Source organism: Erysipelothrix aquatica, assembly GCF_009828825.1.
GTDB lineage: Bacteria > Bacillota_I > Bacilli_A > Erysipelotrichales > Erysipelotrichaceae > Erysipelothrix > Erysipelothrix aquatica_A.
Genome location: NZ_WTTA01000002.1, coordinates 459,507 through 516,392, shown reverse-complemented (window position 1 = coordinate 516,392; position 56,886 = coordinate 459,507). Strand labels below are relative to the sequence as shown.

Sequence of the window (56,886 nt, the reverse complement as noted above, 5' to 3'; positions counted from 1 at the left end):
TTTGATTACTGCAGGAGGGACCTTCTTAATTGTGATTCTACTGTTCGTCTTGTTTAGAACATTTGGGCGTTATGATACACAAGTAAACGATGTGTTGGGAACCATGGAGCGAGTGCGTCGTGGTAATGTTTCGGATCGTATTGAAATTCAAAATAAAGAGGATGAGCTTCTTACTATTTCCCAGGCAATTAACGAGACCTTGGACAGTATGAATCGGTATGTTAAACAAATTTATCAGATGGAGATTCGCCAACAGGATATTAATATGCGTGCCTTACAATCACAAATCAATCCCCATTTCTTATACAATACATTAGAATTTATTCGAATGTATGCTGTCTCGGAAGGGGTTAATGAATTAGCGGATATCGTCTACACATTCTCTACATTACTTCGCAACAACATTTCGTTAGAGAAGACAACGACTCTAGCGAAAGAACTTGAATTTGTGGAAAAGTACGTTTATCTACATCAAATGCGATATCCTAATAAGATTGCCTATAAATTTGATGTTGCTGAGAACTTTGAAATGATTAGCATTCCCAAATTTACGTTGCAACCTTTGATTGAAAACTATTTTGTACACGGTGTTAACTATCGTCGTGTTGATAATGCCATTAAAGTTGCAGTCTATAAGGACAATAAACGAATTCATATTAAAGTTTCGGATAATGGACGAGGGGTCACGGATGAAGTCTTGTCTACAATTCGTCAACGCTTGCAAGAATCTGAATTTGATTTGGATAATGACAAGTCAGTAGGGCTTGTGAATGTTCATGAACGATTGAAAGTATTCTACAAAGACAATGACTATCGTATGGAAGTCGCTCATAGTGATAATGGAGGATTTGAGGTTTTAATTAGTTTTATAGAGGAGGAATCGGATGTATAAAGTAATCTTAATTGATGATGAGTATATGATTTTACAGGGGTTACAGAAGCTTATTCAATGGGACCAACTGGGTATTGAATTAGTAGGAACCTTTGATGATGGCATCGACGCTTTGGATTATGTTCGCGAAAATCCTGTAGATATTGTGATTACGGATGTGAGTATGCCCGTAATGACGGGTATTGAATTTGTTGCACAATCGCAAGAAGAAGACATCAACTTTAACTTTATTATTTTGTCAGGGTATCAAGAGTTTGAGTATGTCAAAGAGGGGATTCGTCTTGGTGCTGAAAATTTCATCCTGAAACCAATTGATACGGTTGAGTTGAATGGCTCGATTCGTAAAATAGTTCAAAAGCTTGATGAAGAAAAGTATCACGAGCAGGGAGATGAAATTCTCTTTCGGAATACAATTATTCGTTGGTTAACGGGGGAGATTGATTCAGTCGATTTACGTCGTATCTTAAAACAATTAGGGCATCGTCTTGAGTTAACCGATTTGTATTCGGTGATAGCAATTGGTGGCGTAACTGAAACACGTAAAACAGTCTGGAATCATTTCATGAAAGAGATGATGATTCCGTACTATGCTTATATGGGAGAAGAACTGTACATTGTCGTTGAGGGTTCAAATATTCGTTTCGATCAAGTCCGTAAGGGAATCATTCATCTCATTATTAAAGAAGATGAAAAGATTGCGATTGGCGATTTGTTTGTTAAGTTCGATCAAATTCATCGTAGTTATGACCATGCCTCGGCACTCTTGGAAATTGTTGAGTTTTATGACGATGATTCGTACTTGCGTGATCAAAGTATTAAAGATAGCACGAGCATCGAAATGAATGCCAAAATATCGTTTGAGAAATTCCATCAATCACTTGCATTAGGAGATGGTGCAGGAATTCGTGAAGAGATGAAAGGTCTTATTGATGAGGCGATTGTAACCAATCCACAACCAGAGTATATACGCTATATTGCGTTTATTGTTTTTTCAGACATTTACCGTCATTACAATCGTATGTCTTCCGAGCATTACTATTCAAATCTCAAATTGCTACATGGTGCAAACTCAATCGGCGAAATTTTAGATGTCCTTGAGTCATCGATTGAGGTTAATCATGCGCAAACTGATGTCAAGCAGTACAATGTGAACGTTCAAAAAGCACTGCAAATGATTCATCAAAATTATACCGATGACCTAACAATTGGAACGATTGCAGACGCATTACATTTAAACGCGATGTATCTCGGACAGATTTTTAAGAAAGAAACGGGACTTAGCTTCTCACAATATTTAAATCAACATCGCATTAAAAAAGCGCAGAATCTATTGATGCAATCAAGTCACAATGTGAATGAAATAGCGGAACTTGTTGGCTATACAAGCTCTGGATATTTCTACAAAAACTTTAAGAAGGAATGTGGAATCTCTCCTCGAGAGTTCCGTGAACGATGGCACAAAAACGGCGACGTCCTTCACTTAGACTAACAAAAAAGGAAGAACAATCTTTGTTCTTCCTTTTTTAGTTTATTTTGACATTGAGAATGGAAGTTCATCATCCGTATATTGACGTTGACGAGGAACGATTCCTAACTCGAAATCTAGTTGCGTACCTTGGATTAGGTCATTGTGTTTGAGATAGAGTGGTGTATACTCAACTCCATCCTTCATCATCTTGGAAACGAAATTGTGATGACGTGTGTTATTTTCGGTATTGATTTGTAGTATTTCACCGTTTGGTAGATTTACTGTAACAGTATCAAAGAATGGAATACCCACGACATATTCTTGTGTTCCGGGACTAACTGGATAGAATCCCATAGCATTGAAGACATACCATGCGGACATACTACCATTGTCTTCGTCGCCGGGGTAACCTGTGAATGTAGGTTTGAATGTTTCGCGCATGAGGCTTCGTAAAAGAACTTGTGTTGATGCCGGTTCGCCACCATACGTGAAGAGATATGGAATATGGAAACTGGGTTGGTTTGAGATTGCCATTTGGCCAAAATCAATCGCAGCGACTTCGCTCATTTCGTGAATTTCAAAGCCATAACTTCCTGATGTGAAGTACGGTTTTTGGTTCACGAGATGCGTAATTTTATCAAGATATGCTTGTTTTGAATCATATAACTTAATAAGACCTGCAAAATCGTGATACACAGCCCAAGAGTTTTGCCAAGAGGATCCTTCAGTATACGCATGTCCCCATTCGATATCACTAAATGAATCACTGAAGTTGCCGTCTGTATCTTTTGCACGCATCAATCCAGAGTTTGAATCAAAGAGTTGTGCATAATTCTTTGAACTGTCCATGAATGTTTGGTAATCATTGGTACGTCCAAGCATTTTTGCTACTTGTGCGATACAAAAATCGCTGTAACTGTTATCTAACGATTGGTTGACACTTTCGTGGTAGGTTGATGGAACGTAGCCATATTTCCAATAATCATTGACGGCGCGGCGGCCATACTGTGGGTTCTCCGACTCGATTGTTGCAGATTGTTTCATCGCCTCATACAACGACTCAATTTTATCGTGAGCGAGACCTTTTGTGAGCGCATCACTGATAACTGCATCGACAAGAGTGCCTGGCATGAGTCCGCGTTCATCGGGTGAAAGCCACTTTGGAAGGTATCCGGATTCATGGAAACTGTTGAGGAAACCTTCAAGCATCAGTTCATAGTGGTCGGGTTCAATAAGGGAAAAGAGTGGGAACAATGATTTATAAGTATCCCAGAATCCGTTATTGGTAAATAAGACCCCTGGCGCACTCGATTGCGTAATTGTATTGTAGTGGACAGGTTCGTTGTTGGCATCCAATTCATAGAATGTTTGAGGGAAAAGGAAACAACGATAGAGTGCAGCGTAAAACATTTTGACAGCTTCTTTGTCAGTATGGGTTACTTCAACTTTGGAAAGTTTTTGATTCCATGCATCTTTCGCATTTGCTAACATGCTTTCAAAGGTTGATGGTAAGCGTGATGCATTTAGTTTTGCTTGTTGCGAATTGATAAAAGATGTCGCAACGGTAATGGTTGGATGTGATGAAGTTGTACGAATAATGATAATGTCAGTGCCATCTTCAAAAGTACTTGCTTCAGCAGTGAATGGAACATCTAACGTCATATGTGCATACATTGTGAAGTTTGGATCTTCTGAGCCTGAAGCATTCACGACAGCATATGAAATGGTGTTTTCATCAATACGAACATCATGGATGCCTTTGATTGCTGATATCACAAAACCGACTGATTCAGAACGTAGACTTGTGTTCTTAAGCTTCATTCCGTAAGTTGATGCCGTTAGTTCTGACTCAAGGGCGTAGCGTTGGCTTGTAAGTTTGAGATATCCTGGATTGTATACAGCTTCTTCAATGCGGTAACTGCTTTGAAGGTGAAACACACTGCGTATAAGTGGATCGGTTGTAAAGGGAGTTATTAAAAAACTACTGAAGTCACCCATCCAAGGACTCGGTTGGTGTGTACAGCGAAAACCAGCAAATAATGGTTTGCTTGGATTAAACCACCATGACCCTTCATCATTTTGTGGTGCAAAGTAGTTCATACCAAAGGGAACTCCGGTGAAAGGGAGGGTGTTACCATTTGAATAACCGGGATAGTTTTGTGTCCCGACGCGTGTATCAATTGTATCGTGTGTCATAAAGTCTCCTAATTGTGCGTAGATTCGCGTTTGATGAGTGAAACATCAATAATCAGTCGTTCTTGTGGTGTATTTGGATTTTTGATAATTTTAAGTAAGTGTTGCATTGCACGCATCCCAATTTGCTTAAAGTTCTGCTCAAGGGTTGTAAGTGGCGGATTGACGAATTGTGACGCCTGGGTATTGTCGAAACCAACAATCTTGAAATCGTGTGGAATCGAATAATTCAGATGTGTTAAGGCATTCATAATAGAAATTGCGAGAATATCGTTTTCACACACAATACCATTGATCCCTGATGCAATCAGATCGTGGATCAAATCTTTAAAGTCATCTGCATTCTTCGTTAAGTTGCAATAGATCGGTTTAGCATTATGATTCAATCCAGAATCACTAAGAGCCTTGAGATATCCGAAATAGCGCTCACGAACTGATGAAACATCTTCTATGCGTGTGGTACTTATATAGGCAATATTTTTCAATTCTTGATCAATCAGGTGTTGTGTTGCAAGATATCCCCCTTGAAAGTTGTTGGAAATAATACTTGAAAAGGGAACACCGGATACTTCTTTATCTAAGATCACGGTTGGAACATTGAGCAAATAGAGAGGGTAAGCATATTCTAAAATATCGTTGTTATTGAATGGATAGAAGATAATCCCGGCATAATTTGTCGCAATATCTTGAAGTTGTTCTGCTGAAATTTTACTGTTTTGCTGTACTTGCAGACGATAAGGTGTATCTTGAAGTGCTTGAAGAATGCCTTGCGTGTAATTTCCAAAACTGTAAGTATCGGGAAAAGGCATAATAAATAGAATATCGGTTAAATCACGCGTAGACGTGATTTTTTCTATTGGACTTACAAAACTCCCAAGACCACGTTTGCGATAAATAAGGCCTTCTTGCTCAAGGTCGTTTAAAACACGTTTTGATGTAATACGACTGACATTGAATGTGGCAGCAATATCATTCTCACTTGGTAACTGGTCGTGAGCGTGGTATTTGCCATGGTAAATGTCGTTTCTAATGTGCTCTTTAATTGTTTGGTATAGAGGTTTGGTCATATTGCCTCCTGGTTGGTATATCATCTACATTTTACTTGTTATATCAAGAAAAATCAATCCAATAATTCGTACACAAAGACCTATAGTTTGTCCATTAAAAACCTATTGTATAAAGAATAAAATTGAAGTGTAACTGGTAAATATATCTTGGTATATCAACTTTAGGAGGAACTATGACAATCTATAAAGAAATGCCAAAATCCGTACGTGATTTTATGAATGAAATTGCTGAACTTTGTGGTGAAGAACACAAAGGGTGGTCAGAAATATTTGAAAACGTGTATTCAAACACACTGCTTACAACAATCAAACGTATCAGCGAAGACGATACATATGTACTGACAGGAGATATTCCAGCAATGTGGCTTCGTGATTCAACAGCCCAAGTACGTCCATATCTTCCCATTGCTGAACGTGATGCAGATATTCAAGCCATGATTCGTGGTGTAATTTCGCGGCAATTTGACATGATTCTTCATGATCCTTATGCCAATGCATTTAACGAAGATGCGAATGGCGCAGGCCATCAAACCGATGATACAACCATGACCCCTCTCATTTGGGAACGCAAATATGAAATCGATTCATTATGTTACCCAATCCAACTTTCTTATCTTTACTATCAACATACTCAAGATGCAACAATCTTCGACGATCGCTTCAAACAAGTAGCACAAACGGTAATTGACTTATGGGTAGTCGAGCAAGATCATACGCAATCCCCATACAACTTTGAACGTCCAACAGACCGAAAAGAAGATACATTAACCAATGGTGGTCGTGGTGGAGAAGTTGCTCGAACAGGTATGACTTGGTCAGGATTTAGACCAAGCGATGATGCGTGTGAATACAACTACCTAGTACCATCAAATATGTTTGCGGTTGTTGTTCTTGAATATATGGAAACAATCTTTACTACTGTAAATGTTGATGCAAACCTAGCAAATCAAGCACAACAACTCAAACTCGAAATTAAGAAAGGCATCGAAGACTTTGCAGTATTCTCAAACGGCGAAAAATATATCTATGCCTATGAAGTTGACGGCTTAGGCAATGCCCTATTAATTGATGATCCAAACGTCCCAAGCCTTCTTGCAGCTCCTTACTTGGGATTCTGTGATGTCGATGATGTTCTGTATCAAAATACGCGTAATCATATTTTGAGTCCTAAAAACAAATACTTCTATGAAGGACAATTTGCGCGTGGATGTGGAAGTTCACATACCCCAGAAGGCTACATTTGGCCAATCGCACTATCAATCGAAGGTTTAACAACCAATGATAAAGATGCAAAAGCAGCAATCCTAAATACATTGGTAGCCACTGATGGGGGAACAAAAATGATGCACGAAAGTTTCGATGTCAATAATCCAACAAACTTCACCCGTGAGTGGTTCTCGTGGGCAAACATGATGTTCTGTGAACTTGTCATGGATTTCTTCGATATAAAGGTTAAACGATAATATGAAAAAGACAGTACATATCATTTCACACAGCCACTGGGATCGTGAGTGGTACATGCCATATGAGCAACATCATATGCGCTTAATCGAACTCTTCGATGATTTATTTGAAGTTTTCGAAAATGATCCTGGGTATAAAAGCTATCACCTCGATGGTCAAACAATATCATTGGATGACTATCTTGAAGTGCGTCCAGAGAACCGTGAGAAACTGGAAAAACTAGTCCGTGACAAAAAACTCTTCATTGGACCTTTCTACATTCTACAAGATGATTTCTTGATTAGCGCTGAAGCAAACGCACGAAACATGCTTGTAGGACTCGATGAGAGCTACAAATGGGGCGAACCCGTAAAACTTGGTTATTTCCCAGATACATTTGGCAACATGGGACAAGCGCCACAAATGATGATACAAGGAAATATGGACGCAGTTGCATATGGTCGCGGGGTCAAAACGACAGGATTCAATAACGTCGTTGTTGATGAAGACTACACTTCAAAATACTCTGAAATTAACTGGGAAGGCGCTGATGGTACTGAAATTTTCAGTATCTTGTTTGCCAACTGGTATAGCAATGGTAATGAAATCCCAGCTGAACGCGAAGCAGCAATTTCGTTTTGGGATAAGAAACTTGCCGATGCAGAACGTTATGCATCAACGCCACACCTTCTCATGATGAATGGTGTTGACCATCAACCAATTCAAAAGGACGTGGCAAAAGCCATCGCTCTTGCCAATGAACTGTATCCAGACTACGAATTCATTCATAGTAACTTTCCGGATTATATAGAAGCTGTCAAAGCGACACTTCCAGAAGATATCGGGACCGTTAAAGGTGAACTAACAAGCCAAGAAACAGATGGTTGGTATACATTAGCGAATACATCATCATCACGAATTTACTTAAAACAAGAAAACGTTGCAGTACAAAATCTTCTAGAACGTATTACAGAACCTTTGGCTACAATTGCGACCGATGTAACGGGTCACTATCCACATGAAATGTTGCGATACGCTTGGAAGAAGCTAATGCAAAACCATCCTCATGATTCGATTTGTGGATGTGGTGTCGATAGTATTCACCGTGGCATGATGACTCGTTTTGAAGATGCAAAACAAGTTGGTAATTTTGTACGTGACGAAGCACTTCGCCATATTGAAACTGCATTAAATACAGACGTTTTCCCGAAAGCATCACGTCCATTTGTTGTTTTCAATACAGAAGGTCAAGAAAAGTCAGGTTTAGTCGAAGTTGAAGTAGAGTGGGAACGAATCCCATTTAACGATCGTAAACCGCAGGAAAACTACTACGAACTTGTTGAAAAAGGGACACCAGATGTCCTCGTAATCAATGAAAGTGGGAAATCGGTACCTTTTGAAATCGTAAGTTCAGATGTGAAGTACAACTATGATTTACCAAAGGACGCTTTCCGTAAACCTCATTTTGCACGCTACATCACCGTACGTTTAAATATGAAAATGATGCCGTCTTTCTCATGGGAGACATTTGCACTTGTTGAAGGAACATCCAAACCACTCGTATCATCATACAAAGGATTGGAAAACGCATCATTACGTGTATCCATCTCCAATACCGGACAAATAGATATTGAGGATAAAATACACGGTCATACTTATGAAGATGTTCTTTATTTTGATGATGCAGGTGATATCGGGAATGAGTATATCTTCAAGCAATCTCATGACGGAACATTCATCACTTCCAAAGGATTGGAAGCAACAGTAACGATGCTTGATGATACTGCTTTAGTAAAACGTGTGAAGATGACACAAACGATGATGATTCCTGAGGCGGCTGAGGATCTGCTCAAAATAGAGCAAGAATCAGTGACAGAAATGCGTGAGCGATTATCAAAACGCTCAACAAAACTTATCCCATTGACACTCGAAACGATTATGACGCTTGAGGCAGATAGCCCAATTCTAAAATTTGAAACACACTTTAATAATCAAGCGAAGGACCATCGTGTTCGTGCTATTTTCAACAGTTCAATGTCGGTACCAACACATGAATCTGAAAGTATTTATGAAGTTGTAACACGTCCAAATGCAGTCTCAAAATCATGGCAAAATCCAACAAACCCACAACACCAACAAGCGTTCTCTGCCATCACAACTGAGGAAAAAGGGATGATTGTAGGAAATACGGGATTGCATGAATATGAGGTATTGGATAATCAGTATCTTGCAGTCACAATTCATCGCGGTACTGGAGAAATGGGTGATTGGGGATATTTCCCAACACCAGAAGCACAAGTTCTTGGTGAAACAACAGTGTCCTATGCTGTAAGTTTCCATGGTCGTGATGACAAACATGATTACTACCGTGCGATGAAAGGAATCCAAGTTCCATTCATCACTACACAGGCTACTGTTCATGCAGGACCATTCCCAAGCAAACATCAATACCTTATTGTCGACGCACCAGATGCATATGTAACATCACTCAAACGTAAAGAACGCGAAACAGATATCATGGTTCGCATGTTCAACTTAAGTAATGACTATGCCACAACAATTCATGTCGATTTTGAAGGCACACAACTTTATGATTCCAGTCTCATTGAAATCGTCACGGATAAACCATACGATACAACGCTCAAAGCCGCTGAGATTCGTACAATTCGTATTCCAGATGTCAAATAAAATGAAATTTCCAAAAGACTTTCTGTGGGGTGCGGCGGCTTCTGCACCTCAAACTGAAGGATCTAACCTAAGTGGTGGGAAATCTTTAAATACATGGGATAAGTGGTTTGAATTGAGCCCTGAACGATTTGATCAAAACGTGGGACCGCAAACAACCTCAGATGTCTACAAACTTTACAAAGAGGATGTCCAGCGCATGCGCGATATGAATCTAAACTCGTATCGAACATCGATTTCATGGACCCGATTATTGCCAGACGGAAAAACACTGAATCAAGAAGCAGTCGCTTACTATCGTGATTACTTCCAAACAATGATCGATAATGGCATTCATCCAATTATTAATTTATTTCACTTCGATATGCCGTGGTGGATGATGGAAAAGGGTGGGTGGACCAATGCAGAAGTCACGGACCATTTTGCCTTCTATGCCCAAACATGTATCGAAGAATTTGGAGATTTAGTCAAAGACTGGACAACATTTAACGAACCCATTGTTCATGTTGAATGTAGCTATTTATATGAATTTCATTATCCGGCGATTATTGATTTCAAACTTGCTATTCTAGCTGGATACAACACGATTTTAGCCCATGCAAAAGCTATCAATGCAATGCGTAATGTTCGTTCAGACATTCGGATCGGAACCATTTTAAACTTAACCCCAGTTTATGGTCGCTCTGATTCGAAAGATGATGTTCAAGCAACACGGATTGCGAACGCTTTAAACATTACGAGCTTTATGGATGCCATGGTCAAAGGAACGTTTGATCCCTTCATGGTCAATCTTCTTAAAGAACACGGTCTTCTTCCCGAAACCGATGCAAAAGATTTAGAAATTATTCGAGAAAATACAGCTGAGTTCTTAGGTGTTAACTATTATCAACCACGCCGTGTTCAAGCCCCATCGAAGAAACTTGAGGGTCTTGCAACGATGCCTGAAGACTTCTACGAAGCCTATGCTTGGCCAGAACGTCGTATGAATCCATATCGTGGTTGGGAGATTTATCCTGAAGCGATTAAAGATATCGCTAACCTCATCACAACGCACTATGACAACATGCCGTGGTATGTATCGGAAAATGGCATGGGTGTCGCAGACGAAGTCCGCTTTAAGGATGAAGAAGGCATGATTCAAGATGCTTACCGCATTGAATTTGTCGAAGAACACCTACAGTACCTATCTGAAGCAATTGCTAATGGTGCAAACTGCTTTGGCTATCACATGTGGACATTTGTAGATTGCTGGTCATGGCTCAATGGCTACCGGAACCGTTACGGATTCTACAGTGTCGACCTTGAAACACAAAAACGAACACCTAAAGCAAGTAGCTTCTGGATGCGTGACTTTATTCAATCACAACAGGAAGGGGAATAGGAACATGGCAATACTAGCATTTGATATGGGAGGAAGTGCTGTCAAGTACGGTATCTGGAATAATGATACGCTTGAAATGACAGAACAATTCAAAACACCTGCAACATGGGACGAGATGAAAGATAGCCTCAATCAAACTTATCAAAATCTCAAGATTACTTATGACATTTCAGGTATCGCACTTTCAGCCCCTGGAAGTGTTGATGTTGCGAAAGGTGTTATCGGTGGTATTTCAGCAATCGAGTATATCCACCATTTCCCTATTGTGGAAGACCTTGAATCCGTTTTTGGTTTGCCGGTAAGCATCGATAACGATGCCAACTGTGCTGCACTTGCGGAAACATGGAAAGGCGTTGCACGTGGAGAATCAAACGTACTTTTTGTGGTTGTTGGAACAGGAATCGGAGGTGCAGTCATCGTCAATGGCGAAATCCAAAGAGGTCATAATCTCTTTGGTGGTGAATTTGGCTGCATGATTCTTGACGGAAAACAATCGTTTAGTATGCTTGGTACCGCTGTCCATATGGCTGAACGGTACGCCCGTCGACAAGGAATTCCGGAAGATAGCATAACGGGTGCAGAAGTATTTGACCGCGCAAAAGCAGGGGATGCACGTGCAATCGACGAGGTCAATAAGTTCTATGATTATCTCTCGTTAGGTCTATATAATTTACAATTTACGACAGATCCAAGCTCCATCATTATTGGTGGTGGTGTTAGCCAGAACCCTGATTTAATACCGGCAGTTACAACACGAATTCAAGATATGTTAAGCAATGCAGGTCTTGAAAGTGTCGACGTATCGGTTAAGGCGTGTCATTTCCTCAATGATGCCAATTTAGTCGGAGCAGTGGCTGCATTTCAAACACAGAAGGGAGCACAATAATCATGAAATATGCTGCAAGCGTTGATATTGGAGGAACATCCACTCGTGTTGCTCTAATAAGTCAAACAGGCGAAATTATTGAACGTCAGTCCTTCACCACGTTGGGCGATAATCCACACGCGACACTCGAAGGGATTTACGATATTATTCAAGGCTTTAGTGAGCCCTGTGTCGGTGTTGGTGTGTCCTGCCCAGGACCTTTAGATTTAAAGAAGGGAATCGTTCTCACGCCGCCAAACTTAACAGGATGGCATTACTTCAAATTTAAAGAAGAAGCTGAAAAACTTTGGAATTTACCCGTAATTTTAGAAAATGATGCAAACCTAGCAGGTTATGCCGAAGCCATGAAAGGTGCTGGTGTTGGTGAAGATGTAGTTCAGTACTTCACGATTAGTACAGGACTGGGTGGTGGCTTAGTCATCAACGAAAATATCTTTCTAGGATCACACGGTTTTGCGCAAGAGGTGGCCAATGCTATTTTATGGAAAGACGGCCCACAGTTGGGTGATTTAAAACCCGGATCTGTAGAATCGATTTGCAGTGGGACGGCAATCACACAACGTGCTAAACAACAAGGACTCGATGCACAACATGCTGGCGATGTTTATCAACTTGCACAATCGGGCAATATGGCCGCTGAAGCTATCATTGATGATGCTATTGAATATCTTGCGAATATGATTGCGATTGTAATTGGTGTCATCGATCCCGGTGTTGTTGTATTGGGAGGTGGTGTTGCATTGAAAACTCCAAATTTTGTAGAAAAAGTCACCGAACGTGTTCAAGCCAAAGTCTATGCGGTCCAAGTTGAAAATGTAAATATTAAACGCGCGGAGTTAGGCGACGATAATGGTCTAATCGGCGGTGGTCTATATGCCTTCAATGTATTTGCAGGAGGTATGATATGAGCGTAATCAAGCTATCACCCTCTTACAAAGACTACCTTTGGGGTGGTAATAAACTCAAAGAATCCTATCGCAAAGAAACACCACTAACGCCACTTGCCGAAAGCTGGGAAATATCGACCCATAAAGATGGACCCAGTTATCTTGTGGACTATTCCGGTGTTGCGAAGACACTACCAGAATACATTGATGCCCAAGGTCGCCACGTTCTCGGCACCAAAGGACAAGCATTTGAATACTTTCCCATCCTCGTTAAATTTATTGATGCTAAACAAGACTTATCCATTCAAGTCCATCCTGAGGACGCGTATGCTAAAGTTCATGAAAATGAGTACGGTAAAACAGAAATGTGGTATATCTTGGAAGCAGAACCCGGTGCATCCATCTACTATGGGACAAAGACATCACTAAGCAAAGAAGCATACAAGGAAGCGATTGAAACGAACACCATCCTCGATGTTCTCAATAAAGTTCCGGTAAGCAAAGGAGATGTAATTTTCGTTGAAGCGGGAACGATTCATGCAATTGGTGCGGGAATCGTTATCTGTGAGATCCAACAAAATTCAAACACAACGTATCGTGTCTACGATTTTAATCGTAAAGACGCGAATGGTAATTTACGTGAGTTGCATATCCAACAAGCAATCGACGTATCAAATTTAGAACCCAAAGATACATCATTTGAAGCACAGGAACCATTTGTTGTTTCCGACGGCTACCAGAGCCGAATTCTTGTAAGTTGTGACTACTTTACAACGACAGAAGTCATTCTTGATGATTTCAAAAATTATTATCTTGACGATACATCCTTTGAAGGGATTGTGGTTGTCGATGGCTATCTCACGATTACACAAAACGATACAGTTGTTGAGCTCAAAAAAGGGGAATCGGCTTTCATTGATGCAAATACGCCAAACATCAAAATAAGTGGTATTGCACGTTACTTATCAATCAAAGTATAGAAAAAAAAGAAGACACCGCATTCATGCAGTGTCTTCTTTTGCATTCCCTACACAATTATACGCGGTGTGGGTTTTCGCTCCAGCGATAACCCTTACCACGCACAGTGTAGATTGAAGAAAGATTTAATTTCTTTCGGATATTACGAATATGTACATCAACTTTACGTTCGAGCTCTTCAGAATAGGGCTCGTTCCAGATGTTATCAATAATTTGACGTCGCGAAACGACATCACCACGGTTTGCTAAGAAATGGCCAATAATGCCAAGTTCAATCGGTGTCATTGGAATATCAACACCATCTTTAGTGATGACTTGATTATCAACATCCATCAACATATTCTCGGAAATAGAGAACAATGAAAGTTGTGTTGACTTATCGAAGTAAGAATCAAACATGCGTTCCATGTATGCGAGTAAAACGTTTATGGATTTATTCTTTTCCCAAACGACATCGATGTCTTCGGCGAGTGCTTCAATTTCAATAGCATCTGTAAGTGATGTTGTCATCAGGACCGTGCGAGCTGTCGGTACCATGCGTTTCACTGATGCTAAAAGTTTGATTCCGTTTGTATCATCAAGATCGTACTCGGAAATGACGAGTAATGAATTTTTCATCGCAAATTGCTCAATGCCTTCCATGGCAGAAGATGCGGTTAGCACTTTGTAGTTGTTTGCTTCAAGCTCTTTACTTAATGTTTCTAAATATTTTGAATCGCTATCAATAATTAATGTTGTTATCATAATGACTAACCTCCTAACATCATCATATATAAACAGATTATAAAGTTATACAATCTGTCATTAAAGTATGAATTGGTGTTATAGAAAACAAGAAAACCGCATTTCGCGGTCTAAATTATAGGGTTTTTCATGTATTGGAAAGCGACAGATCCGATTCCAACATGAACACTAACTGTAGAAATTAGAGGTCCTGTATGAAGTTTTGCTTCTGGGAAAGCTGTCTTCAACTTCTCAATCGTTGTTTCTAATGCCTCGGGTGCATCGACATCAACAATCGTTATCGTATAACCAGCACCAACGCCTACATCTTGCATATGTGCTATGACCGTATCAATCGCTTTAGACATTGTGCGAACCTTACCGAATGGATCAATGACACCATTTGTAGTATGGTTTAAATGCAAGATTGGTTTGATCTTGAGGAATCCACCCAATGTTGCTGCAAGTGGCGACAAACGACCACCACGTGAGAGATGTTTCAAATCATCAGGAATAATATAGGTATCACTATTCTTAATGGAATCATCCAAGATTTCGCGAATAGCTTCGATTGACTTGCCTTCATCTAATAAATCACGTGCCGTCAATGCTAAGTCCAATTCAATACGCGCTGCGGTAAAGCAGTCGATGTATTCAAATTTGATATCCGCAAATTGTGCAGCTGTGACCATTGCATTGATTGTTCCTGAGATTCCGCTTGTAATTGGAACGGCTAAGATTTGTTCGTAGCCCATTTCTTTAATTTCTGTAAAAAGTTCCTCAATCTTCCCCAAAGATGGTAACGACGTTTGAAGCAGTTTTCCAGCTGCGAGTTTCTGGTTTACTTCATCTATTGATATTTCAACGCTTTCCAAGTAAGCATGATCTCCATCTATTATTTGTAGTGGAATAGCAAAGAGTCCTTCCTTACGATCTACTTCGTTGTAATAGTTGCTTCCGCTGTCAACGACTACTGCAGTTTTCATAATTCAACCTCCTAGTATCTAATATTATATACTATAAACGCATGTTGTGCTCATATTTAGAACTTTGGTGCCCATTGAATTGCAATCGTTCCAAGCCCTGCATGAGCAGCGACAACAGCCGGTAATTTAGAGGCATGTGTTTCAAACGACCCCAATGCTTCGGTAATGGCAGTATTCGCCCGTGCAACAATTTCTTCGCCCTCATTGTCTAAGTAATAAATAACATGGGTTTCCGGTGTCACGTTCTCATCACGCATCGCTTTGATAATAATGTCAAAGACTTTTGTCTCTGTACGTGCTGTCCCAAATTTTTCAATCGTATCCAAGTCACTCTTTAAGTATAGGATTGGCTTCACTTTAAGTAGAGACGCTAAAGTTGCTGCACTTTTTGAGATTCGACCACTAATTTTTAATTGATCTAATGTTTGTGGGTAGACAAATGATGTGATCTTTGGAATCATCGCGTCAATTCCAGAGAGAATTGCCGCGACAGAGCTGTTGGCAGCTGCTTGTTCATTTACGAAGCGAACAAGATGTTGTACGGCTCCGGCAAGGGAACGGGTATCCACGAGCGAAACATTGTCTAAACCAACCTCTTGGATAGCTTGATTCATGGAATTGTAAGTACCAGATAATGATGATGTTAGCGCTAATACGAAAATATGATCATAATCTTGAGTCTTCAACGTTTCAAATGTTGTAATAAGTAGCCCAAGATTGGGTTGAGATGTTTGAAGATGTTCTTTGTTACGGAGTAAATCGTTGACAGCATCATAGTCCATTTCAACTTGATCGAGGTATTCTTTATTGTTGTGAATAAGTGTAAGTGGTGTAATTGTGACATTCATTGCAGCCGCTTGTTCGGGTGTTAAGGAGACTGATGTGTCACAGACAATTGCATAATTTTTCATGGTAATCCTCCAATGCGAGCATTATATAATTAAATACTTTGAATGTCAAACTATCTACTAAAGTCGCCAGTCTTTCAACTGAAATCAAAATGCTTTATAATGTATGCATGGAACCAATAGACTACAAAACAATTAAAGAATCAGTAATCACTGAGCAAGAAATCCAAAAATCGAAATTTATCACCTATTTGGCACCGGTACAAACGGAAGCTGAGGCAAAAGAATACCTGCGTGCGATAAAAAAAGAACATCCGAAAGCAACGCACCATTGCAGTGCATATGTTGTTGGTGAGATTGAACGATCGAATGATGATGGCGAACCGTCGTCGAGTGCAGGACTTCCAATGCTTCAGGTCTTACGCGGTAATAAGATGAACTATGTCATTGCAGTAGTCGTGCGTTATTATGGTGGAATCTTGTTGGGTGTTGGCGGTCTTATCCGTGCATATGGTTCAAGTGTCTCGCTTGGAATCCAGGAAGCGGAAGTCTTAGTACCACAACGTGTCTTTCTATTCCGTGTGTCCTTTCCATATGAGTTTACCAATGATGTGGAAGTCTATGCAGGGTCAGTAGGTACAGTTATGGAACGCCAATATGATACACTAGCAGTCTATGATGTTCGTGTCCTTTCACCAGACGCTCTAGACAAGCTGAGCGATGTGACACGAGGCATGGGTCACAAAGAACTTATTCAGGAATCAATCGAACTTATTAAGGAGGTGTCGTAGTGATGAGAGAAGAGCTCAAAAATCATAAAATTAAATACACAAAGCAACGGGATGAATTGTTGTCGCTTTTGAAAGAGAGTAACCAACCTCTGACCATTAATCAAATTTTTGAATCACTAAAGAGTACGTTAGATCTTTCGACGATTTATCGAACCCTTGATTTGTTTGTTGAAAAGGGATTAGTATCCAAACTATTGGTGAGTGAGCCTAGCCAAACCGTCTATGAATTTAAACACCATGGTCATAAACACCATCTTATTTGTACCGAATGTGGTCTCTTTCAAATTATTGAAGGATGTCCATTACATAATTATGAAGAACGTGTCGAGGAAAGCACAGGCTTCATTATTGCGCGACATCAATTGGAATTGTATGGAATTTGTCCTGCATGTCAATTATTGACAGCTAATACATAATAAAAGAGCATTCATCTACGCGATGAATGCTCTTTGTTGTTTTAGTTGTCTGATTTCATAATTTCTTTTGCACTTGCAAGGAGTGATGCCATATTTTGAAGTTCTGAGGGAACGACAATTTTCGTTGCTTTACCATCAGCCACTTTTTCTAAAGCTTCAAGGCTCTTCAACTTGATATAGGCATTATCTGCAGATACAGCTTCAAGTTTCAAGGCTGCACTTGCTTGAGCAGTAAGAATTTTGTCAATTGCTTCTGCTTCTCCTTCCGCTTCAGCGATCATTGCAGCTTTCTTAGCTTGTGCACGTAAGATAGCGGCTTCATTTTCCCCTTCAGCGATTAGGATTGCGGAACGTTTTTCCCCTTCGGCACGTAGAATGGATTCACGACGTTCACGTTCAGCACGCATTTGTTTTTCCATCGCTTCTTGAATATCACGTGGTGGAATAATATTTTTTACTTCAACACGTTGAACACGAATACCCCATGGATCAGTTGCTTCGTCAAGAATCGCACGCATTTGTGAGTTGATGATATCACGTGATGTTAAGGTCTGGTCGAGTTCTAAATCCCCGATAATATTACGAAGTGTTGTTGCTGTAAGGTTCTCAATCGCATTAATTGGATTGTGAATACCATATGTAAACAAGACTGGATCTGTAATTTGGAAGTAAATAACTGTATCGATTTGCATCGTGACGTTATCTTTAGTAATAACAGGCTGTGGCGCGAAGTCTTGAACACGCTCTTTCAATGAGACACGATTAGCGACACGGTCTACGAAGGGTAGAATCAAATGCATCCCTTTATCTAATGTATGTGAGTATGCCCCTAAGCGCTCAATGACATACGCATTGGATTGCGGAATTACTCGGATACAGTACCCAATAATGAGTAACGCAATAACCAAAATAAGTCCAATAATAATCATTGTTGAAATTTCCATTGTTTCTAGTTCTCCTTGATCTCTCTAACAATTAATTTAACACCCTCTATTGCTATAATCTCAACACGCGTTCCTTTTGGAAGCTCTGAATAATCTGAAGTTGTTGCAGACCACTCAGTACCGTTGAGACGAATCATTCCCCACTTGTCTTCATCAATTGCTTCTGACAAGATTGCTTTTCGGCCAATAAGACTGTCGGCATTTGTTGCGATAACATTTCCTCGTAATAAACGCGTCGTAAATGGACGGATTAAGATTAGAGAAACAATCGAAACAAACGCAAATATAATGACTTGGATGAGAACGCTATCTGTAAAGAATGCCACAGCAGTTGCTGCAATTGCCCCAATCGCAAACCATATAGAAACTAAATTCCCTGCAGTTAGTAATTCGATGACAATCATCGCAATAACTACTACAATCCAAAACACTGTCATACAAGTACCTCCTCCCCATTTGATAAAGCATCAATGTCGAAGATAAGAACATTTTCTGTTTCATCAAATCGAGCATAGATTTTTTGTCCTGTTAATGGTTTTCCAACTTTAGCAGAAATTAAATCGCACAGTGCTTTATTATTTATTTTAGCATATCCTTTACCAATTGATATCTTATGCAGGTTCTCTTTTGGATATGCATTTAAATCCATATCACGTTTTGAGACCGGTTTAATTCCAATCTCTGAATTTTGTGAAAAACCAACCAAAACATACTGACTTGACTGAAAGTGAGATGCAGCATTTTGGTTTAGTGTTATGTTGTTACTGTTTAATGTCACAATCTCGAGTTGTGCATTACCAGTTACCCAATTAAACATAGCGTCCCTCCTTTGTGTTTCAATCATACACGTTATTTTCGAATATTTCAAGTTTTTCATTTTCTTCGAAATCTTTTTCTTTTTGAATTTTTGAAATTTTCAGTGTTTAAAAATAGAAGTCTTAAACATACTGTGGTACTATGTTATTGAAAAGAAACGAGGACTACTTATGTTACTAAATAATGAAGCGCTACTTGGATACGTCACGCTACGTGTCAAAGATTTAAAAATGATGACGCAATTCTATAATGAAACAATTGGTCTGCAAATTATCAATGAAACAGAAACGAGTGCGATGCTTGGAGTTGATAATCGAAAAATTGTAGAGTTGATAACATCGAAAGATGTGAAACAAGCAACCAAAGCTTACAATGGCCTCTACCATCTTGCAATCCTATTACCAGATGAACGATATCTTGGTCAAATTCTGTATCACTTCGAGGCAGTTGGATTTAATATTGGTGGTGCCGGCGACCATATTTATAGCCAAGCACTATATATGAATGATCCAGAGGGAAATGGTATTGAAATTTATGCCGATCGTCCCCGCTCAGAGTGGCTTGTAAATGAAGACGGGACAATGGAAGCTGCCACCGAACCGGTAGATATACAACGTCTAGTTTCATTGGTAACGGATCCAACATGGTATGGCATGCCAGTGGGAACAATTCTGGGTCATGCTCACCTTCAAGTGAATGCGATTCGTGATGCACGTGCTTTATACTTGGATGTACTCGGCTATGATTTGATTACAGACATGCAACATGCTATTTTTATTTCCAAACGTGGTTATCACCATGATCTCGCCCTAAACGTTTGGTCAGGACCATCATTAACACCACTCCCCGAAGATACAACTGGTCTTGCTTCAGTAACAATCTTTGTTGATAATCTTGAGACAATTAAAGAAAATCTTCAAGCACTCGAAAATTATAGTTATACAGTTTCAGACGATACGGTCGAAATAGTTGATAAAGCAGGGATTCATCTAAAACTGACTGTGTTATAATAAATACATGGAAAATTTAAACGAAAAAAACAGAAACAAAGAAGGTATTAAAGTAGGTTTAGCGGGACTCGCGATAAACCTACTTTTGTCTGTCTTTAAGATAACGATTGGAATTATTGCGAACTCACAATCTATAATGGCTGATGGTATCAATAACTTTTCAGACTCTATGTCATCGGTTATTACAGTGGTCGGCTTTATCGTCACTGGTAAACCAGCAGACCGCGAACATCCATATGGACATCAACGTTTTGAATATATAGCGGGATTTGTGATGGCTTTAATTATGGGTGTTTTAGGATTGGAAGTTCTCAAAACATCGATAGCTAATATAATTGAACCACAAACTACAACATTCTCGACGCTTGCCATCTTTATTCTGATATTTTCAATTGTTGCTAAAGGATTCATGGCATATATGTACGATGTTCAAGCACGTAAACTCAAATCAGACATGCTGCTAGCATCCCGGCAAGATAGTCTCAATGACATGATGACCACTGCTGGTGTTCTAATTGGTGTTGGCTTTCAATTTTGGACTGGATATACAATTGATGCCTACTTGGGACTGGGTTTATCCTTGTTTATTCTTTGGTCAGCTCTAAAAATGGTCCGTGAATTCATGAACAGTCTTCTTGGAGAACGCCCTGATGCATCAGTTCTTGATGAAATAAAAACAATCTTGGATACGAATTCCGAAATTTTAGGATATCACGATTTAATGGTTCATAATTACGGATCAAATACGACATACGGAAGCGTACATGTTGAAATTAATCAAACAATGTCACTGATTGACGCCCATACGATTGTCGATACTTTGGAGAATACAATTCTAAACAAAACAGGGATTTCGTTGGCAATTCATATGGATCCACTAGATATCGAAAGTCCAGAAATGAAAGAGATTTATCAAATTATAAAAAAACATATACGAACGTTCTATGGTGGTGTTGATTTTCATGATGTTCGAATTATTCACGACACGCTGATGTTTGATCTCGTGATTGAACCCGATAAACTCAATGTAGTAGACACAATCAAAACCACACTTAAAGAAGAGCTCGCGCGTAATGGTTTTACCTATCCCCTAAAAGTTACCGTTGATACTCAGCAATTAATATAGAATGAGGAACACCTGTGAAAGAAACTAAAAAATTTGGACTGTTTACAACCATAGCCATGATTGTCGGAATTGTAGTAGGGTCTGGCATCTTTTTCAAAACTGATGATATTCTATTTGCCACCCAAGGCAGCGTCCTTCTAGGAGTCGTACTTTGGGTCATCGGAGCTTTCGGCATTATCTTTGGTGGGCTCTGCGTTGCCGAGTATGCGAAACGAACATCAGAAGCTGGTGGACTCATAGCCTATGCGGAACTCGCATGGGGAAAGACAATGGGATACCTTTCCGGATGGTTTCAAGTTGTTTTCTATTTTCCAGCAATTGTTGCGATTCTATCGTGGATTTGTGCTATTTATATTGGATTACTCTTTAATATTACAGATCCAACAGACATTAGACTGTGGATCATAACATTAATCATTATCGTCGCAACATTTGTCTTGAATATATTTAACCGCAACCAAGCAGGACTATTTCAAAACATTACGCTAATTATTAAAATAGGTGCTTTGCTAGGGTTAGCGTTTTTAGGGTTGGTTTTTGGAAATCCTTCCAATCTTGCTGCACCGATAGTTGAAGAATCACGATTTAATTCAAGTTTGTTTGTTGGCCTTATTGCGTGCGCATTCTCCTACGATGGTTGGTTTGTTGCACCGGCAATAGCACATGAAATTGAAAACCCGAAGAAGAATCTATCGAAAGCATTGATTGTCGCTCCGATTATCATTCTTGCTATCTACCTTGCGTATTTTGTAGGAATTAATGCTTTGTTAGGACCAGAACAAGTGATGGTCTTGGGTGATGGATCTGTTGGTTACATTGCCGAAATGATTTTTGGTCCAATCGGTATGAAGTTGGTCTATCTTGCGGTGATTATTTCAATTTTGGGTTCTGTGAATGGATTAATCTTGGGTTACATCCGATTGCCTTATTCTTTAGCAATTCGTAATCGCTTCCCTCAATCGGAGCGATATAAGACAATGAATGATCATCTTGGAATACCGGTAGCATCAGCATGGCTTGCTTTTGCGCTCGTCATGTTTTGGCTAATACTTCATGCAATGAGTGTCTTTCAAGTCACTGTGGGTCCATTAGCGTTAAGTGGGCTTCAGATTGATAGTTTACCGATTGTGATCACATATGTCTTTTATAGTTCGTTATACGTACGAACATTATATGAAGAGCTAACTCAGAAACGCTTGGGTGTTCTCAAAGGATACGTGTATCCAGGACTTGCGTTATTAGGTGCTTCGTTTGTATTGTATGGCGGACTAACGCAACCACAATCAGTTGCATATTTCACTATTTCGTTTATGGGAATTGCCTTGGGTTATGTATTTATGAACAAGGAAGCATAGGAAAAGGAGCAGTCTACAGGTCTGCTCCTTTTTTTGATGGGATGCAATATTATTACATCAATAATATGTGTGATATACATTGCTTGGTATTAGAGGGGTAAACACACAAAGCTGTATACCAAATCTGAGAGGTGTAAAACTGAGGAGAGTACTTGAAAAAGTACGAATCGTAAGAACTTGCTAACGCAGGCATGTTAGGACAATCAATAAATGATGTCGATAACAAGGAGAAACTAGCGATTGAAGTATATCGGGGATTTCAAAAGCATGTGCGTACAATTTACGGGATTTGATAATGACCAATTATCAAGTTTGCGGATATTAGTGTAAATTGCGAATAGAATCGTTGATATCCTCTCAGAATATCAGCGGATTAAAAAGATGAAACGAATGCGGATAAATTCAAATGTGATTTGAAATGCGGACTTATTCAACACTCATCGTATGTTAGACATATGTTAGGAAATCATCTTTTGGCTTCAAGTTCTATACGAGACAGAGTATATGACATCAAGTTTCATGAGTGCGAATATTATGATTGCTTAATTGCAATTTGATTATTGTAGGATTAAGGTAACAATAATAAAAAACTTGATACAATTAAGTGCATCTGAACTGATGAATTTTACTCTGTTACTATAATACAAAATGTATGGTTTCAATAACATCGATATAGGGGACAAAATTCTTACAAAAATGTAAGAAAAGCATATAAATACAATGATTTAATGTATTATCGCAACATAATTTCACCAAACGACATAATTATCTGAAATAAACAATCAAAAACAATCATTTTCGAACAAATGTGATTCAACGAGTACTACTTTTCACATACGAGCGTGATGGTAGAATGTCATGGAACATTCATTGACATTGCGCGGGAATTAGATTATGATTTATTCGAAAAAAGAATCCTTTAAACTGATCCTGAGAGATCAAGAAGGAAAGAGCAACTATGATCATTATCAACGAGCCTCTTTCTGTGAGTGGCTCTTTTTTTATGGAGGAACGTATGTCGAAAATAATTCTGAATGAATCGGAAATGATGCGTGCAATTAACCGTCTTTCTTATGAGATCGTTGAGCGAAATCAAGGCATCGAAAATCTTGTGATTGTTGGTATTGAGACACGTGGGGTGCCGATTGCCAAAAGAATTGCTGAAAAAATTGCATCTATCGAAGGACCTGTCGATGTCGTAAGCTTAAACATCTCGGGTTACCGTGATGATCAAGAAATCCACAGTAGCGCATCATCTAATGATTCGCTAACAGGGAAACATGTTGTATTGGTCGATGATGTACTGTTTACAGGAAGAACAATTCGTGCAGCCATGGATGCAACGATTGATATGGGGCGTCCTGCAGAAATTTCGCTAGCGGTTCTCGTTGATCGTGGTCATCGCGAACTTCCAATTCGTCCAGATTATATTGGTAAGAATGTTCCTACATCCAAAACAGAACGTATCTTTGTTCATATTAAAGAAATTGATGGCGAAGATTCGGTAAATATTTCATAATTAAATTCACTTTAAAGAGTACCAGAGAGTTCTCGAAGCGAATCATATCTTTTAAGATACGCGCTTGAACTCTATGGGTTCAAGCTTTTTATTTGAATTGCTTTTCAATGAAGAAAAAGAAAGAGGTTATTATGTCAGAAGTTATTATTGCACTGGACTTTCCAGGAAGAACAGAAGTTATGGAATTCTTAGATCATTTCGAAGAGTCCCTTTACGTTAAAATTGGTATGGAACTGTACTACCAAACCGGACCAGAAATGGTTCGTGAGATTAAAGAACGTGGTCATCGCATTTTCCTTGACCTGAAATTGCATGATATCCCCAATACTGTAGAAAGTGCCATGCGTGGTTTGCGCAAACTTGGTGTCGACATGGCGAACGTTCATGCAGCAGGTGGCATCGAAATGATGGAAGCTGCACGACGTGGTTTAGGTGAAGGTCCAATTCTTCTTGCGGTAACACAACTGACATCTACTTCTGAAGTACAAATGCACAGTGATCAACTCATTGAAGTTTCGCTCGAGCAATCAGTACTCCATTACGCAGCATGTGCCCAAAAAGCAGGTTTAGATGGTGTCGTATGTTCGCCACTCGAAGCGCAACAAATTGCGAATGAGTGTGGTGAAGAGTTCCTGCGAGTAACACCGGGAATTCGTCCAGAAACAAGTGATGTTGGTGACCAAAAGCGCGTCATGACACCATCTCGTGCACGTCAAAATGGGTCTTCCTATATTGTGGTAGGTCGTCCAATTACAAAAGCAGATAATCCATATGAAGCATATGTAGCAATTAAGAAAGAATGGGAGCAAGCATAATGAACACAGCACAACGCATCGCTAAATATTTACTTGACGTCGAAGCCGTCACCTTGAGTCCCCTCGAACCATACACATGGGCAAGTGGGTTAAAAAGTCCAATTTACTGTGATAACCGGATCACGATGAGTTATCCTGAAGTACGTATGAATATTGCACGAGGTTTAGCTGATATCGTACGTCAAAAATACCAATTTGTTGATATGATTGTCGGGACAGCAACCGCTGGAATCCCTCAAGCATGCTGGGTATCTGAAGCGCTCGCTTTACCAATGGCCTATGTACGTGTTGCAGCAAAAGATCATGGCCGTAGCAAACAAATCGAAGGATTCATTCCTGAGAAATCAAAAGTTATCGTGATTGAAGATCTGATTTCAACAGGTGGCTCGAGTATAAAAGCATGTAAAGTACTTGAAGATGCAGGTCATGAAGTTGTTGCAGTACTTTCCGTGTTTGATTATGAACTCGATAGTGCACGTCAAAATTTCGAAAATGCAAGAATCCCGTACGAATCACTTTCTAACTATTCAACACTCATTGATGTAGCAGTAAGCTCAGGGACCATAAGTCAAAGCGACCTTGCTTCGTTAAAAGCTTGGCGTCAAGACCCACAGGCATATACTGAATCACATCAGTAGTGTCATGACAAACCCTCATAAATCACGTATAATATAATGAGGATATGAGGTATATTATGGAACGTGAACGGCAATATTTATTGGGTATTAATAAAGAAACAATTCGAATTAAAATTACGGCATGGGTCATTGTGTCAGTGTTAGTTATCGTTGTTGGAACCTTGGCATCACGTCAAGCCTTTCCAGAACAGACGCTCGTGACTACGGCATTAATGCTAACGGTCGTATGTGCTATTGTTGTCGCATTTCAAAGTTTTCGCTTGTATCAGAATACTCAAAAGATTGATCAAGTGATTCATGCAATGGACAAACCATCGATTGCACTTAATTTTAATTTGTATATAAAAAATAGTGTTTCGGAATTTCCGATTCTCATAGATGGCGACCGCTTGATCCTTGTTGATACATGCAAAGCAGTCGTACTAGAAGATGTTACCAACGTTGCATATCGCAATCAACGATACACAGGCAAGAACCAAGATATTTTTACACTAACTTATCAGGATGGAACAAAAAAGACATTTAAACTGCTGACACATCCTGAGGTTCAAGAAACGATTCTTAAATACATTAAAGTTTTAAATCCACGTGTTCAAATCGAACACTAAAAAAGCTGGCCATTTCGATGCAAGAGGGCATTGAATAGGGTTCAGCTTTTTTTTTGCATAATTTGCAACGTAAGACTATAATAATGCGACAATGAGTCCGAGTAGGAATCCAACAATGCATAATCCAGCAAGTATAATGATAACTTTGGTATTGATAGTCATTACGCATTTTGACATATTTAATAATTGTATAAAATAGTAATCCAATAAGTATCAATCGTAGAATAATGGATATAGCATTAAGTACAGGCATGCTTGTACTTGAAAGGATATCACCATCAATAAAGAGTAATATTGATGACGATGTCACCCAAACGATCAGGGTCAATATATTTAATTTGTTTTCCATTGTTTTGATATCAGAATCCTTAATTAATTTTTCCATAACTTTTCGGTCTCTTTTTAATAAGTGATCGAGGGAGATCTGGTAAATATCACTGATTTCGCCAATGCTTCTTAAACCTGGAAGGTTCCGATTATTCTCCCAATTAGACACAGTTTGTCTTGAGACATCAATTCTATTTGCGTGTCTACTTGTCTGAGTCCGAGTCGAGCTTCCTTAAGTTTTGTTCCAAAATCCATTAACAGCACCTCCTAACCCCACATTAAAAGAGTTTCGTATGTCTATCAATCTAGAAGGTCTATTCAAGGTCTCAAGAAGCGTCGTGACCCTACAAATGTTGTAATTACTAAATTATATAGTTTAGTAGTTTGTAATAGTCAAAAAATGGGACACCAGAGAATCGTATCTAAATTAAGATGATTCTCAAAGGTCCCATAGCAATTCCATTATTGATATTTATCTTGGAAGCGGATCATGAAGTCGACAAGCTTTTCAACCGCTTCAACAGGCATCGCATTATAGATGCTGACGCGCATGCCTCGAGAACTACGGTGAGCCCCCAGATTAATCATGCCTTCAAGTGCTGCTTCTTCCACAAATAACGCATCCAATGTTTCATCATTTGTTGTAAAGACAACGTTCATCGATGAGCGATCAGATGGTTTAACCCAGTTAGAATAGAATCCCGAACGATCGATAAGTTCATACAACATTGCAGCTTTTCTCTCGTTTTGTTGAGAGAGCGCTTCGACACCCCCCTGTTCTTTAACCCATGTCAGCATTAAATCGGTGACATAGATTGCGAACGTTGGAGAGGTATTATAGACTGAATTTTCTTGGATATGCTTTTTGTAATCGAAGATATAAGGAAGTCCTTCCACATCGTGGAGCATATCATTACGAATGATTGCAAGCGTAAGTCCTGACATACCTAAATTCTTTTGTGTTCCAGCGTAAAGCATTGCAAAGTCATTAATATCATATGGAAATCCAAGGATATTGGAGCACGCATCACCAATCAAAGGAACTCCATTGGTATTAGGGAGCTCGCGGTACATAAGACCTTCTGATGTTGCATTTGTTGTGATGTGGACATAGGCACAATCTTCGGGAACTTTGAGATCCATTGGAAGATAACTGTAACCATCTTCTTTGCTTGATCCTACAACCAGCGTGTCGTTGAGAATATGGGCTTCTTCAATCGCTTTTGCGGACCAAAAACCTGTATCAACATAAGCAACGCGTCTTCCTTTCGCAAAGTTCATGGGAATCATTGCAAATTGCTGACTTGTCCCCCCTTGAAGAAATACAATTGAGTATGTATCGGGGATATTCATGAGTTCTCTCAATGTTGCCTTAGCATGATCGATAATTCCGAAGAATTCAGACGAACGATGATTCACTTCTAACATTGACACATTGGATCCTTGATAACTTAATAGTTCATCTTGGATTTTAAGTAAAACTGATTCGGGCAACATAGCGGGCCCGGCTGAAAAATTATATACAGGTCTCATAGACATCCTCCACTTTTATATATTATTATAAAACGAATTTATGAAAAAAGAGTAGAAAATTCTACTCTAATTCTAGAAATATGTTCAATCGGTCTTCATTGGTTCGTGGTGTATCAGGATCGTCCACAATACCTATTAGCGGATTATTGGTGTTGAAAATATGGATTGTTTTCCGTTCTGGAGCCCATGATATTTCAGGGTAATTAACCAGTAACATAGTATCCAATGGCTTTCGATCAGTGTAATCTACAGAGTCAATATCAGCAAGATATCCCCCCTCAAAGAAATTGAAGTCAACAATCCAGGGATCGTATTCATGTTCGATAAGCGCACTGACGAAGCCATCTCCAAGGGTCATCGCATCTTCATATGTAATATAGAAATTTGTTTTCGTAGGAATTTTAAGGACATCTAAATCCTTTACTGGCACCGAATATTTTTTCAATACATGGGTGAATCCTTTAAGTATAAAAATATAGTGATTGGTGTGTCCACAACTTAATTGATGATTATTGATGACACGATTGATGCGTTCTTGTAGCATAAAAAACCTCCTCTATAGTTCAATTTTTTCGCCAATTTCAGGAACAAGTCCACGATTGTCGTGAAGCATGTTTGTGAATTCGTATGGATTTTGTTCAATAACAGGAAATGTATTGTAGTGAATCGGAATGTATAGTTCAGACTGAATCAGTTGGGCAGCGCGCAACGCATCGCGTATTCCCATCGTAAAATTATCACCAATTGGTAAAAACGCAGCTGTAACGGGGCCAATAAGACTCATGTCCGTAAAGAGTGCGGTATCGCCTGCGTGGTAGATGCTGGCGCTTGTATCATTGACAATTACACCCGCTGCAAGTCCCATATAGTCTCCATCGTACGACGAACTATGGATTGCAGGAGTTAGTTTAACGGTTCCAAATGGAAAACTAAAACTTCCACCAATGTTCATTCCGTGCGTTTTAACGTCTATGGACGCCAGATGGTCCGCTAACTCAACAACCGCAATAATCGTTGCTTCGTTATTTCGAGCAATTGCCAATGCATCACCAACATGGTCCTCATGACCATGAGTCAAAATAATATAATCGGTAACAACCGATTCGACATCAAGATCGGAATAGGGATTGCCATTGATAAATGGATCAATAATTATTTTGGTTCCGTCTAGTGTTTGAAGTTGGACACAGGCGTGTCCATGCCAGGAAAATTTCATACAAAAACCTCCTTAATATATTTCTATTATATCATGTCGATGAGGCTGTGCGTACGGATTCCATATCTTGTCTTTCACTGATATTTAGTGATATAATGATATTAATTAGGTACACCTAAGAAAAGAGGTAAGTAATGACACCGAATCGCGAAGATTATATTAAAATTATATTTGCAATGAACCAAAGAAATATTAAACTGACAAACAAGGAGTTGGCAGCTACTTTAGATGTGTCTGCAGCATCTACAAGTGAGATGATTCGAAAACTAACAGAGTCAGGGTTGGTAGTTAGACATAAAGACCTGGGTTTGACGTTAAGTGAAGAAGGTACCCGTGAAGCGCAGAATCTTGTGCGCAAACATCGACTATGGGAAGTATTCTTAGTAGAACAATTGGGATATTCATGGACCGATGTTCATGATGATGCGGAGGTCTTAGAACATGTTACGTCAAATAATCTTGCACAAAAACTAAGTGAATACTTAAATAATCCTAAGTATTGCCCTCACGGTAGTATTATTTACGGAAATGGTGGTTTAGACCGTGATGGCGTGACCCCACTCGCTTCACTAAAAGTAGGTGATAGTGGAACATTCTCTCGCGTTCGTGATGATTTAGAACTGCTCAATTATTTAGAAACGATATCGTTCAACTTAGGTGAAACCTTTGAACTTGTGCGTATTGACCCTTACGAAGGACCGTTTGTTGTGAATGTGAATGGTAAAGAGGTTGCCATTAGTTATCGCGCAGCACATGATATAGAAGTTGAGGTAATGCAATAATGGATATGGCCATTTTGCAGTGGATTCAAACATGGTCGAACCCATTTCTTAACCAGTTTTTTGCGATATACACGCGTTTGGGAGATCATGCAGAGTTGTGGATAGCAATCGCTCTTGTCCTGATGCTCAACAAAAAAACACGAAAAATTGGATACTTTGCATTGTTCGCGTTGCTTCTTGAATTAATGCTTGTGAGTGGGATTTTGAAACCGATTGTGATGCGGGTTCGTCCCTTTGAAGTTGCGAACTTTGATATTTTAATTCCCGTCCCACGTGGGTCTTCGTTCCCGTCAGGACATGCTGCAAGTGCATTTGCAATGGCCGGAATATTTTTCCTCTTTATTAAAAGTAAGCATCGGTGGATTTTTCTGGGATTGGCTGCCTTGATGGCCTTCTCAAGATTGTATGTCTTTGTTCATTATCCAAGTGATGTTCTTGTAGGCTCATTGATCGGTTTTGGAATTGCTTATATACTTTATCGAAATGAGGCCAAAATCAGTGACTGTACCGCTCATACACTTCAAAGTTTCAAGAAATAACGGAATCATACCACAACACCTTTCGGAAGCATATTTAAAAAATATTTGCTTGCATAAGGTGTTTTATTTATGCATAATATATAAGCGTATGTTTAAGAAATAACGTACAACTATATGTCTTAACATATGTCTGGAGGAATTCATGAAGAAGTTCTTAAGAACACTGTGCTGTATGGTGATCGTATCTGGAGCATTGGTGGGCTCATATCAAGTCTTTGCAAATGAAAAGGATACCGAAACAACAGCCGTCGTCACAGCAACTTCTGGTGAAGAAGTACCTGTCATAAAGGGTGTTTCGAAAGCACCACGAGAAGATGGTCAAATTGGCGCGACAAAACGTCAAGTTCACGGTGGCATCTTAGCTGTGTTGGTGATTGTATCTGGTTTGGGAATGGTTTATCTCAATTACCGTCCTGATACAAAGAAATAATAAATTGGTGTGGTTATCCACAGGCTGCTGAGCGATTAAGAAACTTCATTGATTCGAGGATCGCTCCTTAACTTAAATCAAACAAATAGAGCTACATTGGGTAGCTCTATTTTTTGTGTACAGAAGTGTTCCGGATGTATTTGAAGTGTCAAGAAACAAAAACATCAAAGTTAATGTTAAAAATAGTCTATTGGTAACATGAATGGGTCTTTTTACACAAGATAAAACTTCATAGAGTGTTCATTTGTTAATGTAATAGCATATAAAGAGGTGGTACTATGAAAAAGAAATTAAAGATTTTTATGGTATTAAGCTTGGTGCTCATTTCGGTCCCATTCTTAAATATCAATGCAGATGAATCAAACACTGACCAAGAAGTATCAACGCCGATCACGGAAACAGAAATTGACAACGATACGACAGGTGAAGTGTGTGCGGATAATAATGACGGTTCACCATGTGATGAATTACCTGAGACTGAGCAAGAAAATGAATCAGAAGATGTAACTGGTGAAGTTACGGATGGCGAAACAGAATTGGACCCAGGTACGTCGCAAGAAGCCGATACAGATGATCTGTCAGAAATACAAACATCTGAAGATAAATCAAAAGATGCTGCCCAAGAAGTATCGACTCCTGAAAAAGAAACTAAAGCAGTAAATTTTGATGCGGTCGCAAATGTCGACGAACTGGCGGAAGCGATCGCAACTGTTACGGAGGGTCAAGTAATCAAACTCGCACCTGATTTCGAGTCAGGACCCATGACGGTTACTATTCCTAATGTATCATTTGTTATTGATGGCAATGGTGTCATTTGGAATGATGGAAATATCAAATTGCAAGGAAATCAACCAAGCACCGTTACAATTAAGAACATAAATATTGATGGCCAATCACGGTCGGGATACTTATTTGATGATAGCCGTACTGGAGGATCGTTAGAATTTTATAACGCTTCAGTTTATAATGCGGGTTCGGCAGTTATTTATCTTGGGGTATCATCCAAGTTAGATTCTATGCATATCTACAATAATAAGAGTATGAACTCTGCTTCAACTATCAAAGTTTGGGAGTCTGCAGACCTAACACTTACAAATTCTACAATTGAAAATAACCATGGATCGGGATATGGCTATGAAGCAGGTGCAATTTCTGCAAAGAACTATCATGCAAAGATGGTAATTGAAAATACAGTTTTCCGAAATAATATTAATACAACAAAGAATACGGGTGTTCTTGGTGGTAGTGGCGGTGCCATAACAATCAATGATCTCTTTGGATCGGTAGAAATTAGACAATCGATTTTTGAAGGAAACAAAGCGCTTGGTGACGCAAGTTCACCTACTAAAGCTGCAGATGATGGTGGTGCTCTGTATGTTCGGGTCTATAATGGCAACGGAACCGTCACCATTGATAGTACGTCCTTCATCAGAAATGAAGCGGCAGATGACGGTGGCGCGATTCTATTTGAAGCAAGTAATAAAGGAAAACTTTCCACATCCATTTCCAATTCAACATTCTTCGGTAATGTTGCGCATGGAACAAGTGGTGGTGATCGCTCAGGTGGCGCAATCCAGTACTATCGTGGCGGTTTAAAATCTTCATCAACCAATGTCATAAAAACAAGTACTTTTATTGGGAATCAAAGTGGGGATGCATTATCCACAGTTAATCAACAAGGTGGTGCTATTGGATTAAGTCAAAGTTCAATTTTAAGCCCATCCGCTTCATTTGATGCGAATATCTTTGCCGGAAATACTGTTTATGGTGCTGACGGAATTGAAAACACTTCAAGCAAGTATAAAGATGTAAGCAATAGTACAAATGTTGATTTAGGAAGTAAGAATGTTATGAACTTGGAAAATGATCCAAATATTGATGATTCATTATTCGAGGTCTTGGGTGTAACAACACCACAAACTGCAGTGAATGAATCACAAGTTCGTGCGGGTATCAATCACGAAGTAGTGCCCACAATCATGATTCGTCCAGGTAGTGTTGCTGACAACACTTATCAAGGCCAAGCGGATTTAGGGGATATTGGACAACGTGGCTTACCACGAGATAAAGACCATGGTTCAATTCAAGTTGCTTCTATTCTCTACGATGCTAATGGTGGTGTCTTTGATCTTGACCCGCTTGGAGAATATGACGGTACCGAGTTCTACCTCAGCAATAATGAGGGAATTATCAATGAATACTATCAAGTTGCATACCTCCATAAGGTTGTCCCAGTTCAAAACAGCGAAGAGCTTAAATTAAGTCGTGAGGGTTATACGTTTGGTGGTTGGTCACGTGTTCAAACAACAGATGGCTCACGTAGTCAAACGTTGACTGAAGTTGAGTTGAAAAGTGCAACACAAAGGGTCTATGCAATTTGGATTCCAGACGCTTTAACGTATACTGTTACATACCACGGAAATGGTAAGACACAAGGTGGTGTGCCAACCGATACGCATGATTATTTAGAAAATGATACAGTTACGGTCTTAGGTAAACATACTCTTGAAAAGACAGGATACACATTTACTGGATGGAATACACAAGCTGATGGAAAAGGAACCTCATATAACGCTGGTTCAAGCTTCGACATCACCGAAAACACAGACTTGTATGCCCAATGGGAACTAACGCCTGTTGTCGAGAAATATACCGTTACTTACCATGGAAATGGTGAAACATCTGGTGTAAGTCCAGTAGATGCAAATGAATACCTAGCAAGTGATTCCGTAACGGTCTTAGGTAGAAACACCCTTGAGAAAACTGAATATACATTTACCGGATGGAATACGCAAGCCGATGGAAAAGGAACCCAATATACCGTTGGTTCAAGCTTCGACATCACTGAAAACACAGACTTGCATGCCCAATGGGAACTAACGCCTGTCGTCGAAAAATATACCGTTACATACCATGGAAATGGTGAAACATCTGGTATAAGTCCAGTAGATGCAAATGAATACTTAGCAAATGATGCCGTAACGATCTTAGGTAGAAATACTCTTGAGAAAACAGGATACACCTTTGTTGGCTGGAATACGCAAGCCGATGGAAAAGGAACCTCATATAACGCTGGTTCAAGCTTCGACATCACCGAAAACACAGACTTGCATGCCCAATGGAACCCAACGCCTGTCGTCGAAAAATATACCGTTACATACCATGGAAATGGTGAAACATCTGGTATAAGTCCTGTTGATCCTCATGAATATCAAGTAAATGATACCGTAACGATTTTAGGTAGAAATACACTTGAGAAGACAGGTCACAAATTCATAGGTTGGAATACTCAAGCCGATGGAAAAGGGACTCAATACTCAATTGGTTCAAGCTTCGAAATCACTGAAAATACTGAGTTGTATGCACAGTGGGAAAAAGTAACAACCATTGAGGAGACCGATGAACTCCCTAAGACGGGAATTCAAGATTCTAAGATTGGATACATTTTTGTAGCAGTTGGAGTGGGTTCATTATTATTCGCTGCAAAGATTCGCAAAGAGAAAAAGAAAATCTAAAAGTTTTAGAGAATAAGGATATTTGAAATAACGAATATCAACTATAGTAAAAGAAAAGCCGGATAGTAGTTATCCGGCTTTTTGTGTTCCATACCAGTTGTTGTAAATTTACATTCCCAAGAAAGCGTCGTAAATTTTAAGTCGTGTCTCAATAAACGCAGTATTCGATCGCGATGGGAAAGTACGGTTGGTCAAAATGATGAGAGCGCGACCACGCTTGAGGTCCATAATGATTGCAGGACCTGTAAACCCAGTATGGAAAAGATAAGGTTTTCCCTGATAAAGATGTAAATTCCACCCGAGGCTTCGGAGGTCTTGATTCGTATCTGCCATAATATCGATTGTTTCGGGGGTAATAATTGTTTTTTGAAGATACCCATTTGTGAAAGCAACGAGGTCATGAATGGTTGAAAATAATCCGGCATTTCCGGAAATTCCACCCAGTGCTGCAGCTGTTTCATCGTGCACTGTACCACATATTAAACCCCGTGTGGGATGGATTTCACTGGGGACGATGAATGGGGTGATCGAAGGGTTAAATGTTGTCTCACGCATGCCTAAAGGCTTGAGAACATGTTCGTTAAGCGATTGGTCCAAAGACCCATCTAAAACTTCAATAATCCAACCTAGAATAATAAAGTTAATGCAGGAGTATGTCATTGTATGATAGTTGGATTCTTGCCAGTCGTACCCGAGCATGATGGAGGTCTTAATGAGTTGCTGCGATTCTAGATATTTCTTGGATACGGAAGGATTGAATCCGCTTCGATGCAACAATAAATCTTCAACGGTAATATGTGCCATCACAAAGGACTCTAGAATATCCTGAACAGGCGTATCTAAACCGATTTCTTCATCTTCAACAAGTTGCATGATACGTGTCGTTACCACGAGTTTGCTTAATGATGCGATATCAAAGTGTAAACGATCAGTCATTGCAAGATTGGGGCTAGCCTGCCCTGCAGTTTTAATTGTTACGGTTTCGTTTTCAATGATGGCATAAACATAACCACCAATTTCTTGATGTGTAATTGCATTGTCAAATAGTGTATCTATTGTCACGGTTAATACCTCCACATGATTCCTTCTTATCTTACACCAAGCTGCGAAAACACCCAACATTTTTTCAAATAGTTTTGTGAATATTGGGAAATATGACCACATAAACGATAAATCGTACATCATAGACTATTTTTATCACAATTATCTCGCCTGAATGCTACACTGATTTTAGTAGAAAGTTTAAACATCATATGGTAAAAGAAAGGACAAAACTGGATGAAACGTGAAAATAGGATTAAGAAAATGACAGATATCGATGGCTTTGATGCGAATTTTTGGGCATTGCTTCGTGGTGTATTGCTTGCTGTACTGATAACGTACATGACTGGAGCGCTCATTCTAGGACTTGTCGCTTTTATCCTTGGTGCAACTGGACTTCCGGCATTCAAGAAGCAAAAATAATGGCGTAATAAAAAGACATCACGAGGATGTCTTAACAATCGAATAGAGAGTACTTCGTGATGAGGGAGGATTGAGACTCCTCAACCAATGGTTGATTTCATTTGAAATTAATGCAAATGTATCCGACGAAAGCTCAAAGTACTGGTTTGTTTTTGTCTCGACATTATGCACCTCAAGCAGGTATGAATCGTTAAAATTGTAATAAGTCAGTAATGTATGACCATCTTTCTCGCGAACTAAACCTTGTGTAGTTGTTGCGTAATCGGGAACTTGTTTATTTATGCTAATGGTATAGATCGGATTTCGTGTGACATCTTTATGGATGAAGGGAATCTTCGTATAGGCTACATCGTCATAAGCGTAGGCTTGAATCCGTGGAACAACCAACGGATTTTTTTTCGTATTCAATGTTGTCGTAGTGCCAATATTTACAGAATCAATTACCGTAGCAGGGTCATGAGTAATTAAACGTGCTTTAATCGCCTGCATGTCCTTATAACCAATCAATAGTGAGTCCTCTGTTTCGATATCGACATCACTTTGAAGGTAGAAGGCATTTTGATTCTTAGTCATGGGCACTTCAGTAGGTTCTGATTCGAACTTAACGTTGACATTGTCCAAGTCTTCATCAATTACTAAGAAACAGTGCGAATCTTTATTTAACGATAAATCAATATAATTAAGACGCTGCGCACTCATCGAATTAAAATCATAAGCAATGCCACGAATACCAGTATAGTACATGTTCATTTGTGCAACATCTTGGTAATAGTACTGACTGTTCCGCCATAACGAACCCAAACGTTCCAACACGACCGGTGCATACAAATCATCACCATATTTGAAGACATAAACTTCTTTACGATCATTAAGGGTTGTTGCGAATACTATTTCACCGTATTTTGGATCTTGAGAACGAATCGCCTCAAGTACGGATGTTTTCGAGAAAGTAAATCCAGTCTGAATCAAAACAAGCACAAAAAGAAGGACACCTGTAATAAAAATAAGTACCCAATTTAGATAATAATGTCGCTTATTTTTCAATAGAGTCGCCCCCCTCCATATTTTTATATATTACACCTATACCTATGTAATTGGTAGATTTTCGTCCTATCTTGTCGTATTTATCGTGTATAATGTAAAAAAGGGGGACTTATCAATGAAAAGTTCATATTTTGATGGCGGTTTTATGTCATACCTTGGCTTACAGATCGTCAATGTTATTATCGTAGTCATTACACTTGGTTTTGGATCACCATGGGCAATGGTTCGTACGTATCGATGGGAAGCAGACCACACAGTCCTTGAAGGCAATCGTACAGTCTTTACAGGAACTGCAATGAGTTTATTTGGACAATGGATTATATGGTGGTTACTCACCCTCGTAACATTTGGAATTTACGGATTCTTTGTTCATGTTAAAGTTTTACAATGGAGAACGGAGCACACATATTTTGTTAACTAATTCAGGCACTATTATCTCGAGTTTTATTGCTAGTAAGAAAATGCATATAGACTGGAACTCGAGTGTTTATCTTCCTGCATCCTATGACACATCGGATGCAAGGTATTCAGTACTCTTTATGTTCCATGGCGCTGGTGGACATCAACTCAATTTCCTTGAGCGTATGGATATGAAAGGTCAGTTAGACGCAATGCAGTATGAAGGCATCGTAGTCTTTGTGGACGGTTTTAATTCATTTTATCTTGATGGACCGGGATATCCTATGGAATCCATGATTATGGAAGAGTTAATACCACATTATTTAGGAATGTATCGTACCAATGGTGATATTTTACTTGGTGGTGTGTCAATGGGTGGATACGGCGTTTTGCGATTATCAATGAAGTATCCCAATACATTTAAAAAAGTTTTCGCGATTGCACCTGCGGTATGGGCAGAAATGACCCCCGAGACAGAAACGTATACTTGGAGTATTTTCCGCGATAAAGATGGGAACTATGATTTCGAGAAATATCATGCAAATCATCCAGTATCATTTGCGCAAGCAAATACGACTCAGTATTTTATTGAGACAGGTATGATGGATACGATTGTACCATTTGCGGATGTTGATGCAACGGTTGCAGTCTTTGAGAAACATGCACAGGTACGCTATACCAAAATTGCAGATGGCGACCATGGCTGGCCTTACTTCGAGGCTGCTGTCCAACGCGCCCTTATAGCGATAACAGAATAAAAGACGTCAATGACGTCTTTTTTATTTGAATTAATGGCCTTTGGAAGGCAACGTTTCCATAAGGGCATAAAAAGTATTCGGATTTCCCTCGCTAAAGAACGTGTACCATAATGCAAGGGTGTCATCCCTAAACACATCCAGAGTTTCAAGAATTGCTTTGGACCAGCGTAACGCGTCAGTGGAACCTGCAGTAATGAGGTTATTGTCACGAACAACGGGTTGATCTTGATAAAATGACTGACCTGTATAATTGGGCGAAAACATATCGAGAAATCCCGGTCCATTACTGGTATGGTTGCGTGTATTTAACATGTCTGAAGAAGCTAAAGCTAGTGTGGCACCACAAATTGCCGCAACGGTACCATTTGCATTCAAAATCTGCTGTGCATACCGAAGAACGGCCTGATGTTCAGGTTGTTGCCACGTATCGGCCCCGGGTAAAATGAGTACAGCATCTTCATTGACAGTAATCCTTTCCAATGTACAATCTGGAGTAACCTTAAGTCCACCCATTGTCGTAATCGTCTGCGATGTATAGCTTACGGTATGAATTGTAATGTCAGGGGCATTGTCTTTAAAAAAGCGACGCGAATGTAGTTCCGCAGTGATATATCCAATCTCCCAATCTGCTAATGTGTCCATTACATATATATAAATTTGTTTCATAGTAATCTCCATTCTTTTGATATCTATAGTATACGCAACAATTGTTGACACCTATATGTCAACAATCTATAATTTATTCAATAAAGTTGAGGATACGCCCATGAAAACGGATCGTATGATGAGTATCATTATTGTATTACTAGAAAGAAAACGTACGAGCGCGCAAGACCTTGCGGATATGTTTGAAGTTTCCTTACGGACAATTTATCGGGATATTGATGCCATTGATTTGGCGGGAATCCCAATCCGAACAATCCCAGGGGTAGGGGGTGGTATCGAAATAATGCCAAACTATAAACTGAATCATAATGTGTTTTCGACTTCAGATTTGTCCACAATTCTTACGGGACTTTCGAGTGTATCAGATATGACTGCAAAAGATACGTTAACGAATGTCCTCACCAAAGTTAAAAGTCTGATTCCACCCGACAAAGAGCAAGACATCATCCTTCAAACACAACACATTCATATTGATTTAAGTTCTTGGTTTGGGAACCGTAATGTCCAATCGTATCTAGAGATGATTAAAGAAGCAATTGAGTTGCAAAAGTTACTAACATTCACCTACCATGATCGCTTTGGGAATAGCACGCAACGGACAGTTGAACCCTACCAACTTGTCCTGAAAGGCAATCGCTGGTATTGGCATGGGTATTGCTTGGGGCGAAAGGACTATCGAGTTTTTAGACTGTCACGACTTTCTGATCTTAGGATGACATCCATGTCATTTGTTCGAAGAGATTATTCACAAGAACGCCTCGATGTATCGACTGTCGTGGACAGTCCCAATGAAACGGTTACACTGAGGATACAGCAATCACTTATGGATCGGGTCATGGATTATTGCTCATTCGAAGCATTTACAGAAATAGACGATTCTTACTATCGCGTAGAATTCCCATTCATGGAAAACGACTATTACTATAATATTTTGCTAAGTTTTGGGGATAAAAGTGAGTGTCTTGCACCAGCGCATGTACGTCAAGGACTCAGGGCACGGATTCAACGCGTTGCTGATCTGTATAAGTAAAAAGTACCCACGCGGGTACTTTTTTAGAAGTGTCTTTTTATGTAATTCATAAAGTTTCCGGATGCTAAATTTTCGGCAAAAGTAGAGTCTAAACGAAATGCAACTTCATGCAATAAATGTTGACTGTGGCTGGCATCTTCAAGATTCACAATCTTTGAGGAGATACCATCGAAGTCAGAACCAAGTCCCAATTGTGATGAAAGCCCAGCATTATGGAAATATTCGATATGATCAACAAGCATTTCAATTGTCGTTGCCTCAACACGATGTTGATCGTTTACAAAAGCATCGCAGTACACAAAGTGCACAAGAGCCCCTTTATCTTTCATCCGTTGAATTTGACCATCATTTAGATTTCGTCGGTGTGAGGCAAGTTTCTGGGCGTTGGAGTGGCTTGCAATCACATGCTTAGCTGTATCAAGAACATCTTCAAACCCGTTCAGACTAATGTGAGAAACATCGATAAAGACATCATGGTCGTTGGCTAGTTTCACAACCTCAAATCCAAACGTTGTGAGTCCAGCACCCCGTGCTTCACCAATTCCATCACATGCCAAGTTTGCGTCGTTCCACGTCATTCCAATAGATAGGACACCTTCATCGATAAATTGCTTCACTTTCGTGATATCTGATCCGACACAGTCAAGCCCTTCAAGTGTCAGAAAAACACCAATTTCATCATCCTTAAGGTTTTCAATCTCGGCGAAATGCTTAATATGAACGATGCCTTCTTGCTTCAGGACGTTATTCTTAAATGCGTCAATCTGACCCAATGCAACATCGTACTTGTTATCAATGTATACGTCAGGATCAATGAAAATTGCACAAGCTTGGACTTTAACGCCACCTTTACGCAATTTCAAAACATTAACATCAAGGTTTTCATTGTCATAAAAACTGTATTCAGGATGTTGATGTAGTTTCATCAAAACATCGCAATGCCAATCAATTATAGGATATGTTTTCATAGGTATCTCCATTTCTTAGGATTGATTATAGCATAGTTTTGCACAGTGAATCTCATGAATGTTAACGTGCATCCTGTACTTATCACTGACGATCGGCCTTCTTGCCCATTGGAATCGCAATCCGATTCCATGCATACATTTGGTTAATACAGAAAATAATATATACATATTCCTGATAGGAGAAATATTTTGAAATGTCATCATACACACTTTGTGGGACTCGCTTGGTTGCGACTTCAACAACATACTCGACAAGTCGTAAAACTGCTTGTTCTTTTTCAGTGTAAAAAGTGCATTCTTCCCAAACAGATAAACTAAGAATCCGCTGTGTTGTTTCCCCAAGTTTTATGGCATCCGCAGAATGTGCAATTACACAATATGCACACCCATTAATTTGTGAGGTTCGAATTTTGATTAGTTCTTTTAAAATAGGATCTAACGGAATTGAATTAATGAAATTCTCCATCGCAAACATTGCTTTCATGGCATCCGGAGCAAGTGTATAAGAGTCAATTGATTTATTCATAGTAACCTCCTGTTGACGATTTTATACTTCTATTACACAGTGAAACTGGAACTACTAAAGGGCCGGATGCCGATAGATTGTATGGGTCCGGGAGTGGAAACAATGATAGATAAAACAAACAATATTCCTATTTTTAGACAAATATATACAAATTTAATAATGGAAATGCAAGAAGGTCGGTTTAAAAAAGGTGACTTATTACCAGGGACGCGTAGCTTAGCGCTTGACCTTAATGTGAGTAGAAATAGTGTGGAGCGCGCATATATGCAATTAGAGATTGAGGGATACATCCTATCAAAACCTAATTTAGGTTTTGTGGTGTTTGATACATTTAGTGAAATAAAACTGGAAGCAGTGCCGAATCTGAGAAAACCTCAAACTGAAAGCTCTGATTCAATCATTGATTTCAAATATGGGGGAAATGGGTTTTCTACATTTCCTAAAGCCAAATGGAAACAGCATACTTCAGAGGTTCTCAGTTCAGAAACAGACCCTTTTCTTGATAATAAAGGCAATATCAATCTTAGAATTGCGATTTCAGAGTATTTGTACCGACACTGGGGTGTTCGTGCCTCGTATGAACAAATAATTGTGACCAACGGGTATGTCTATAGTCTAGAGATAGTGAGTAATATACTGAAAGCGAGAAATTCTAAGTCTACAATTACAATGGAGGATCCAGGATTTCCTGTGACACGAAATACACTCATAAAAATGGAATGTTTGACGAACCTTTTGTCTATAGTAACGGAAATCTAGAGCTTCCTGAGAAAGTCAATCCTTGCTTAAAGGCTGTAATTGTTACTCCATCACATCATTTTCCAACCGGAAGTGTTATGGGCGTGTCGATGCGCCAAACGTTGCTAACGTGGGCACGCGAGCATAGCATGTACATCGTTGAAGATGATTATGATAGTGAATTTCGTTATAAAGGTGATCCAATTCCTTCTCTTCAATCGATGGATGAAAGTGGCAATGTTATCTATTTTGGAACTTTCTCTAAGCCGCTATCCTCAACTCTAAGGATGTAATATGTCATCCTCCCTGTATCACTTTTACCATCGTATGAAGCTCGTTATGAAGGATACACAAGCTCTGTGTCAACATTGCAACAGAGTATTCTTGAAAAGTTTTTAGTAAATCAGGACTATGAAAAGCATATTCGAAAAATGGGCAAGTCATTTAAGAAGAAACACGATTTGATTAAAACAATATGCGAAAAACAATTTGGAGACCGTGTATCTATAGATGGTGAACATGGTGGCTTATTTATATTGTTGGAAGTTCGTAAAAATGTGAGCTCTGATACGTTGGTGGAAGAAGCCCTGCAAAATGGAGTTAAAGTTTATCCAACTACTGATTTCTATTTTGATGGCAGAGAAAAATCAACAGTATTCCTGGGATTTACCGATGTAAGTTCCATGGATATCGAAAAAGGTACTGAATTGCTCAATCAAGCGTGGTTCGGAGATTTATATGACGGTGTCGAGTAGATAACGTGTCTCTGTATATCGAGTAAATACGACTCGCAGTCATTGATTCAATCAGTGAGGTTATGAAGTTGTTGCGCTACTTTTGGTGATACTTCCGTGCCATCTTTAGTGTCGGTCAAATATTGTCCGACACTAAAGCTATAATCAAGTTAGGTGATAGAGATGACATTAAGTAGAAAATATGTTGAAGTTGTAGTTCTTCATAAACTCGATGGTAGTTATGTGCCATTATTTGTAGTAATTGGAATGATTAAAAATACGGTCACGAAAGTCCTAAGTACCGCCCATCATCGCGATGTGTCAATTCGTACAACGCAGTATTGTGTATTGATGAATGGTGAAAAACATGAACTCTATGAATGTGATGGAAAATGGTGGTTCTATTTGTAAATAAATCCATATTCGAAAAGAGTGTCCTTATGTCTGGGACACCTTTTCGTGCTATTTATACATTGAAGGCGATTTTTTTGAAAGTTATTATCACTCAATACTGTGAATGACGTAGCTATGACAAAAAAAACACTTATGAGTAGTAACTACTGATAAGTGCTTCGGTTGTTTTTATATGGTGGAGTCGGCGAGAGATGAAAAAGCATGATTAGCGGTGTTTATAAGTGATGAATAACAGCTTATATAGAGGAATGCAGATGTACACGAAATAATGTGTTTACAAAATTGTAGGGGTTTTTGTAGGGGTTTTTACATTTTCTAAAATTTTCATTAATGCATCGTCTGATTCTTGTAGTAGATGCGTATATGTTCTAAGTGTTGTTTGAACATCACTGTGACCAAGTCGTTTAGATACCGCAACAATATTTGCTCCTCTATTTATTAACAATGTAGCATGCGAGTGTCTTAAATCATGTATTTTAATTTTTGGAACGCCAGACGCTCTTATACCATTTTCGAATGCACGCTGGATTGTACTCATTCCGATTGGTTCAGGGCCACCAAACAAAAAGTCGCCATCAGTAAGGAGCAGCGGTTTAATCATATTTATCGTTGAATCATCCAAGCGAATAGTTCTTTTGCTGGATGTGTTCTTAAGAGGGTTAAATCCTTCTCTGTAAGAGCGTATACTCTTGTTAAATGATACAGTTTCATTTGATATATCTGACTTTAACAATGCTCTAGTTTCGCCAATTCGGGCACCTGAATAGAACTGAAAATGAAATAGTGCTTTAAGGGTGTAGTCGTCGATTTCTGATAAAAATAAATCGAGTTGCTCCGGTAGCCAAACTTTCATTTGTTCGACATCATCCGATGTTTTGATAAATGGTTCAAGTAATTTTGTTCTGTCTGTAAAATCATAGTGTTTATATGCAAAATCGCTAACTGCTCTAATATGCATTAATGCTCTGTTCTTTCTTGCGACAGACCAATCAGTGTAGTTTATCTCAATGTAAATATCCATAAAGTCATGTTTGGAGACCGCACTAAATTTCTTGTTAGAAATATTCTCGGTGAATTTATTAATTAAAAATGTTTTATCTTTAATAGTGCGTTCATTTGCTCGTTGACTATTCCATTCGATAAATCTATTAACCATTTGAGAATATGTTACGTTTTCATCGTATCCTATTTGCAATTGTCTTCTAAAATCCGTCTCGAAATTTTGCGCTTCTCTTTTAGTAGGGAAGCGTTTTTCTTTTGTCTTAACAGATCCATTTATATCTCTGTAGTTAACTTTGGCTAGCCATCTATCTTTTATTTTATATACTGCCATACTATCGCCTACTCAAAATCAATAATACACTTATATAGTTTGGCGATAATTCTAAAATCATCGTCTTCAGTAACGATTATAGGGTCATAACCATCATTTAAAGCCTCACTGTTGAGTATTATAATGTTTCCTTGACGAGAATACCTTTTAACGTATTCCTCTCCATTAAGGCCGAATACACCAATCTCGCCATCATTCAGTGTTGGCTGTCTAAAGAATATGAGCAATGAGCCATCTTTTATGCCAGCACGCTCCATAGACTTTCCTTTGGCGCAAGCGAGAAAGTAATTGTCATAATTACGCTTATTTCCTAATAACCATTCAGGAAGGTCTCTCCATTCAATTTCATCTTCATTGATTGTGCCAGAACCACATGATCCGTATCCTAAAAACGGAAGATTAATAGTTGAGTAAATTACAGATTCGGTAATGTCATCAGTGAGGTCTCTCATGCTGACACGCAAAGTATCTGCTAATAGTTGCATTTTATCAACTCTTGGATAACTTTGCCCGTTTACCCAACTTGACATCGTTGATAAAGGAATGCCCATTAACTCAGATAGTGGCTTTTGTTTAATCTTTCTTTTGTTCATAATGTCATTCAAATTTCTAACAAATATATCTCTTGCTTCTTGTTTCATATTATCTACCTCAAACCAATATTACAATAAAACTGTAACAATATCAAATATGATTATCTAAAACTACAGTTTAAGTGTTGACACTACATTTTAAATGTAGTAAACTTTGTTCAGGAGGTGGAGAAATGAACCAAGAAGATTTCAGAATTTCATATGCAGCAGCACGGGTGAATGCTGGTTTAACTCAGAAAGAAGCAAGTATTCAACTAAAAATAAGCGAGTTTACCCTAATTAACTACGAAACAGGTAAGACAATACCTAGATGGGATAAACATGACCTTATGGCGGAATTGTATAAAATTCCAAAAAATATGCTGAGGCCTCCTTCCAAGTAATTTTTTTAGTTATTAACTACGATTTAAATGTAGTTACATTGGATGATAAGAGCTAAAACGTGAGGAGGAGGTGAATCCATGACAAAAAAAGAGAAAGTGGATGAACTAGTTTTCAATAGTAATTCTGCATATCTAACAATGACTGGCATCAAAGATTTTATGAATAAAACCCAAACAGAGGCCGAGAAAATATTTGCTGCATGTAAAAAAATAGAAAAAGTTGATGCAGACAAGAAATTGAAAAAATATGGATTATCTTACGAAGAGCTTGACATTAGGCCCACTAAAGTATTAATAAGTACAGTTTTTAAAGTTCTTGGTATGAATTATAAATTTGAATTAAACCGTTATAAACAACGAAAGGAGAATAACAATGGATAAAGAAAAAATTGAAGCCGAAATGAAAGTTAAATTGAGTGGTGCCGAATATGCATTAGAACTCGCTAACAAATATAAACAAACTCTTATGGAAGCAACTGAAATAGCGAGTTAGTTAGCTTCGTTAGAATTCGACATTGAAATTACAGACGAAAAAGAAGACACCCATTAAGGTGCCTAACTAAACTACTTAATACGGACAGTTTTGGTTTTGGTCTTGGTCGACGAACCATTGCTGACAGAAGTCTTGACTCGTGCAGAGTTTCTGCCAGTTTGAGTCACTGTGTTTTAATTTTAACTTTACGTCTGGTAATAAAATCACCTCCTTACATTCACATGATATCACGAGGTGTAACAGATATATAACGAAAGAAAGGAAATCCTATGAATGATTTACAAGTAATTAAAGAAGCTGACGAAGTGTTTAAAGGAAACATCGCAAGATTGATCAACGGTGTTCTCGCTTTCGCAATAATGATGGACGCCACTGATAAACAATACGATGATATCGAATTAATCTTAGCTTCATTATCTCAAACATGTTTTGAATACGGAATGTATAAACAAGAGAAGGAGGATTTGAAATGCATGAGTTAGTAATTTTACAAGATAACCGAGCAATTACAACAAGCTTGATGATATCTGAAGTGTTCGGAAAAAGACACGACAACGTGTTAAAGGATATTGAAGATTTGGCTACTCAAAACTTAGGAGCCAAAAATCTATTCCACGAATCAACATACGAGAACCGCGGTAAAGAATATCCGATGTATCTCATGAACCGTGATGGTTTCACTCTATTAGCTATGGGATATACAGGTAAGAAAGCGTTGAAATTCAAACTTCAATATATAGACGCATTTAACAAAATGGAAGAATCCATAAAAAATCAAATCATGATTCCTACAAATCCAATGGATGCATTACGCCTTATGTTCGAAGTTCAAGAAGGAACAGCAAAGCAAATTGAATCTATTGATAATCGGGTTGTAGAGCTCGAAGAAAATGTTCTTCTATCACCAGGAGAATACAACTTGATAGGTAGAAAAGTAAATAGTCGCGTTCGTGTGGTCGCTAAAGACAGACAAATATCGAGCGAGCGAAACGTCCTAAGCGAATTGTTTAAAGCAATAAATAATGATGTTAACAAAGTTGCTAGAGTACGAACACGGGCTCAAATTAAGCAAAAGGACTTCGATATTGTGTTTGACTTAATTAACGTCTGGGAGCCATCACAAGCAACAATGCACGTTGTTAGGGAGTTAGAGAAAGGAGAGCAGTCATGAATAAAACCACTCACGATCAAATAAAAAAGTGGAATAGACAGAGCAGAATAATTAGTTATATTTCGATAGGGATTAGCACACTAGCTATAGTGATAATCATTTTTAAATTCATTACTAATTAGTTTGTTTAACAAATAAAGAAGTAAAGGAGAATAATCATGAAGAAAATCATCAAATCAATAAGGCGGTTTTCCCGAAGAGCGAAAGGTGTTCATGAATTTGAGTTTGATATACGAGACATTCCTATCGTAATTCCATACCCAATATTAAAAACGGAGAATGTAAATGTTGGATCGAAACTATTTCTGAAACTGAGAATATATTTGAGGAATCTTATCTAATTCAAATTCGAATTCGACTGAACGAGAACGATTGGACCGAACTAGAAGGGTTGCCTTGTTGGCAGGAAGTAAGTGACTTTGTTCGAGAAAAACAATTTGGGTGTAAAAAGAAACCCCTGTAGTTGGAGAAATATTTAAAGGAGGTTGAGTGTTAGGAATATTTAATTCTTTACCGTGTAATGCAGGGAACATAAAAGGCATAAAACTAATATCAGAATTAAAAACTGAATTACCAACGCTATATACAATGTCAGTTATTACGAGAGGAGATTTGGAATTATTGATTAGATTAAGTCTTAACACATAGCGGTCTTTACTGATGATTTCCAGTCCCGTTATTTCTAATTCGATGTTAATTCTATTTTTCCAATAAGTCACAATCCATCCAATTACAATTGAAACGGAGCTAAAAATTGAAAGAATTAAAGAAATGCTATCTTTGTTTTGAATTAACCATTCTATCATTTGATTACCATCACTTTCTATAAGGGAATAATAACACATAAACACACGTATCAATAAGGAGAAAATAACATGATAAACGCAATGATATCAGCTGCTATAGCATCTACAGCATTCCAGGCAATTCTATATCCAATATTGTTCTACGCAGTTTTTCGATGGCTTAAAGAGGTATGGGCTGACGATGAAGCATAAAAAAAGAACACTTATCTTGATTGGCGTCGTGATCGTGTTCTTAGAATCTACAGCTTGTGTTAGTAGTTCTTCTAAATTATCTCATGAAGAACAAGTAATCACAAGTTTAATCGCTAAAGAACCCACTTTAATCGAGCCTCAACAAGAATTAGAAGAAGTTGAAGCAACAACTATAGATTATCAATTTGAAGCCCTAGTGAACGCTACATTCAACCTAGAGACAGGATATGGAACAAGTGACCTATGGGTCTACAACAATAATGCAGGTGGTTATAAGTGTAATGGATCCCCAAACGAACAATGTACCCAGGATAACTACCGAATATTTGATGCTAAATACCAGAGCATCTTAGCGCTGCGAGAATTATTAACAGATTATGTCAATACCTATGGATATGACTTACAGGCAATACGAAGTCGTTATTGCGAGAACTGCGGTGAGAGTGACTTAAATACTTTCACGGAACTATATTACAAAGAACTGGAGGCTTTGACATGAGAATGGAGGAACCTTAATGGCCAAGAAAAATAAGAACTTAAACAAGAACTCCAAACGAGCATTCTTACAGGCTCAGCTTGAAGCAATCCAAAAGGAACTAGACGAAGTACCAGAATTAACCAAAGAAGATTTGTTGGAATACTTAGATAGTTATCCTAAATCATTACATGAAAGCGAGTTTGCAGATAGCACAATAAAGGTCTATATGCGAGGAGCCAAGAAGTTAATCAACGACTATTCGAGTATCGATGATTTTATGAGTAAAGATGATCTAATTCAACTGAAGCAAGATTTACTCGAAGACTATGAAGCAGTATCAACAATCAATTCATATATAACTTCAGTTAATCGATTCCTATTTTATTGTGATCTGGGTGATTTGAAAATCTCTAAGGTCAAAAGTCAAAACGACAACACGCTTCCGCATCGTATCTATGAACACGAATACAAAAGAATGTGGATGAAAGCAAAAGCATTAGAAAATATAAATCTATACTTCGCCATTCGCATAATGGGAGAAACCGGCGTTCGTGTTAATGAACTTCCAAGTTTTACAGTTGCAGCAGTTCAGAATAACTATGTATCCGTCGATAACAAAGGTAAAGTGCGTAGAGTTCCATTACCAGGTCCTCTAGGGCGCGAAATAAGAGCGTTTGTTAAGACTTTGGATAAAGGCGTCGATAAGGTTGTTAATCTTGAGTACAGGCAAATCTATGATGGTTTAAAGGTGATTGCCGGCATGTGCAAAATCAATAAGAAGAAAGTTAAACCACACGCATTCCGTCATTACTTTGGTTTTAACTTTGTCAATAAAAAAGGCGAGCTTAAACTCGCACAATTAAGTGATATCCTTGGCCACTCGAGCGTTGAAACAACTCGAGTATATACAAGAGGAACGCTGGAAGACTATTTAAAGTCTATGGAGGAAATTAGATGAATGTTAGAACCGCTTTAATCGCCGCAAAGAAAAAGAACAAATCCATTTCAAGAATTTTTCTCGATAACACTAGTGGATATGTTCTTAAGGTTACTCCAAGTCATACCAAAGATGGATTGCTGTATCTAGCAATGATCGACATGTCGAGACCCCCAGTTATTGGTTGGCAACCCAGTTATGAAGACTTAGTTGCTGAAGATTGGGTGTTAATTGATTAGATCAAGTTATTTTAGCTTTGGAGTGTCATACCACTCGCTTGGGAATCCCATAGCATAAAGTAGTCTATTTACATCACTAGGAGAAAGCGTTTTGCACAAACCTTTAGTTAATTTTATTAACCTGTTGTGTAGATTAGCATATGTTCCATACTCCAAGAATACTCTCATCACGATAAATGCGTCATAAAGAGTACGTTGTGATTTGGTATCCCTATTTGGAAATGTTCTAAATACACAACTACAGTATTTTGGTTGAGTTTTAATCTTAGCTCCAAATAAGAAATTGTCATGAGCGGTGATATTTCGGTAATCATTAAGAATATTCAAAAAAGTTGATAATTGCTCTGGAGTTAGAATATCAGACGACTGTGTTAGAACACTATGTTCTGTTATATATCGGGTATAAAAAATGTCACATATTTCATTCTGTTCTGATTTGTTCAAAACGTTGTATAACTTAATTACATCGTTGAAATAAAGATTGTTGACTAATACCCAGAATGGCACATGGCCATACTTATTCATGTGATGTTTTATTGGGTTAGATGGAGCTGTGTTTCCAGAATTGTATTTGATTTGGTTAGAGATTCCAGATAACAAGGAAATATGACTAGTAATCTGATCTTTGTCAAAATTATTTGGATTCAAGTAAGCAAAATCATCTTGATGGTTCTTGCAAAAAACATGCGCTAGCACGGATTTAAACTGTGATTCAACTTTCATAAGTTTTCTATAAAAAACGTTCTTTAGTTCATTGTCAAAGAAGTATAAATCAACAATATGGTCAAACTTAGTACCTTCATTAAAGCGTTGAGTGCTCGGATCATAATAATACTGCCCATATCTATTGATTATGTTGTAATAGTTCTTAAACATTAAAAACTTACATACTTCATCATCATTTGTGATTGTTAGTCCTCTTGACTTAAGAATAACGAGTTGTTCTTCAATAGACTTGAATGGTCTATTACTGACTATTTCAGACATGACTATCTCCTATAAATAACAAAGCCCACTCGATTAAGAGCAGGCTTTGCACTGTCAGGGTCCGTAGACCTCCTGCAGTTGTTGTACACACATATTACCATAGTCAAATTTATTGTCAATAATTAATTTTAAAATAGCAAAAAGTATAGAAAGTGAAAAAGTATGTTATGTCCACTCTACAAAGGATTTAATTGCTATTTTAAAAAAGAAAATAATATACAGGTTATCTACCGAGAAAAACAAAGAAAAGGAGTTGATTTTTATTAATAAGATAAGAAAAAATTACATTAAAATTCAAAGCCGTCGTGCTTTTGAACGTTCAATGAATAAATCTGGTTCAGAAATAATTTCAATGTACGCAGATGGCAAAGAATACATTGTTAGTCGTGTTACAGACCGCGATAGAAGATTTAAGAGATCGAAAGATTTGCTTGAGTTTAATGAATCTTTGAGTTGGTTCTCATAGATTACCTTTTAAAAAGATAAAAAGGAGTGATAAATGTGTATCTATTAATTGATGTCACGACTGGAAAAATTGTTGCTTCTGGATCAATACCGGATATTGAAAAAGAAACTGAAATCCCAAGAACTCGATTGCACTGGTCATATAACATGAATACGAAAATAATGAATGGCCAATATAAATTAATCAAAAATGAAGGAGATAAACTATGAAGTTTACAATCAATAGAATTGAATTTCTAAAAGCATTAAGAATTGCAACAGGTGTTATTAATCCACGCCCAGTATTACCAATCTTAACAGGAGTTAAAATGGAGTTAAGAGATGACACACTCACACTTACCGGAAGTGATGGTGATATATCAATTTTCTCAAAAATGTATGCTAATGACACAAATCAATTACACTTCCATGAAGAAGGCGGAGTAGTGCTTGATGCCAAAATTTTACTTAATGCTGTAAGCAAGTTTGAAAGCGAAACAATCAACTTAGAGATTATGGATGGAGCATATACAAAACTAAGTGGTGGATCTGCAGAAATTAATATTAATGGTTCTAACCTTGATGCATATCCGAAAATCGAGATTATGAAGAATGATATCGAGTTCAATATTGAAGAAGAACGATTAAAAGATTTAATCAGAAGAACAATCTTCGCGGTTGCTCACCCTGGAACCAATGAAGATAAGCCATTCTTAACAGGTGTGAACGTAAGAAATAAAGAAGGCGATCTAACATTCGCATCAAGTAATACCTTCAGGGTAGCGATAGCAAGCGAAGAAATATATCCAGTTAGTGATTTCTCTGTAACGATTCCAAGCAAGACAATGCATGAAATTAGCAAACATCTTACAGGAATGATTACAGTTGGAATAGCAAATACAACTGCATCATTTAAGACAAAGGATGCGTATATTCAAACACGTCTAGTAGATGGCTTATACCCTGATTTAACAAGGTTGGTTCCTTCCGATACGAACTCAGATATTTCAATTGATCAAGATGTTCTTGTTGGAGCAATCGACCGCGCAGCGATTATCAAGGAAGAAACTATTCCAGTGATTGGGTTAGTCTTAAACAATCATGAAGTGTTTGTAAAAGCGAAATCACAAGAACTCGGAAGTACAGAAGAAAAACTTGATGTAACTTTAGAAAAAGCATGCGATTCATCACTTAAAGTCGCATTTAATGGTAATTATTTAAGAGAAGCTGTTAAGTCATATCCAAAAGGCAATGTGGTACTAAAAGTAATTGGTCCAAAATCACCAATGATTGTTACTGACTCTATAAACTCTAAAAACTTAAATATTATTATGTCTTTAAATGTAGAGGTTTAGTATATGTCGCTATATAGGAAAATAAGCTTAGGATTCTGGGATGATTCTCAAATCGTTGATGAATTCACACCTGAAGATAAATACTTCATGCTTTATCTTCTAACAAATCCTCACACGAACTTAATTGGATGTTATGAGATCTCGTTTCGTCAAATGTCTAATGAAACGGGATATAGCAGAGATACGATAGAACGACTATTAGATAGAATGGCAAATCTCCATAGTGTTATTGAGTACGACAAAGAAACCAAAGAAGTGTTTATCAAAAACTGGCATAAGTATAACTGGACTAGAAGTCCTAAATTCTTGAAGAAGATAGTCGAATTATACGGATTCGTTAAAAGCGATGACTTTAAAAATAAGTTATATCCAATCATAGAAAAGACAGGAGCGGATATGGTATCTATACCGTATCCATACCCTATGGATACATCTGTTACTGCTTCTGTTACTGTTACTGCTTCTGTTACTGTTACTGTTACTGATACTGTTACTGATACTGCTTCTGTTTCTAATGTCGAACCAATCCAAAAAGAAGATATTGAATCAAGAAAAGGAAAAAAGAACAAACGAGGAACCTTAAAAAAATATGGAGAGTATGAGCACGTTAAGTTATCCGAAAAAGAATACCTTAAACTTGCTGAAGAGTTCATCGACATTGACGAGAGAATTAGAAATCTTGATGAATATATGGAAATGAGCGGAAAATCATACACGAACTGTAACCTTGTAATCAGGAAATGGGCAAAAAATGATAATAAATCCACTGGAAAAGGTAATTCTCCAGAAAAGCATGCTATTAATCAACCAACCTATAATTCAGAAATTGAATTAAACGAAATTGATCCCAGTGAATCTGAAAAGGTCATTGAGGAATTTCTAAAAGGAACCAAAGACTTAAGAAGCGAGGAGGAAACGTATTAATGAATATTCAAGAACAAGCACACCAAAAATTGCTTAGTGAAATGGAAGACAACACTAGTTCAGAAATTGAAAAAATCCATACCTGGTTATGTTCGAATTTGGACGATACGATGTGCAACAACATTATCAATGAAGGTAGAACACTTCTAAAATGTTGGGACTTTGTACTAAAAAAAGTAGAAGAAGAGTATATCAGTAAAAATGGGCGCAAAAATGGCGGTTATTACGTCGGTGACCGAGTTTATGAGTTTGTTAGGGAATATTACACCCTTACAGAAGAATTGCTCTCAAAAGTCTTTAAAACGACTGATAAGAACAAAAACAATAAGATTGCCAAAAGCGAGCTCGTAAGTAAAGCTATACAAAAAACAAAACCAAAGAAAAAATCTCAGCCTGATGATCAACTAACGTTATTTTGATGCAAGCACATCATTACAAAACATCTATTAAACCAACAAAATCATTCTACAAATACTGTGAGAGTATCTTCTCTGTTGTGAAGTTCAAACAAGCAGGCAAAGAAATTAAAACAACAGAAAGAAAAAGCAAAAAAGTTAAGACTGTAAGATTACAATCGAACACTAATTTTAGAAATTACACTCACACAATCTATGTTGGTTACATTGCTGCAACATCGAAGAAGATTGAAATACAACGTCATTCTATAACAAGATTCATAAAAATGACGAACGATGGCCCTAGAGAATTCTTTGATACAAACTTAGTTAATCTTACTGTTCTCGAAAATAATGAAACGTTTAAATATCAAAACAAACAATTAGAAGGGTTGGGCTTCTATCACGATCAATTGTGGTTTGAACAGAACATCACGAAAGTAATTTCAAAATCGGAACTCAAGTATACTAATTTACTTCCTTACGAAGGGTACATAGAGGATCAATTCATTAAAGCCTACAAGTATAAAGAATTGATCGAAGCACTATGTAATTTGGGAAACATCGAAATAGCGAAGGCAATTGTATCAGGTGAGGCAGACATGAGAAGCCTCAACAGAAATTGGATTAAGAAAAATAAACGCTTTGTGAAACATGGGCTCAGATATCGACAGATTTTAGAGTTAGAAGCGCTGAAGCAATTCTATGTTCTAAATGATAAGACACTAGAGCGCATCAAACATTTTCAATTAAGTCTAAGAGATGTGAAAGACATTTTAGACTACGAAAAGAAAAACGAGATTAAACCAAGAAAGTTATTGAGGTATCTCGATAAACACAACCGAAGTTTGTGGTACTACAAGGATTATTTACGCGTTGCAAGAGAATTTAATTACGAAATGAATCATTGGAAAACATTGTTCCCAATTAATCTTGAACAGGCTCACGATAACGTGATGCGTAAAGCGGAAGAAATTAAACAAGCAGAAAGATTAGCTAAACTTCAAAAGTATTCCGAATCTTACAACAAAATTGTTGATTTTGTCAAAACTCTTGAATATGAAGGGGATGACCTCAGTATACTTATTCCAAAAACTCTTGATGAGATTATTGTGGAAGGAAAAACATTATCACATTGTGTGTATGGTGAACACTATCTTCGAAAACACTCGAAACTCGAAACACTTATCATCTTCATTCGAAAGTCTAATAAAATAAATGAACCATACTTTACTGCAGAACTATCTACGCAAGGTGAAATCAGACAGGTTCATGGGTTTGGCAACGAAAACAAGTCTGAAAAAGGGTTAATCGCTGCGAGCGAGATGCCAAAAGTAAGACGGTTCGTCGAGGAAATTGTGAAGAACGAGAAATACCAGGACACGATTAAATCAGTAATTTCTAAATCGAAAAAGAAGCTTAACGAATGTAAAAAACTATCAAATAATAAAAACACTCTTACAGCCAGTATATAAAGGTTGTAATGAGTGTTCTGTAAATGGAAATAACATGAAGGTTATCTGAGAGGAGAATATAAATGTTAAAAACTAAGCTAGCAATTGTTGATCACAAGAAAATTGAACGAATTGAAATAGTGAATATGGGTACCATATTCAATCCAAACGCTCAAAGTTATAACATAATCGCGTATCTTAACAAACATCCATTAGAACAAGAACAAGTAGAAGTTAAGTTGGATAGTTTAAATACAGAGCTAGAAGCTGCAGAGGAACTAAATGTAATCTTTGATGAATATAATCGATTACAAACGGAAGTATCAAATACAAAAATGTAGGTTATCTACAACAACAAGGAGGACACAAAGATGTCGAAATTAAGCACACAAGAAGCAGTACAAAACGCAATTAACGAGTTAGACTTTCAATCATTAATTAATAAACAAGTAAAAGAACACGCAACTAACGCTGTTAAAGAAGTTATTGAAGAACAATTCAAATGGAATGGCCCGATGAAAAAGCACATTGACGAAGAATTTAAGAAAGCAGCAACAGTTGATCTATCCTCACTTGGAATTGAAGGACTAAGTTTAGTTATGTCGGAAGCAATCGTTGAAGCAACGAACGAATTGATTGCAGGAGAAACAAAAGAAGCGGTTCAAAAACACTTATACAAAGCCCTTGACGGTGTTTCAAAGATTAACAATATTAATAGTCTAGTGAAAGAGCTAGTTGATCAGCTCGATAAGAAAGATGAATATGGCGATGAAGACGTTAGCGGAACAGTGCTTATTGAATATCATGAAGAACGTTCAAGTTGGACTGATTATGTACATAAATATTGGACCATCGTGCTTGAAGGAGAAGAAGGTGGCACCAACTTAGAAGAATCAATAAAATTTTGCGTACTCGAAGGAAGAAAAGGAAAAGTATATTCAGTTGATGGAAAAAACATCGATAAATTAGATTCAATATATGAAAAACTAAAAATGTGTGACAAGTTCAATCTGTTAGGGATTGTTAAAGAAGAAGAGTTTGATTTCGACAACAGCTGTTTTTTTGATTGCTAGTCAATCTCTAAAAACACCAAAAACTATCAAAATAAAAAACATTACTCTTAGCCACTCTATAAAGGCTTTGA

Annotated in this window: 67 protein-coding genes (1 of these 67 cut by a window edge); 45 read left to right on the top strand and 22 right to left on the bottom strand. The window is 38.1% G+C overall.

From position 1 onward, the window contains the following. Together GVV22_RS05800 and GVV22_RS05795 are read left to right on the top strand one after the other, a co-directional pair. On the top strand, positions 1-892 hold the 3' portion of the coding sequence (locus tag GVV22_RS05800; RefSeq protein ID WP_236261925.1) for a sensor histidine kinase. It extends 791 nt beyond the left edge of the window; 892 of the gene's 1,683 nt are visible here — the last part of the coding sequence; its start codon lies off the left edge, out of view; it ends in the stop codon at positions 890-892. After that, positions 885-2,381 (top strand): response regulator transcription factor, encoded by a 1,497-nt coding sequence (locus GVV22_RS05795; protein WP_159649178.1) that lies wholly within the window; start codon positions 885-887, stop codon positions 2,379-2,381. The genes GVV22_RS05800 and GVV22_RS05795 overlap by 8 nt, the downstream gene beginning before the upstream one ends. 39 nt (positions 2,382-2,420) lie before the next feature. On the opposite strand, the gene GVV22_RS05790 is transcribed toward GVV22_RS05795, so the two are convergent. Beyond that, complete coding sequence (locus tag GVV22_RS05790; protein WP_159649177.1) at positions 2,421-4,556, bottom strand: GH92 family glycosyl hydrolase; 2,136 nt, start codon at positions 4,554-4,556, stop codon at positions 2,421-2,423. Positions 4,557-4,564: 8 nt separating this feature from the next. Then, entirely contained in the window at positions 4,565-5,620 is a 1,056-nt protein-coding gene (locus GVV22_RS05785; protein ID WP_159649176.1) for a substrate-binding domain-containing protein, read from the bottom strand. A gap of 173 nt (positions 5,621-5,793) precedes the next feature. On the opposite strand from GVV22_RS05785, the gene GVV22_RS05780 reads away from it, so the two are divergent. From GVV22_RS05780 to GVV22_RS05755, 6 genes are read left to right on the top strand one after another with little or no spacing between them, the layout of a single operon-like run. Further along, positions 5,794-7,083 carry a glycoside hydrolase family 125 protein gene (locus GVV22_RS05780; RefSeq protein ID WP_159649175.1) on the top strand — a complete coding sequence of 430 codons (1,290 nt, stop codon included), beginning with the start codon at positions 5,794-5,796 and terminating at the stop codon, positions 7,081-7,083. A 1-nt stretch (position 7,084) separates the two neighbouring features. Next, a complete protein-coding gene (locus GVV22_RS05775; protein WP_159649174.1) occupies positions 7,085-9,751 on the top strand; it encodes an alpha-mannosidase in 2,667 nt (888 codons plus the stop codon). A gap of 1 nt (position 9,752) precedes the next feature. Continuing rightward, complete coding sequence (locus GVV22_RS05770) at positions 9,753-11,129, top strand: glycoside hydrolase family 1 protein (protein ID WP_201290690.1); 1,377 nt, start codon at positions 9,753-9,755, stop codon at positions 11,127-11,129. Positions 11,130-11,133: 4 nt separating this feature from the next. Then, the gene (locus tag GVV22_RS05765) at positions 11,134-12,015 is read left to right on the top strand and encodes an ROK family protein (protein WP_159649172.1); all 882 of its coding nucleotides are present in this window, start codon (positions 11,134-11,136) and stop codon (positions 12,013-12,015) included. 2 nt (positions 12,016-12,017) lie between these two features. Then, positions 12,018-12,923 carry an ROK family protein gene (locus GVV22_RS05760; RefSeq protein ID WP_159649171.1) on the top strand — a complete coding sequence of 302 codons (906 nt, stop codon included), beginning with the start codon at positions 12,018-12,020 and terminating at the stop codon, positions 12,921-12,923. Beyond that, a complete protein-coding gene (locus GVV22_RS05755; protein WP_159649170.1) occupies positions 12,920-13,882 on the top strand; it encodes a type I phosphomannose isomerase catalytic subunit in 963 nt (320 codons plus the stop codon). Before GVV22_RS05760 ends, GVV22_RS05755 begins: the two co-directional genes overlap by 4 nt. Before the next feature lie 55 nt (positions 13,883-13,937). Here GVV22_RS05755 and GVV22_RS05750 read toward each other — a convergent pair whose 3' ends face one another. The 3 genes from GVV22_RS05750 to GVV22_RS05740 all read right to left on the bottom strand — a co-directional run bounded on the left by GVV22_RS05750 (position 13,938) and on the right by GVV22_RS05740 (position 16,500). Next, complete coding sequence (locus tag GVV22_RS05750) at positions 13,938-14,624, bottom strand: response regulator transcription factor (protein WP_159649169.1); 687 nt, start codon at positions 14,622-14,624, stop codon at positions 13,938-13,940. A gap of 110 nt (positions 14,625-14,734) precedes the next feature. Continuing rightward, positions 14,735-15,589: a DegV family protein gene (locus GVV22_RS05745; RefSeq protein ID WP_159649168.1), complete on the bottom strand. Its 855-nt coding sequence runs from the start codon at positions 15,587-15,589 to the stop codon at positions 14,735-14,737. Positions 15,590-15,645: 56 nt separating this feature from the next. Next, positions 15,646-16,500, bottom strand: a complete 855-nt coding sequence (locus GVV22_RS05740) for a DegV family protein (RefSeq protein ID WP_159649167.1) — start codon at positions 16,498-16,500, stop codon at positions 15,646-15,648. A 107-nt stretch (positions 16,501-16,607) separates the two neighbouring features. On the opposite strand from GVV22_RS05740, the gene GVV22_RS05735 reads away from it, so the two are divergent. Together GVV22_RS05735 and GVV22_RS05730 are read left to right on the top strand one after the other, a co-directional pair. Beyond that, positions 16,608-17,228 (top strand): IMPACT family protein, encoded by a 621-nt coding sequence (locus GVV22_RS05735; RefSeq protein WP_236261924.1) that lies wholly within the window; start codon positions 16,608-16,610, stop codon positions 17,226-17,228. 2 nt (positions 17,229-17,230) lie between these two features. Then, positions 17,231-17,644 (top strand): Fur family transcriptional regulator, encoded by a 414-nt coding sequence (locus GVV22_RS05730; protein WP_159649216.1) that lies wholly within the window; start codon positions 17,231-17,233, stop codon positions 17,642-17,644. Positions 17,645-17,685: 41 nt separating this feature from the next. Here GVV22_RS05730 and GVV22_RS05725 read toward each other — a convergent pair whose 3' ends face one another. Genes GVV22_RS05725 through GVV22_RS05715 form a run of 3 tightly spaced genes read right to left on the bottom strand, consistent with a single transcriptional unit; the run spans position 17,686 to position 19,405 of the window. Then, on the bottom strand, positions 17,686-18,588 hold the full coding sequence (locus GVV22_RS05725) for an SPFH domain-containing protein (protein WP_201290689.1): 903 nt from the start codon (positions 18,586-18,588) through the stop codon (positions 17,686-17,688). Between the two features lie 5 nt (positions 18,589-18,593). Further along, positions 18,594-19,025: an NfeD family protein gene (locus GVV22_RS05720; protein ID WP_159649165.1), complete on the bottom strand. Its 432-nt coding sequence runs from the start codon at positions 19,023-19,025 to the stop codon at positions 18,594-18,596. Further along, the gene (locus GVV22_RS05715) at positions 19,022-19,405 is read right to left on the bottom strand and encodes a hypothetical protein (RefSeq protein WP_159634733.1); all 384 of its coding nucleotides are present in this window, start codon (positions 19,403-19,405) and stop codon (positions 19,022-19,024) included. Before GVV22_RS05715 ends, GVV22_RS05720 begins: the two co-directional genes overlap by 4 nt. 169 nt (positions 19,406-19,574) lie before the next feature. Here GVV22_RS05715 and GVV22_RS05710 point away from each other — a divergent pair, with 169 nt between their 5' ends. The 7 genes from GVV22_RS05710 (at position 19,575) to GVV22_RS05680 (ending at position 26,475) form a co-directional block, all read left to right on the top strand. Next, entirely contained in the window at positions 19,575-20,414 is an 840-nt protein-coding gene (locus tag GVV22_RS05710; RefSeq protein ID WP_159649164.1) for a VOC family protein, read from the top strand. A gap of 7 nt (positions 20,415-20,421) precedes the next feature. Further along, positions 20,422-21,540: a cation diffusion facilitator family transporter gene (locus GVV22_RS05705; RefSeq protein WP_159649163.1), complete on the top strand. Its 1,119-nt coding sequence runs from the start codon at positions 20,422-20,424 to the stop codon at positions 21,538-21,540. Positions 21,541-21,554: 14 nt separating this feature from the next. Next, positions 21,555-22,895, top strand: coding sequence for an APC family permease (locus GVV22_RS05700; protein WP_159649162.1), 1,341 nt, complete (start codon positions 21,555-21,557; stop codon positions 22,893-22,895). 1,015 nt (positions 22,896-23,910) lie between these two features. Further along, on the top strand, positions 23,911-24,414 hold the full coding sequence (gene pyrR, locus GVV22_RS05695) for a bifunctional pyr operon transcriptional regulator/uracil phosphoribosyltransferase PyrR (protein ID WP_159634721.1): 504 nt from the start codon (positions 23,911-23,913) through the stop codon (positions 24,412-24,414). A 131-nt stretch (positions 24,415-24,545) separates the two neighbouring features. After that, a complete protein-coding gene (pyrF, locus tag GVV22_RS05690; protein ID WP_159649161.1) occupies positions 24,546-25,229 on the top strand; it encodes an orotidine-5'-phosphate decarboxylase in 684 nt (227 codons plus the stop codon). Further along, positions 25,229-25,867: an orotate phosphoribosyltransferase gene (pyrE, locus tag GVV22_RS05685; protein WP_159649160.1), complete on the top strand. Its 639-nt coding sequence runs from the start codon at positions 25,229-25,231 to the stop codon at positions 25,865-25,867. The genes pyrF and pyrE overlap by 1 nt, the downstream gene beginning before the upstream one ends. Before the next feature lie 56 nt (positions 25,868-25,923). After that, positions 25,924-26,475, top strand: coding sequence for a hypothetical protein (locus tag GVV22_RS05680; RefSeq protein ID WP_159649159.1), 552 nt, complete (start codon positions 25,924-25,926; stop codon positions 26,473-26,475). Here GVV22_RS05680 and GVV22_RS11175 read toward each other — a convergent pair. The 5 genes from GVV22_RS11175 to GVV22_RS05660 all read right to left on the bottom strand — a co-directional run bounded on the left by GVV22_RS11175 (position 26,438) and on the right by GVV22_RS05660 (position 29,551). Further along, entirely contained in the window at positions 26,438-26,971 is a 534-nt protein-coding gene (locus GVV22_RS11175; RefSeq protein WP_159649158.1) for a hypothetical protein, read from the bottom strand. The genes GVV22_RS05680 and GVV22_RS11175 overlap by 38 nt on opposite strands. Next, on the bottom strand, positions 26,932-27,057 hold the full coding sequence (locus GVV22_RS11120; RefSeq protein WP_268890714.1) for a hypothetical protein: 126 nt from the start codon (positions 27,055-27,057) through the stop codon (positions 26,932-26,934). Before GVV22_RS11120 ends, GVV22_RS11175 begins: the two co-directional genes overlap by 40 nt. A 207-nt stretch (positions 27,058-27,264) precedes the next feature. Beyond that, positions 27,265-28,335: a 3-phosphoserine/phosphohydroxythreonine transaminase gene (serC, locus tag GVV22_RS05670; RefSeq protein WP_159649157.1), complete on the bottom strand. Its 1,071-nt coding sequence runs from the start codon at positions 28,333-28,335 to the stop codon at positions 27,265-27,267. 61 nt (positions 28,336-28,396) lie between these two features. Then, positions 28,397-28,879 carry a hypothetical protein gene (locus GVV22_RS05665; protein ID WP_159649156.1) on the bottom strand — a complete coding sequence of 161 codons (483 nt, stop codon included), beginning with the start codon at positions 28,877-28,879 and terminating at the stop codon, positions 28,397-28,399. 12 nt (positions 28,880-28,891) lie between these two features. Continuing rightward, complete coding sequence (locus GVV22_RS05660) at positions 28,892-29,551, bottom strand: metal-dependent hydrolase (RefSeq protein ID WP_159649155.1); 660 nt, start codon at positions 29,549-29,551, stop codon at positions 28,892-28,894. A gap of 134 nt (positions 29,552-29,685) precedes the next feature. Here GVV22_RS05660 and GVV22_RS05655 point away from each other — a divergent pair, with 134 nt between their 5' ends. From GVV22_RS05655 to GVV22_RS05640, 4 genes are all read left to right on the top strand, one after another. Then, complete coding sequence (locus tag GVV22_RS05655) at positions 29,686-30,333, top strand: metal-dependent transcriptional regulator (RefSeq protein WP_159649154.1); 648 nt, start codon at positions 29,686-29,688, stop codon at positions 30,331-30,333. Further along, a complete protein-coding gene (locus tag GVV22_RS05650) occupies positions 30,333-30,872 on the top strand; it encodes a phosphatase PAP2 family protein (protein WP_159649153.1) in 540 nt (179 codons plus the stop codon). Before GVV22_RS05655 ends, GVV22_RS05650 begins: the two co-directional genes overlap by 1 nt. Positions 30,873-31,014: 142 nt before the next feature. Beyond that, positions 31,015-31,302 (top strand): hypothetical protein, encoded by a 288-nt coding sequence (locus tag GVV22_RS05645; RefSeq protein ID WP_159649152.1) that lies wholly within the window; start codon positions 31,015-31,017, stop codon positions 31,300-31,302. Between the two features lie 278 nt (positions 31,303-31,580). Then, on the top strand, positions 31,581-34,817 hold the full coding sequence (locus GVV22_RS05640; protein ID WP_159649151.1) for an InlB B-repeat-containing protein: 3,237 nt from the start codon (positions 31,581-31,583) through the stop codon (positions 34,815-34,817). Positions 34,818-34,925: 108 nt separating this feature from the next. On the opposite strand, the gene GVV22_RS05635 is transcribed toward GVV22_RS05640, so the two are convergent. Continuing rightward, positions 34,926-35,879, bottom strand: coding sequence for a serine hydrolase domain-containing protein (locus tag GVV22_RS05635; protein WP_159649150.1), 954 nt, complete (start codon positions 35,877-35,879; stop codon positions 34,926-34,928). A 216-nt stretch (positions 35,880-36,095) separates the two neighbouring features. Here GVV22_RS05635 and GVV22_RS05630 point away from each other — a divergent pair, with 216 nt between their 5' ends. After that, complete coding sequence (locus GVV22_RS05630; protein ID WP_159649149.1) at positions 36,096-36,281, top strand: hypothetical protein; 186 nt, start codon at positions 36,096-36,098, stop codon at positions 36,279-36,281. Positions 36,282-36,299: 18 nt separating this feature from the next. Here the strand turns inward: GVV22_RS05630 and GVV22_RS05625 are convergent, their stop codons facing one another. Further along, positions 36,300-37,325: a hypothetical protein gene (locus GVV22_RS05625; RefSeq protein ID WP_159649148.1), complete on the bottom strand. Its 1,026-nt coding sequence runs from the start codon at positions 37,323-37,325 to the stop codon at positions 36,300-36,302. Between the two features lie 115 nt (positions 37,326-37,440). Here GVV22_RS05625 and GVV22_RS05620 point away from each other — a divergent pair, with 115 nt between their 5' ends. Beyond that, entirely contained in the window at positions 37,441-37,746 is a 306-nt protein-coding gene (locus tag GVV22_RS05620) for a DUF898 family protein (protein WP_159649147.1), read from the top strand. Continuing rightward, on the top strand, positions 37,736-38,482 hold the full coding sequence (locus tag GVV22_RS05615) for an alpha/beta hydrolase (protein WP_159649146.1): 747 nt from the start codon (positions 37,736-37,738) through the stop codon (positions 38,480-38,482). The genes GVV22_RS05620 and GVV22_RS05615 overlap by 11 nt, the downstream gene beginning before the upstream one ends. Before the next feature lie 30 nt (positions 38,483-38,512). Here the strand turns inward: GVV22_RS05615 and GVV22_RS05610 are convergent, their stop codons facing one another. Then, the gene (locus tag GVV22_RS05610; protein ID WP_159649145.1) at positions 38,513-39,148 is read right to left on the bottom strand and encodes a type 1 glutamine amidotransferase family protein; all 636 of its coding nucleotides are present in this window, start codon (positions 39,146-39,148) and stop codon (positions 38,513-38,515) included. 100 nt (positions 39,149-39,248) lie between these two features. Here GVV22_RS05610 and GVV22_RS05605 point away from each other — a divergent pair, with 100 nt between their 5' ends. Next, positions 39,249-40,178: a helix-turn-helix transcriptional regulator gene (locus GVV22_RS05605; RefSeq protein WP_159649144.1), complete on the top strand. Its 930-nt coding sequence runs from the start codon at positions 39,249-39,251 to the stop codon at positions 40,176-40,178. Between the two features lie 23 nt (positions 40,179-40,201). On the opposite strand, the gene GVV22_RS05600 is transcribed toward GVV22_RS05605, so the two are convergent. Together GVV22_RS05600 and GVV22_RS05595 are read right to left on the bottom strand one after the other, a co-directional pair. Beyond that, positions 40,202-41,146: a dipeptidase gene (locus GVV22_RS05600; RefSeq protein ID WP_159649143.1), complete on the bottom strand. Its 945-nt coding sequence runs from the start codon at positions 41,144-41,146 to the stop codon at positions 40,202-40,204. Positions 41,147-41,228: 82 nt separating this feature from the next. After that, positions 41,229-41,672 (bottom strand): carboxymuconolactone decarboxylase family protein, encoded by a 444-nt coding sequence (locus GVV22_RS05595; RefSeq protein WP_159649142.1) that lies wholly within the window; start codon positions 41,670-41,672, stop codon positions 41,229-41,231. A 102-nt stretch (positions 41,673-41,774) separates the two neighbouring features. Here GVV22_RS05595 and GVV22_RS05590 point away from each other — a divergent pair, with 102 nt between their 5' ends. The 4 genes from GVV22_RS05590 (at position 41,775) to GVV22_RS05575 (ending at position 43,555) form a co-directional block, all read left to right on the top strand. Then, positions 41,775-42,431 (top strand): GntR family transcriptional regulator, encoded by a 657-nt coding sequence (locus GVV22_RS05590; protein ID WP_159649141.1) that lies wholly within the window; start codon positions 41,775-41,777, stop codon positions 42,429-42,431. A 77-nt stretch (positions 42,432-42,508) separates the two neighbouring features. Next, on the top strand, positions 42,509-42,703 hold the full coding sequence (locus GVV22_RS05585; RefSeq protein ID WP_159649140.1) for a hypothetical protein: 195 nt from the start codon (positions 42,509-42,511) through the stop codon (positions 42,701-42,703). Between the two features lie 66 nt (positions 42,704-42,769). Further along, the gene (locus tag GVV22_RS05580) at positions 42,770-43,165 is read left to right on the top strand and encodes a hypothetical protein (RefSeq protein WP_159649139.1); all 396 of its coding nucleotides are present in this window, start codon (positions 42,770-42,772) and stop codon (positions 43,163-43,165) included. 162 nt (positions 43,166-43,327) lie between these two features. After that, a complete protein-coding gene (locus GVV22_RS05575; protein WP_159649138.1) occupies positions 43,328-43,555 on the top strand; it encodes a hypothetical protein in 228 nt (75 codons plus the stop codon). Between the two features lie 277 nt (positions 43,556-43,832). Here GVV22_RS05575 and GVV22_RS05570 read toward each other — a convergent pair whose 3' ends face one another. Both GVV22_RS05570 and GVV22_RS05565 read right to left on the bottom strand, forming a co-directional pair. After that, complete coding sequence (locus GVV22_RS05570; protein ID WP_159649137.1) at positions 43,833-44,891, bottom strand: site-specific integrase; 1,059 nt, start codon at positions 44,889-44,891, stop codon at positions 43,833-43,835. Positions 44,892-44,899: 8 nt separating this feature from the next. Then, on the bottom strand, positions 44,900-45,532 hold the full coding sequence (locus tag GVV22_RS05565; RefSeq protein WP_159649136.1) for a LexA family transcriptional regulator: 633 nt from the start codon (positions 45,530-45,532) through the stop codon (positions 44,900-44,902). 125 nt (positions 45,533-45,657) lie between these two features. Between GVV22_RS05565 and GVV22_RS05560 the strand changes: the two genes are divergently transcribed. The 4 genes from GVV22_RS05560 to GVV22_RS05545 all read left to right on the top strand — a co-directional run bounded on the left by GVV22_RS05560 (position 45,658) and on the right by GVV22_RS05545 (position 47,531). After that, positions 45,658-45,867: a helix-turn-helix domain-containing protein gene (locus tag GVV22_RS05560; RefSeq protein WP_159649135.1), complete on the top strand. Its 210-nt coding sequence runs from the start codon at positions 45,658-45,660 to the stop codon at positions 45,865-45,867. 78 nt (positions 45,868-45,945) lie between these two features. Next, positions 45,946-46,248 carry a hypothetical protein gene (locus GVV22_RS05555; RefSeq protein ID WP_159649134.1) on the top strand — a complete coding sequence of 101 codons (303 nt, stop codon included), beginning with the start codon at positions 45,946-45,948 and terminating at the stop codon, positions 46,246-46,248. 381 nt (positions 46,249-46,629) lie between these two features. After that, entirely contained in the window at positions 46,630-46,842 is a 213-nt protein-coding gene (locus tag GVV22_RS05550; RefSeq protein WP_159649133.1) for a hypothetical protein, read from the top strand. Further along, positions 46,830-47,531 carry a Rha family transcriptional regulator gene (locus GVV22_RS05545; protein ID WP_159649132.1) on the top strand — a complete coding sequence of 234 codons (702 nt, stop codon included), beginning with the start codon at positions 46,830-46,832 and terminating at the stop codon, positions 47,529-47,531. Before GVV22_RS05550 ends, GVV22_RS05545 begins: the two co-directional genes overlap by 13 nt. 299 nt (positions 47,532-47,830) lie before the next feature. Here GVV22_RS05545 and GVV22_RS05540 read toward each other — a convergent pair whose 3' ends face one another. After that, complete coding sequence (locus GVV22_RS05540; protein WP_159649131.1) at positions 47,831-48,337, bottom strand: hypothetical protein; 507 nt, start codon at positions 48,335-48,337, stop codon at positions 47,831-47,833. Positions 48,338-48,406: 69 nt separating this feature from the next. On the opposite strand from GVV22_RS05540, the gene GVV22_RS11115 reads away from it, so the two are divergent. Genes GVV22_RS11115 through GVV22_RS05525 form a run of 4 tightly spaced genes read left to right on the top strand, consistent with a single transcriptional unit; the run spans position 48,407 to position 50,183 of the window. Next, entirely contained in the window at positions 48,407-48,529 is a 123-nt protein-coding gene (locus GVV22_RS11115) for a hypothetical protein (RefSeq protein WP_268890713.1), read from the top strand. Further along, a complete protein-coding gene (locus GVV22_RS05535; RefSeq protein ID WP_159649130.1) occupies positions 48,519-49,028 on the top strand; it encodes a glucosaminidase domain-containing protein in 510 nt (169 codons plus the stop codon). Before GVV22_RS11115 ends, GVV22_RS05535 begins: the two co-directional genes overlap by 11 nt. A gap of 16 nt (positions 49,029-49,044) precedes the next feature. Beyond that, positions 49,045-49,965, top strand: coding sequence for a tyrosine-type recombinase/integrase (locus tag GVV22_RS05530; protein ID WP_159649129.1), 921 nt, complete (start codon positions 49,045-49,047; stop codon positions 49,963-49,965). Then, positions 49,962-50,183: a Thoeris anti-defense Tad2 family protein gene (locus GVV22_RS05525; protein WP_159649128.1), complete on the top strand. Its 222-nt coding sequence runs from the start codon at positions 49,962-49,964 to the stop codon at positions 50,181-50,183. Before GVV22_RS05530 ends, GVV22_RS05525 begins: the two co-directional genes overlap by 4 nt. A gap of 6 nt (positions 50,184-50,189) precedes the next feature. On the opposite strand, the gene GVV22_RS05520 is transcribed toward GVV22_RS05525, so the two are convergent. Beyond that, positions 50,190-51,170 carry an Abi family protein gene (locus GVV22_RS05520; RefSeq protein WP_159649127.1) on the bottom strand — a complete coding sequence of 327 codons (981 nt, stop codon included), beginning with the start codon at positions 51,168-51,170 and terminating at the stop codon, positions 50,190-50,192. Between the two features lie 112 nt (positions 51,171-51,282). On the opposite strand from GVV22_RS05520, the gene GVV22_RS05515 reads away from it, so the two are divergent. The 8 genes from GVV22_RS05515 (at position 51,283) to GVV22_RS05480 (ending at position 56,815) form a co-directional block, all read left to right on the top strand. Beyond that, entirely contained in the window at positions 51,283-51,636 is a 354-nt protein-coding gene (locus GVV22_RS05515) for a hypothetical protein (protein ID WP_159649126.1), read from the top strand. Positions 51,637-51,671: 35 nt separating this feature from the next. Beyond that, entirely contained in the window at positions 51,672-51,845 is a 174-nt protein-coding gene (locus GVV22_RS05510) for a hypothetical protein (protein ID WP_159649125.1), read from the top strand. Continuing rightward, positions 51,842-52,969 (top strand): DNA polymerase III subunit beta, encoded by a 1,128-nt coding sequence (dnaN, locus tag GVV22_RS05505; protein WP_159649124.1) that lies wholly within the window; start codon positions 51,842-51,844, stop codon positions 52,967-52,969. The genes GVV22_RS05510 and dnaN overlap by 4 nt, the downstream gene beginning before the upstream one ends. A 3-nt stretch (positions 52,970-52,972) precedes the next feature. Further along, positions 52,973-53,893, top strand: coding sequence for a hypothetical protein (locus GVV22_RS05500; RefSeq protein ID WP_159649123.1), 921 nt, complete (start codon positions 52,973-52,975; stop codon positions 53,891-53,893). Next, positions 53,893-54,312 carry a Cas9 inhibitor AcrIIA9 family protein gene (locus GVV22_RS05495; protein WP_159649122.1) on the top strand — a complete coding sequence of 140 codons (420 nt, stop codon included), beginning with the start codon at positions 53,893-53,895 and terminating at the stop codon, positions 54,310-54,312. The genes GVV22_RS05500 and GVV22_RS05495 overlap by 1 nt, the downstream gene beginning before the upstream one ends. Next, a complete protein-coding gene (locus GVV22_RS05490; protein WP_159649121.1) occupies positions 54,312-55,763 on the top strand; it encodes a PcfJ domain-containing protein in 1,452 nt (483 codons plus the stop codon). Before GVV22_RS05495 ends, GVV22_RS05490 begins: the two co-directional genes overlap by 1 nt. 62 nt (positions 55,764-55,825) lie before the next feature. Beyond that, on the top strand, positions 55,826-56,083 hold the full coding sequence (locus GVV22_RS05485; RefSeq protein WP_159649120.1) for a hypothetical protein: 258 nt from the start codon (positions 55,826-55,828) through the stop codon (positions 56,081-56,083). Positions 56,084-56,113: 30 nt separating this feature from the next. Further along, positions 56,114-56,815, top strand: a complete 702-nt coding sequence (locus GVV22_RS05480) for a hypothetical protein (RefSeq protein ID WP_159649119.1) — start codon at positions 56,114-56,116, stop codon at positions 56,813-56,815. Positions 56,816-56,886: the final 71 nt, after the last annotated feature.

Coding starts and splice junctions, on each gene's coding strand:
- GVV22_RS05715 (WP_159634733.1), bottom strand. CDS start 19,405: ATGTTTAATTGGGTAACTGGTAATGCACAACTCGAGATTGTGACATTA.
- GVV22_RS05495 (WP_159649122.1), top strand. CDS start 53,893: ATGAATATTCAAGAACAAGCACACCAAAAATTGCTTAGTGAAATGGAA.
- GVV22_RS11115 (WP_268890713.1), top strand. CDS start 48,407: ATGATAAACGCAATGATATCAGCTGCTATAGCATCTACAGCATTCCAG.
- GVV22_RS05545 (WP_159649132.1), top strand. CDS start 46,830: ATGCATGAGTTAGTAATTTTACAAGATAACCGAGCAATTACAACAAGC.
- GVV22_RS05795 (WP_159649178.1), top strand. CDS start 885: ATGTATAAAGTAATCTTAATTGATGATGAGTATATGATTTTACAGGGG.
- GVV22_RS05780 (WP_159649175.1), top strand. CDS start 5,794: ATGACAATCTATAAAGAAATGCCAAAATCCGTACGTGATTTTATGAAT.
- GVV22_RS05665 (WP_159649156.1), bottom strand. CDS start 28,879: ATGCTACAAGAACGCATCAATCGTGTCATCAATAATCATCAATTAAGT.
- GVV22_RS05640 (WP_159649151.1), top strand. CDS start 31,581: ATGAAAAAGAAATTAAAGATTTTTATGGTATTAAGCTTGGTGCTCATT.
- GVV22_RS05660 (WP_159649155.1), bottom strand. CDS start 29,551: ATGAAATTTTCCTGGCATGGACACGCCTGTGTCCAACTTCAAACACTA.
- GVV22_RS05565 (WP_159649136.1), bottom strand. CDS start 45,532: ATGAAACAAGAAGCAAGAGATATATTTGTTAGAAATTTGAATGACATT.
- GVV22_RS05650 (WP_159649153.1), top strand. CDS start 30,333: ATGGATATGGCCATTTTGCAGTGGATTCAAACATGGTCGAACCCATTT.
- GVV22_RS05705 (WP_159649163.1), top strand. CDS start 20,422: ATGGAAAATTTAAACGAAAAAAACAGAAACAAAGAAGGTATTAAAGTA.
- pyrF (WP_159649161.1), top strand. CDS start 24,546: ATGTCAGAAGTTATTATTGCACTGGACTTTCCAGGAAGAACAGAAGTT.
- GVV22_RS05500 (WP_159649123.1), top strand. CDS start 52,973: ATGTCGCTATATAGGAAAATAAGCTTAGGATTCTGGGATGATTCTCAA.
- pyrR (WP_159634721.1), top strand. CDS start 23,911: ATGTCGAAAATAATTCTGAATGAATCGGAAATGATGCGTGCAATTAAC.
- GVV22_RS05680 (WP_159649159.1), top strand. CDS start 25,924: ATGGAACGTGAACGGCAATATTTATTGGGTATTAATAAAGAAACAATT.
- GVV22_RS05790 (WP_159649177.1), bottom strand. CDS start 4,556: ATGACACACGATACAATTGATACACGCGTCGGGACACAAAACTATCCC.
- GVV22_RS05765 (WP_159649172.1), top strand. CDS start 11,134: ATGGCAATACTAGCATTTGATATGGGAGGAAGTGCTGTCAAGTACGGT.
- GVV22_RS05710 (WP_159649164.1), top strand. CDS start 19,575: ATGTTACTAAATAATGAAGCGCTACTTGGATACGTCACGCTACGTGTC.
- GVV22_RS05585 (WP_159649140.1), top strand. CDS start 42,509: ATGGGCGTGTCGATGCGCCAAACGTTGCTAACGTGGGCACGCGAGCAT.
- GVV22_RS05535 (WP_159649130.1), top strand. CDS start 48,519: ATGAAGCATAAAAAAAGAACACTTATCTTGATTGGCGTCGTGATCGTG.
- GVV22_RS05785 (WP_159649176.1), bottom strand. CDS start 5,620: ATGACCAAACCTCTATACCAAACAATTAAAGAGCACATTAGAAACGAC.
- GVV22_RS05725 (WP_201290689.1), bottom strand. CDS start 18,588: ATGGAAATTTCAACAATGATTATTATTGGACTTATTTTGGTTATTGCG.
- GVV22_RS05550 (WP_159649133.1), top strand. CDS start 46,630: ATGAATGATTTACAAGTAATTAAAGAAGCTGACGAAGTGTTTAAAGGA.
- GVV22_RS05610 (WP_159649145.1), bottom strand. CDS start 39,148: ATGAAACAAATTTATATATATGTAATGGACACATTAGCAGATTGGGAG.
- GVV22_RS05775 (WP_159649174.1), top strand. CDS start 7,085: ATGAAAAAGACAGTACATATCATTTCACACAGCCACTGGGATCGTGAG.
- GVV22_RS05760 (WP_159649171.1), top strand. CDS start 12,018: ATGAAATATGCTGCAAGCGTTGATATTGGAGGAACATCCACTCGTGTT.
- pyrE (WP_159649160.1), top strand. CDS start 25,229: ATGAACACAGCACAACGCATCGCTAAATATTTACTTGACGTCGAAGCC.
- GVV22_RS05735 (WP_236261924.1), top strand. CDS start 16,608: ATGGAACCAATAGACTACAAAACAATTAAAGAATCAGTAATCACTGAG.
- GVV22_RS05755 (WP_159649170.1), top strand. CDS start 12,920: ATGAGCGTAATCAAGCTATCACCCTCTTACAAAGACTACCTTTGGGGT.
- GVV22_RS05595 (WP_159649142.1), bottom strand. CDS start 41,672: ATGAATAAATCAATTGACTCTTATACACTTGCTCCGGATGCCATGAAA.
- GVV22_RS05570 (WP_159649137.1), bottom strand. CDS start 44,891: ATGGCAGTATATAAAATAAAAGATAGATGGCTAGCCAAAGTTAACTAC.
- GVV22_RS05630 (WP_159649149.1), top strand. CDS start 36,096: ATGAAACGTGAAAATAGGATTAAGAAAATGACAGATATCGATGGCTTT.
- GVV22_RS05555 (WP_159649134.1), top strand. CDS start 45,946: ATGACAAAAAAAGAGAAAGTGGATGAACTAGTTTTCAATAGTAATTCT.
- GVV22_RS05720 (WP_159649165.1), bottom strand. CDS start 19,025: ATGACAGTGTTTTGGATTGTAGTAGTTATTGCGATGATTGTCATCGAA.
- GVV22_RS05485 (WP_159649120.1), top strand. CDS start 55,826: ATGTTAAAAACTAAGCTAGCAATTGTTGATCACAAGAAAATTGAACGA.
- GVV22_RS05575 (WP_159649138.1), top strand. CDS start 43,328: ATGACATTAAGTAGAAAATATGTTGAAGTTGTAGTTCTTCATAAACTC.
- GVV22_RS05560 (WP_159649135.1), top strand. CDS start 45,658: ATGAACCAAGAAGATTTCAGAATTTCATATGCAGCAGCACGGGTGAAT.
- GVV22_RS05490 (WP_159649121.1), top strand. CDS start 54,312: ATGCAAGCACATCATTACAAAACATCTATTAAACCAACAAAATCATTC.
- GVV22_RS05655 (WP_159649154.1), top strand. CDS start 29,686: ATGACACCGAATCGCGAAGATTATATTAAAATTATATTTGCAATGAAC.
- GVV22_RS05770 (WP_201290690.1), top strand. CDS start 9,753: ATGAAATTTCCAAAAGACTTTCTGTGGGGTGCGGCGGCTTCTGCACCT.
- serC (WP_159649157.1), bottom strand. CDS start 28,335: ATGAGACCTGTATATAATTTTTCAGCCGGGCCCGCTATGTTGCCCGAA.
- GVV22_RS05620 (WP_159649147.1), top strand. CDS start 37,441: ATGAAAAGTTCATATTTTGATGGCGGTTTTATGTCATACCTTGGCTTA.
- GVV22_RS05540 (WP_159649131.1), bottom strand. CDS start 48,337: ATGATAGAATGGTTAATTCAAAACAAAGATAGCATTTCTTTAATTCTT.
- GVV22_RS05645 (WP_159649152.1), top strand. CDS start 31,015: ATGAAGAAGTTCTTAAGAACACTGTGCTGTATGGTGATCGTATCTGGA.
- dnaN (WP_159649124.1), top strand. CDS start 51,842: ATGAAGTTTACAATCAATAGAATTGAATTTCTAAAAGCATTAAGAATT.
- GVV22_RS05600 (WP_159649143.1), bottom strand. CDS start 41,146: ATGAAAACATATCCTATAATTGATTGGCATTGCGATGTTTTGATGAAA.
- GVV22_RS05590 (WP_159649141.1), top strand. CDS start 41,775: ATGATAGATAAAACAAACAATATTCCTATTTTTAGACAAATATATACA.
- GVV22_RS05520 (WP_159649127.1), bottom strand. CDS start 51,170: ATGTCTGAAATAGTCAGTAATAGACCATTCAAGTCTATTGAAGAACAA.
- GVV22_RS05530 (WP_159649129.1), top strand. CDS start 49,045: ATGGCCAAGAAAAATAAGAACTTAAACAAGAACTCCAAACGAGCATTC.
- GVV22_RS11120 (WP_268890714.1), bottom strand. CDS start 27,057: ATGGATTTTGGAACAAAACTTAAGGAAGCTCGACTCGGACTCAGACAA.
- GVV22_RS05740 (WP_159649167.1), bottom strand. CDS start 16,500: ATGAAAAATTATGCAATTGTCTGTGACACATCAGTCTCCTTAACACCC.
- GVV22_RS05745 (WP_159649168.1), bottom strand. CDS start 15,589: ATGAAAACTGCAGTAGTCGTTGACAGCGGAAGCAACTATTACAACGAA.
- GVV22_RS05750 (WP_159649169.1), bottom strand. CDS start 14,624: ATGATAACAACATTAATTATTGATAGCGATTCAAAATATTTAGAAACA.
- GVV22_RS05605 (WP_159649144.1), top strand. CDS start 39,249: ATGAAAACGGATCGTATGATGAGTATCATTATTGTATTACTAGAAAGA.
- GVV22_RS05730 (WP_159649216.1), top strand. CDS start 17,231: ATGAGAGAAGAGCTCAAAAATCATAAAATTAAATACACAAAGCAACGG.
- GVV22_RS05480 (WP_159649119.1), top strand. CDS start 56,114: ATGTCGAAATTAAGCACACAAGAAGCAGTACAAAACGCAATTAACGAG.
- GVV22_RS05525 (WP_159649128.1), top strand. CDS start 49,962: ATGAATGTTAGAACCGCTTTAATCGCCGCAAAGAAAAAGAACAAATCC.